The following is a 57397-nucleotide window of genomic DNA, read 5'->3' as shown; positions in this document are numbered from 1 at the left end:
ACGGCCTGCGCTCGGAGGTCCACGCGGCCCTGTCGAACCTGGCGCGCGCCCTCTTCTGACCAGACCGTCCCGCCGAGCACGGGGTTGCTGTCGTCCTGGGCGTCAGAGCGACAGCAACCTCGTGCTCGGCACCGTGACCGACGCCAAGCGCCGGCGCCGGCGCCGGGGGCAGCGCCGGGGTCAGTCCTGGGCGTCGCGCCAGGTGATCCACTCGCGTACGAGGGACAGGTCGTAGTCGGGCCCGCTCGTGCCGACGGTGAACAGGGTCGCGCCCGCGGCGACGAGCGCGTCCGCGGACTCCGCCGGCGGCCGGGACACGGCGACCGAGCGCTCGACGAGCGCAGCGGTGTCGCGGCCCACGGCCGCGCCGTGCTCGTCGAGGATCGCGCTCTTGCGCGCGAGCGTCTCCGCGTCGCCGAACGAGTGCCAGACGTCCGCGTGCTCCGCGACGACGCGCAGCGTCTTGCGCTCGCCGCCCCCGCCGACGAGCACCGGAATGTCCCGGGTCGGCGCCGGGTTCGACGCCGCCCAGCGAGCCTTGATGCGCGGGAGCGCTGCGGCGAGGTCGGCGATGCGGCCGCCTGCGGTGCCGAACTCGTACCCGAACCGGTCGTAGTCCTTCTCGAACCAGCCCGCCCCGATCCCGAGGATCAGACGACCGCCGCTGATGTGGTCGACCGTCCGCGCCATGTCGGCGAGGAGGTCCGGGTTGCGGTAGCTGTTGCACGTGACGAGGGCGCCGATCTCGACGCGCTCGGTCTGCTCGGCCCACGCCCCGAGCATGGTCCAGCACTCGAAGTGCTTGCCGTCGGGGTCGCCCGTGAGCGGGAAGAAGTGGTCCCAGTTAAAAACGACGTCGACGCCCAGGTCCTCCGCGCGCAGCACGGCGTCGCGGACCTGGGCGTAGTCGGCGTGCTGCGGCTGGAGCTGGACGCCGATGCGGAAGGGGTGCCGAGGAGAGGTCATGCTCGGAATCTACGTCCGGGCCGAGAACGACGACACCCCGCGTCGAGCACGACCTCGTCGGCGCCACGAGCGTCAGAACGACGGCAAGGTCGTGGTCGGCGGACCTAGGGTGGGGCGCATGAAGCGACTGGTGGGCCTGCTCGTGACGCTCGTGGTGCTCGTGGCGGTCGCCGTCGTGGCCGACCGGGTGGCGGTGCGCGCCACCGAGCGCGGCGCGGTCACGGCGTTCGAGCAGCAGGCGGACGACGTGTCCGGCGCCCAGATCGACATCACCGGCTTCCCGTTCCTCACGCAGCTCGTGCGCGGATCCCTGACGCACGTCACGGGCTCCGCGGACTCCGCGTCGTTCGGCGGCTACGCGATCTCCGACCTCCAGGTCGAGGCCGACGGCGTGAGCACGTCGGAGCCGTACCGGATCGCGTCGGGCACGGCGTCGGGCGTCATCGCGGCGGAGTCGCTGCAGCAGGTGGTCGCCGAGCAGAGCGGTCTCGACGTCGACCTCACCGCGACCGGCGGCGTGCTCTCCCTGGGCTTCGAGCTGCTGGGCACCACGATCACGGTCGACGTGACGCCGCGCGTGTCCGGGCCGGCCGAGCTCGCCGTCGACGTCGTCGCGGTCCGCACCGGCCTCGGCACGGTCTCGGTCGACGACCTGCCGTCCGGGCTCTCGGGCGCGCTGTCCGACCTGCGCGTCCCGCTCGACCTGCCCGACGGCGTCGCGCTCGACTCCGTGTCCGCCGTCGAGGGCGGCGTGCGCGTCGCGGTGACGGGGACCGACGTCGTCGCCGCGGACCTGGTGGCCTCGTGACCCGGGCGGTGCGAACGTCGTGACCGGGGCGGGGTCGTGAGCACCGAGGCGGTCGACGGGCGCCGCGTCCTCGCGGCGCGCCTCGCCGCGCACCGGCTCCGCTCGCCCGACCTGCCCGACGTGCCGACCGCCGTCGGGCACCTCGTGGCGGTCCAGGGGCAGGAGTTCCACCCCGCCCTGTGGGGCCTCACGCGGCGGCTGCGGCCCGGCGCGCGGCCGGGTGCGGCGGGCGCGGTCGCCGCGTGCGACCGCGGGGAGGTGCTGCGCACGCACGTGCTGCGGCCCACGTGGCACCTCGTCCGGCCCGACGACGCGCGCTGGCTCCTCGAGCTCAGCGCGCCTCGCGTGCACCAGGCCAACGGGACGCTGTACCGGCAGGTGGGGACCGCCGGGCACGGGCCGGAGACCGACCTCGTCGTCGCGGCCGTGCAGGAGCGGCCCCGCACGCGCCGCGAGCTCGCGGGGCTGCTCGCCGCGCACGGCCGCCGGCTCGAGGGCATCGCGCTCGGCTACGTGCTCATGCGCGCCGAGCTCGACCGGCTGCTGGTCAGCGGGCCGCTCGACGGCCGGCAGCAGACGTACGCCGCGTTCGACGACCGCGTCCCGCCCGGCTACGGGCCGCTCGGCGAGCGGTTCGACCGGGACGCCGCGCTCGTCGAGCTGCTGCGCCGCTACCTCGCGAGCCGCGCGTACGCGACGGTCAAGGACGTCGCGCAGTGGTCGGGCTTCACGCTCACCGACGTGCGGCGCGCGCTCGACCTGCTCGACGACGAGGTCGTGGCGGTGCCCGGGGCGGGTGCGCTCGACGGGCTGACGCTCTGGCGGCTCGCGGACCCCGGCGACCGGGTGCTCGACCCCGCGCCGTTCGTCGGTGCGCTCGCGCCCGACGGCGACCCCGCCCGGCCGGTCGTCGACCTGCTGCAGAGCTACGACGAGCTCTTCCAGTCCTTCGGCGAGTCGCGCAGGATCGTCGTGGCCGACGGCGTCGACCTCGGCGACCGGCTCGGGTCCTTCATCCATGCCGTCGCGGTCGACGGCGTCGTCGTCGGCCGGTGGCGCTGGGTCGTGGGGACGCGCGACGTCGTCGTCGAGCCGCAGTGGCGCCGCGCGCCGTCGCCCACGGAGGAGGCGGCGTTCGCCGCCCAGGTGGACGCGGTCCGCGCCCACTGGGGCACGCTGCTCGCGTGACGAGCCGCCGAGCACGGGATCCGCGACCGGATCGGCCCCGGGACGGTCGCCGACCCCGTGCTCGACGGGGGCGGGCGGGCTAGAGGGTGGCAGGGTGGAGGGCGTGACGAACGTCGACGCTCCGCGTCTCGCGAACTGGGCCGGGAACCTCACCTACGGGTCCTCCGGGGTCGCGCACCCCGCGAACCCGGAGGAGCTGGCCGACGTCGTGCGGCGGTCGGCGCGCGTCAAGGCCCTGGGGTCGCGGCACTCGTTCGGGGACGTCGCGGACACGACGGGCACGCACGTCGTCCTCGACCGGTACGACGACGGCCGCGCCCCCGTCGAGGTCGACCCGGCCTCGGGCGTGGTGTCGGTCGCGGCGGGCCTGCGGTACGGCGACGTGACGCGGCCCGTCCAGGCGGCGGGCCGGGCGCTCGCGAACCTCGCGTCGCTCCCGCACATCTCGGTCGCGGGGTCGGTCGCGACGGCGACCCACGGCTCGGGCGACGCGGTCGGCTCGCTGGCGAGCGCCGTCGTCGGGCTGGAGCTGGTCACGGGCGACGGCGAGCGCCGGACGCTGCGGCGCGGCGACGCGGACCTCCCCGGAGCGGTCGTGGCGCTCGGGGCGCTGGGCGTCGTGACGCGCGTCGAGCTGGAGACGGTCCCGACGTTCGACGTGCGCCAGGACGTGCACGTCGGGCTGCCGTGGGACGCGGTGACGGCGCACTACGACGAGATCACCGCGTCGGCGTACTCGGTGAGCCTCTTCACGGACTGGGGGCCCGACGGCGTCCAGCAGGTCTGGCGCAAGTCCCGCCTCGCGCCGAGGGAGCCCGGCGCGGCGCGGGCGGACCTCTTCGGTGCGACGCCCGCCACGACGATGCTGCACCCCCTGCCCGGCATCGACCCCGTGCACTGCACGCCCCAGCTCGGGGAGCCCGGCCCGTGGAACGAGCGGCTGCCGCACTTCCGGCTCGACTTCACGCCGAGCAACGGCGCCGAGCTGCAGTCGGAGTACCTCGTGCCGCGCGCCCGGGCCCAGGAGGCGTTCGCCGCGATGCGCGACCTCGGCCCGCGCGTCACCCCGCTGCTCCAGGTGGGGGAGATCCGCACGGTCGCGCCCGACCCCGAGCCGCTGTGGCTCAGCCCGTTCGACGGCCCGGCCGTCGGCGTGCACCTCACGTGGAAGCCACTGCCCGACGACGTCGCGCGCGTCCTGCCCGACGTCGAGGCCGCGCTCCTCCCGCTCGGTGCGCGCCCGCACTGGGGCAAGCTCTCGCACGCGCTCGTCCACGACCCGGGCTCCGTCGCCGCGCTCTACCCGCGCGTCGACGACTTCGGCGCGCTCGCGCAGCGGTACGACCCGCAGGGCCGCTTCCTCGGCGGGTACGTCGAGCGCCTGCTCGCGGGCTGAGCACCGCCGTCGGCTCGCACGGCGCCCGACCGGTCGTTACGGTCGTCCGAGCACCGAGAGGCTCGCCGCCGCGCCGACCCGCGCGGCGCCCGCGCGGGCATGGCACGACAGAGGTACCGAGGAGAACTGTGGCAGCGACCGACACGGCCGGCGGCGACCCCGCGACCCAGCAGCCGCGCGAGGAGTGGACCGGGCAGGTCGGCTTCATCATCGCGGCCATCGGCTCGGCGGTCGGGCTGGGGAACATCTGGCGGTTCCCCGGCGTGGCGTACGAGAACGGGGGCGGGGCGTTCCTCGTGCCGTACCTCGTCGCCCTGCTCACCGCGGGCATCCCCATCCTCTTCCTCGACTACGCGATCGGGCACCGCTTCCGCGGCTCGGCCCCGACGGCGTTCCGGCGGATCGCGCGGTGGCTCGAGGGTCTGGGCTGGTTCCAGGTGATGATCTGCTTCGTCATCGCGCTCTACTACACCGCCGTCATCGCGTGGGCCGTGAGCTTCTTCGTCTTCTCGTTCGACCTGCGCTGGGGCGACGACCCGGCCGCGTTCTTCACGGGCGACTACCTCCGGCTCGCCGATCCGGGCGTCAGCCTGGAGTTCGTGCCGGCGGTGCTCGTGCCGCTGGTCGCGGTCTGGGTCGTGACGATCGTCGTCCTCGCGCTCGGCGTGGCGAAGGGCGTGCAGCGCGCGAACACGGTGTTCCTGCCGCTGCTCGTCGTGGCGTTCGCGGTGCTCGTGGTGCGCTCGCTGTTCCTCGAGGGCGCGGCGGACGGGCTGAACGCGCTGTTCACCCCGGACTGGTCGGCGCTCGGCGACGCCAACGTGTGGATCGCCGCCTACAGCCAGATCTTCTTCTCCCTGTCGATCGCGTTCGGGATCATGGTCACGTACGCGTCCTACCGTCGGCGCCGGTCCAACCTCACGACGCCGGGGCTCGTCGTCGCGTTCTCCAACTCCTCGTTCGAGATCCTCGCCGGCATCGGCGTCTTCGCGACGCTCGGCTTCCTCGCGCACGAGCAGGGGGTCGGCGTGGGGGAACTCGAGGGCATCAGCGGGCCGATCCTCTCGTTCGTCACGTTCCCCGCGATCGTGTCGCAGATGCCGGGCGGCCCGATCTTCGGTGCGCTGTTCTTCGGGTCCCTCGCCATGGCGGGGTTCACGTCGCTCCTGTCGATCCTTCAGGTCGTGTCCGCGGGGTTCCAGGAGAAGTTCGGCTGGACCCCGCGGCAGGCGTCCGTGCGCCTCGGCGTCGTGAGCGCGGTCATCTCCGTCCTGCTCTTCTCCACCACCACCGGCCTCGTCGCCCTCGACACCGCCGACCAGTGGGCCAACAACGTCGGCATCGTGGGCTCTGCCGTGCTCATGTCCGTCCTCGTGCTGTGGGTGCTGCGGCGCGGACCGGAGCTGCGCTACCACCTCAACGCCGTCTCGACGTTCCGCCTCGGCCCCTGGTGGCAGGTGCTCGTCGCCGTGCTGGCCCCGCTCGTGCTCGGCTACATGCTCGTGTCGCGGATCGTCACGCTCGTCGTCGACGGCTACGAGGGGTACCCCGCCTGGTACCTCGCGCTCGTCGGCTGGGGCGCGATCGCTTTCATGGTGCTCGCCGCCCTGGTGCTCACCGCGATGCGCTGGCGCCGCAGCCCCGACGACTTCGTCCCCTGGCCGCCGTACCCGCCGGGTGACGCCTCTGCGGGTACGGGCCGGGCGCCGTCGGGCCGTGGGACGACGGGCCGTGCGACAGCAGGCCGCGCGACGGCAGCCGCGACCGGTGCCGACCGGGAGGAGACCCGATGACCACCTCGGCCGTGATCCTGCTCGTGCTCGCGATCGTCGTCGTGTGGGGCGGGCTGCTCGTCGCCATCCTGCGGCTGCGTGCCCAGCCCGAGCGGGCGGACTACCCGCCCGGGGACGAGGACGACCACCGCGAGGACGAGGCGCCCGCCGCACGCGACACGTAGCCCGCGCCGGTCCGCGCCGAGGGCGGGTGCGGTTCGTCACGGTTAGGCCTCGATGTCCCCGCCGGTTTGGTGAGCGGGGCCGAACGGCCCCACACTCGTGCGCAGGTGCCGCGCACCGCCGGGTCCTCTGTTCCCCGTACGTTCCTCTGCCCTCGCGGGCCGGGTGCTGACGTAACACGACGGAGACGATCGGTGTCTACGCTGCCCCTGCCCGGCCCCCACCGATCGGAGACACCATGCGTACGACCCCGCGCAAGCTCCCCCTCACCGGCCTCGTCGCGCTCGCCGCGACGAGCACCCTCCTGCTCGCCGCGTGCACCGACGCGTCCCAGACCGGGACGGACGGCAGCACGTCGGGCTCCGGTGACGAGACGTCGGCGGCGCCGTCGTTCGACCCGTCGACCATCGAGGTCGACGACGCGGCCGCCGCGCTCCTGCCCGAGGACGTCGCGTCCGCGGGCACGCTCGTCGTCGGCTCGAACACCGAGTACGCGCCCGCCGAGTTCATCGACGCCGACGGCAAGACGCCGATCGGGTTCGACATCGACGTCATCAAGGCCGTCGGCGCGACGCTCGGGCTCGACGTCGAGGTCCAGTCGGCCGACTTCCCCGCGATCATCCCCGCGCTCGGCACCAAGTACGACGCCGGGATCTCCTCGTTCACCATCACGGAGGAGCGCATGCAGGAGGCGAACATGATCGCCTTCCTCAACGCGGGCTCCGCCTACGCGGTCGCGTCGGGCAACCCGGACGACATCGACCCCGAGAGCCTGTGCGGCGTGACCGTCGCCGTGCAGACGGGCACGGTCCAGGACGAGGACATCGCCGTGCAGAGCCAGGCGTGCACCGACGCCGGCGAGGAGAAGATCGACATCCTCCAGTACGACTCGCAGTCCGACGCCACGACGAACGTCGCGGGCGGCAAGGCGCAGGTCCTCTACGCCGACTCGCCGGTGATCGGCTACGCCGTCGAGCAGACGGGCGGCCAGCTCGAGCAGCTCGGCGACGTGTTCGACAGCGCGCCGCAGGGCGTCGTCGTCGCGAAGGACGACACGGAGCTCGCCGCCGCGATCCAGGCCGCGCTGCAGTCGCTCATGGACAGCGGCCAGCTCGAGGAGATCCTCGGGGCCTGGGGCAGCGGCGACGCGGCCCTGGAGACCGCCGAGCTCAACCCGTCCGTCGGCTGACGACCCCCTCGCCAGCCCCCGTCCGTCCCGCCGTCCCGCGGGCGCCCACCCGGCGCCCGCGGCCGGCGGCCGGGACGACCGCGCGGACGACGACGACCGCGCGGCCCGGCTCGTCCCCCGAGCCCCGACCCCCCGAGGTGCACCATGACGACCGGTAGCTCCCCCCGCGGCGCCGCCGCCGGCCCGGCCGACGACCCGGTCCCCGACCGCATCCACGCCGTCCCCGTCCCGCGGCCCGGGCGGTGGATCTCCGCCGCCCTGCTGCTCGTGCTCGCCGCGATGGCGGCCAACGCCCTGCTGACGAACGAGAAGTTCCGGTGGGACGTCGTCTGGCTGTACTTCCGCGACGTGACGGTCGTGCGCGGCGTGGGCTGGACGCTCGTGCTGACGTTCGGCTCGATGCTCATCGCGATCGTCCTCGCCGTGCTCCTCGCGATCATGCGGCGCTCGGACAACCCCGTCATGCGGTCGGTGAGCTGGGGCTACATCTGGTTCTTCCGCGGCACCCCGATCTACACGCAGCTCGTGTTCTGGGGCCTCATCTCGGTGCTCTACCCGCGCCTGAGCCTCGGCATCCCGTTCGGGCCGGAGTTCTTCGAGTTCCGCACGGCGGACCTGTTCACCGCGTTCGTGTGCGCGCTCATCGGGCTCTCGCTCAACGAGGCGGCGTACCTCGCGGAGATCGTGCGCGCGGGCCTCGGGTCGGTCGACCCGGGCCAGACCGAGGCCGCGAAGGCGCTCGGCATGAAGGACGGCAAGATCCTCACGCGCATCGTGCTGCCCCAGGCCATGCGCGTGATCGTGCCGCCCACGGGCAACGAGACGATCTCCATGCTCAAGACGACGTCGCTCGTCCTCGCGGTGCCGTTCACGCTCGACCTGCAGTACTCGACGAACGCGATCGGCAACCGCCTCTTCCTGCCGATCCCGCTGCTCATGGTCGCCGCCATCTGGTACCTGCTCATCACGAGCGTCCTCATGGTCGGCCAGCACTACGTGGAGCGGTACTACGGCCGAGGGTTCGGCACGCAGACGCCGACGCGGCGCCGCGGGCGCGGCCCGGGCGGGCGCGGCCGCAAGCCGAACCGGCAGGACCTCATCGCCGCGTCCGGCACGACGAAGGACGACCCCTTCCTGGAGGTGACCCCGTGAGCGGGACGCACGACACGGCATCCGCGACGCCCCGGACCTCCCCGGAGGCGGGCCGCTCCACCGACGCCACCCCGATGGTGCAGGTCGAGGGCCTGCACAAGATGTTCGGCGACCTGCACGTCCTCAAGGGCGTGGACCTCGAGGTCGCGCGCGGCTCGGTGTGCGTCGTGCTCGGCCCGTCGGGCTCGGGCAAGTCGACGCTGCTGCGCTGCGTCAACGAGCTCGAGGAGATCACGGGCGGCCGCGTCCGGGTCGACGGCGAGCTCATGGGCTACCGCGAGGTCACCAAGGACGGCCGCACGCGCCTGCACCGCCTGCACCCCAAGGTCGTGGCGCGGCAGCGCTCGCGCATCGGCATGGTGTTCCAGCGCTTCAACCTGTTCCCGCACATGACGGCGCTCGAGAACGTCGCGGAGGCGCCCGTCCAGGTGCGCGGGCTGAGCAAGGCGCAGGCGCGGGCGCGCGCGTCCGAGCTCCTGGACCGCGTGGGCCTCGCGGACCGCGCCGACCACTACCCGGCGCAGCTCTCCGGCGGCCAGCAGCAGCGCGTGGCCATCGCGCGGGCGCTCGCCATGGACCCCGAGCTCATGCTGTTCGACGAGCCGACGTCGGCCCTCGACCCCGAGCTCGTCGGCGAGGTGCTGGCCGTCATGCGCGACCTCGCGCGGTCCGGCATGACGATGATGGTCGTGACGCACGAGATCGGGTTCGCGCGCGAGGTCGCCGACACCGTGGTCTTCATGGACGAGGGCGTCATCGTCGAGCAGGGCAGCCCGGAGCAGGTGCTCGGGGACCCGCAGCACGAGCGCACGCGGTCGTTCCTCGCCCACGTGCTGTAGGCGTCGCCCCGCACGGCGGGGCAGCCGCTCAGCCGGCGCGGCGGCGACGCGGGAGCGCGGGCGCCCCGTGCTCGGGCGCGAGGCGGGGCGAGAGCCCCGTGGGGCGGGCGACCGTGACCATCTCCCCGCTGAGCGCCCGGCCGAGGTGCACGAGCGGCAGCATGTTCTCGTGCTCGACCACGAGGGCGTCGTAGATCGGGGTCTCGCTGTCGGGGGTGGGAGAGGAAGATCGCGTCAGCACGCCTCCCACTGTCGGTGAGGGACGTGTGTTCCGCGACCGGAAGCGGTGACGTGTCCGTGAGGCGTTCGTGGAGACCGCCGGGTCACCAGCCCCAGTCGCCCCAGTCCCAGCCGCCCCCGCCGCCGTCCCCGTCGCCGCCGTCGTTCCCGTTGCCGCCGCCGTTCCCGGGTCCGTTCCCCGGACGCTCCTCCTGCTCGCGGTCGTCCTGCTCCTTCTGGCGGTCGTCGAGCTCCTGCGAGCGCTTCGCCGCGTCCTCCTCGGCCTGCGCGACGGCCTCCTCGCGCTCCGTGAGCTGGGCCGTCGCGGCGTCGAGCTCGGCACGCTGGGCGTCGAGGTCGGCTCGCTCGGACTCGAGCTGCTCGCGCTCCGCCGCGACCTCGCTCTGCACGCGCTGCGCCTCGGCCCGCTCGCGCTGCGCCTCGCCCTGCGCCGAGAGCGTGAGGCCGATGCCGACGAGCAGGCCGACCGCGACGCCCGCGAGGCCGACCGCCGTCGGGACGAGCCAGCGCCGCCCCCGCTCCGGCGCGTGGTCGCCGTCGTCGTCGGCCGCGGGCAGGGCGAGCGGCCCTACCGGGACGACGCCGGAGCGCCCGGCCCGGGCCGGGACCGCCGGGGCTGCACCCGGGGTGGCGGACGGCGTCGGGCGGGCGGCGGGGACGGGCGTCGCCGGGCGGGCGGCGGGGACGGGGACGGGCGACGGGCGCGCGGCCGGGTCGTCGAGCATGCCGCCGAGCGGGGGGAGGATCATCGTCGAGCTCGCCACGGGGTGGTCCTCCACGGCGCCCCGGGCCGGCGGGACGGCCGGGACGGCGGCCGCGACGCGCGTCGCGTCGGCCTCGGGGCCGACCGCCGGGGTCGCGCCCGACGAGCGGGCGCGCAGCGACCGGCGGGTCGGCGCGCCGGACCCGACGGGCAGCGGCTCGGTGCCGTGCAGGACGGGCGCGTCCGGGGGCGGCACGGGCCCGGGCGCGGGGGCGGCGTCGTCCGCCCAGAACACCCACCCGGGCGGGGGCGGCGGCCAGGACGGGTCCGGGTGCCACTCGGTCGTCGGGGTGAAGCCCGCGGGCACGGGCCACCCCGGCGGCGGTACGAAGCGCACGGCCATGGGTCCTCCTTCGGTGGCGCCCGCCGGGCGGGGGCGCCGGGAGCCGCGGGGCTCCCGGTCCGGCGTGGACGTGCCGCGGCGACGTCCGACGACGACGTCCGGGCGGGACGTCCGACGGGAACAGTAGGGGAGCCCCGCCCGTCGGCACGAATCGCCTCATCCCGGGCACGGGTCGGCCGGGGAGCGGCGGGCGGGGCCGCCCGGGGGCGGCGGGCGGCGCGGTGTGGTCGGCGGGGGCCGGTGGGCCGTCGGTGGGTGCGGCGATGCGGGCGAGTGGTGCGGGCGGGGTGGGGCGGACGCGTGGGTGGCCGCTGGTAGAACGGACGCAGACCGACGGACGGTCGGCGGCGACGGCCGTCGGCGGCCGTCCCGAACCGGAGGTGTGCGTGTTCCTCGTCGACGAGCCGGTGCTGCGGGCCGCGACCGTGGCCGACCGGGCCGGTGCCGGCGCGGCGCCACCCCGCGAGCAGGCGCTCGTGCTGTCCGCGAGCGACCTCGTCGTCGCCGCGGACTGCGAGTACCGGCTCCTGTGCCGGCTCGACGAGCAGCTCGGGCGGGCGCCCCGCCGCGACGAGGGCGACGACGCGATGCTCGCCCGCACGGCCGAGCTCGGCGCCCGGCACGAGCGCGCGGTGCTCGCGGGCTACGAGGCCGAGCACGGCCCGTTCGACCCGGTGACCGGCCGCGGCGTCGTGCACGTCGAGCCGCCGCGCGGTACCTCGTGGGACGAGCTCGTCGCCGCGCAGGCGCGCACGCTCGCCGCGGTCGAGGCGGGGGCGGACGTCGTGCACCAGGCCGCCTTCTTCGACGGCGCGTTCCACGGCCGGGCCGACTTCCTCGTGCGCACCGGCACGGACGACGCGGGCGCGGCGCGCTACGCCGTCGTGGACGCCAAGCTCGCGCGCCGCGCCAAGGTCCCCGCCCTGCTCCAGCTCGCGGCCTACGGCGACCAGCTCCTCGCCGCGGGCGTCCCCGTGGACCCGGACGTCTCGCTCGTCCTCGGCACGCGCGAGCGCACGTCGCATCGCCTGGCCGACCTGCTGCCCGTCTACCGGGACCGGCGCGAGCGGCTCGTGCGCCTGACGGCCGAGCACGTCGCGCGCGAGGGCCGCGCCCCGTGGGACGACCCGGCGGTCCGCGCGTGCGGGCGCTGCGCCGACTGCCGCGCGCAGGTGGAGGCGCGCCGGGACGTGCTCCTCGTCGGGGGCGTGTACGAGTCGCAGCGCGCGGCCCTGCACGCGGCGGGGATCCGGACGATCGACGAGCTCGCCGCCGCGACCGACGAGACGCCGGTCCCGGCCGGGATGAGCAGGTCGACCTTCGCGCGCGTGCGGCGCCAGGCCGGGCTCCAGCTCGGCACCGGCCCGTCCGACGGCACGGTCGTGTGGGCCGACGCGTCCGGGCCGCACGAGCTGTCGTGGCGCATCGACGACCCGGCGCCCGTGCTCGCCCTGCCGGAGCCGAGCCCCGGCGACCTCTTCTTCGACTTCGAGGGCGACCCGCTGTGGACGGACGCGGGCGGCACGAGCTGGGGGATCGACTACCTGTTCGGGTGGGTCGAGCGTCCGGCGACGCCCGCGGACCGGCCGCCGTTCCACGCCCTGTGGGCGCACGACCTCGCGGCGGAGCGGGACGCGCTCGTCGCGTTCGTCGACCACGTGAACGCGCGTCGCCGCGTCCACCCCGACCTGCACGTTTACCACTACGCCGACTACGAGCGCGCGCACCTGCTCGCGATCGCCGCGCGGCACGGCGTCTACGAGGAGGAGGTCGACGACCTCCTGCGCGACGGCGTGCTCGTCGACCTGTACGCCGTCGTGCGGCAGGCGCTGCACGTGTCCGACCGCTCGCGGTCCATCAAGAAGCTCGAACCGCTCTACATGGGCGACGAGCTGCGCACCGGCGACGTGACCACGGGCGCCGCGTCCGTCGTCGCGTACGCCGAGTACACCGCCCTGCGCGACGCGGGCCGCGGGGAGGAGGCGGCCGAGCTCCTGCAGGGGATCGCGGACTACAACCGGTACGACTGCGTGTCGACGCTGCGCCTCGCCGCGTGGCTGCGCGAGGCGGCCGCGGCCGTCGCCGGGACCGCGGGTCGCGACGCCGATGCCGCGGCCACGACGGCTGGCACGGCCACGACGACCGGCGTGGCGGCAGGCCCGGGCGCCGCGAGCGCCGCGGCTGCCACGACCGGTGGGGTCGTCGAGACCGAGACCGAGACCGGGGCCGAGGCCGGGGAGCGCGAGCGGTCGTCCGCGGTGCTGCTGGAGGAGGAGATCCGGCAGGCCGTCGGCGAGGACCGCGCGCGGCGCACCGCGGGCGAGCAGGCGCTCGCGATGTACGGGGCGGCGGCCGGGTACCACCGGCGCGAGGCCAAGCCGTTCTGGCACGAGCACTACTCCCGCCTCGCGCTCCCGCCGGACGAGTGGCTGGGACGGCGGAACGCGTTCCTCGTCGAGCAGGCCGAGGTCGTCTCGGGGTGGGAGGTCGAGCCGGGACGGCGCACGTGGTCCCGGCGCCTCGAGCTCGTCGGACGGCTGCCCGAGGGCAGCGACCTGCGCGTGGGAGTCGCCCCGTTCGTGCTCTACGACCCGCCCCTGCCGCCGTGCGCCCGCACGGCCGTCGACGGCGTGCGGGGCTGGCTCACCGGCGGGGCGATCCTCGACGCCGGGCGCCGCGCGACGCCGGCGGGCGAGCGCGACGTGCTCGTCGTGCGCGAGCAGCTTCCGACGAGCGCGGAACCGTTCGACGCGACCCCGGTCGCGCTCACCCCGTCGCCCGGGCCGGGCACGAAGCCGCTCGAGGTCGCGACCGAGGAAGCGGCGCGCTACGCCCTGGCCACGTGGCGAGCCACGGGCTCGCTCCCGCAGGACGCCGCGACCGACCTGCTGCTGCGCCGGCCGCCGCGCCTCGTGCCCGCCGGTCCGGCCGCACCCGACGTCGCTCCGGACGGAGCCGACGGCGCCGGCAGCGTGACGGGCGGCGCGCTGCCGCCCGTCGCGGACGACGTCGTCGACGCGGTCACGGCGGCCGTCGAGCGGCTCGACGACTCGTATCTCGCCGTGCAGGGCCCTCCCGGGACGGGCAAGACGTACGTCGGCGCGCGGGTCGTGGCGCGGCTCGTCGCACAGGGGTGGCGCGTCGGCGTCGTCGCGCAGTCCCACGCCGTGGTCGAGAACCTGCTGCGCGCGGTCGTGCTCGGCGCGGGCGTGCCGCGCGAGCTCGTCGCGAAGAAGCTCGCGGCGGACGGGCCGTCGCCGCGCGCCGTGTACGCCGAGCTCGACGGCGCCCACCTCGCCGCGTTCGCGACCGAGCCGGGGCCGCGCGTCGTCGGCGGCACCGCCTGGGACTTCGCCGCCGAACGGCTGCCCGCCGGCACGCTCGACCTGCTCGTCGTCGACGAGGCGGGCCAGTTCTCGCTCGCGAGCACGGTCGCGGTCGCGCGGGCGGCCCGCCGCCTGCTCCTGCTCGGCGACCCGCAGCAGCTCCCGCAGGTCAGCCAGGGCCGTCACCCCGAGCCCGTCGACCGCTCGGCGCTCGCCTGGCTCGCCGACGGCCACGGGGTGCTGCCCCCCGAGCGCGGCTACTTCCTCGCGACCACGTGGCGCTTGCACCCGGACCTCGCCGCGGCGGTCTCGACGCTCTCCTACGAGGACCGGCTGCGGGCGCACCCGCTCGCCGCGGCCCGCCGCCTCGACGGCGTCGCGCCCGGCGTGCGGCAGGTGCTCGTGGAGCACGCGGGCAGCACCGTGCGCTCGACGGAGGAGGCGGCCGAGGTCGTGCGCCAGGTCGCGGACGTCCTCGGCCGGTCCTGGACGACGACGGTCGACGGCGTCACGCACGAGCGTCCGCTCGGGCAGGGCGACGTGCTCGTCGTCGCCCCGTACAACGCGCAGGTGTGGGCGGTGCGTGGTGCCCTGCGCGACGCGGGCTACCCGGACGTCGAGGTCGGGACGGTCGACCGGTTCCAGGGCAAGGAGGCACCGGTCGTCATCCTCACGCTCGCGGCGTCGTCCGGGCACGAGGCGTCGCGCGGGCTCGGGTTCCTGCTGTCCCGGAACCGCCTCAACGTCGCGGTGTCGCGCGCCCAGTGGAGCGCGGTCGTCGTGCGCTCGCCGGGGCTCACCGACACGCTGCCCCGGTCGGCCCGCGGTCTGGAGGAGCTCGGCGCGTTCCTGGCCCTCACGTCCTGACGGGCGACGCCCCGGCGTCGGAGCCGCCGGAACGGCACTCCGGAACGACCGCCGGAACCGCGGGCCGGTGCGCGTCGTTGGTCGGGGAGTGAGCCGTACCCGGCCACGACCCCGGCGCGAGCGCACCGCTCGGCGCCCCCACCCCCGGAGGACGACCCATGGGATTCCTGGACCGGCTCCTCGGCCGCGAGCCGCGAGACCACGGCGGCGCGCCGCAGCACACGGGCCCCTACGGCGCCCAGCCCTCGACGCAGCCCGCGAACCCCTACCCGACGCAGTACCCGGCCCAGCAGCCCGCGTACGGCAGCGCCCCGCAGGACGCCCGGCCCGCGGCCGGGCAGCGCACGCCCGACCAGGTGGCGATCGACCGCTACCGCTACCTGCTGCGCACCGCCCCGCCGGACGCCGTCGAGCAGGCGCACGCCGAGGCCTTCGCGCGGCTCACGCCGGAGCAGCGCCGGCAGGTGCTCGCCGAGCTCGGCGAGCGGGTCCCGGCGGGCGAGCGGGCGACGTCGGACGCCCCGCAGGACCTCGCCCGCATGGCGACGCGGGCCGAGATGCGGCAGCCCGGGACGCTGGAGCGCACCTTCGCGGGCCGGGGCCAGGCGGGCCCCGGGTTCGGCGCGATGGTCGGGTCCAGCCTGCTGGGCACGATCGCGGGCGTCGTCATCGGGTCCGCCGTCGCGAACGCGCTGTTCGGGCCCGCGTTCGCCGACCCGAGCCAGCCCGTGGCCGAGGACGCGGCCGCCGAGGACCCGGGCGCAGGCGAGGACCCGGGAGCCGCCGAGGGTGGCGCTGACGGCGGCGCCGTCGAGGCGTCGGGCGGGGACCCCGCGGGCGGTGCCGACGGCGGATTCGACGGCGGCGGTTTCGACGGCGGTGGGTTCGACGGCGGCGGCTTCGACGACTTCGGCGGCTTCGGCGAGTTCTGAGGCCGCCCCGCCTCGCTGCCCGGAACGCACGAGTGCCCCCGACCGGAGGGTCGGGGGCACTCGAGGAACGATCGATCGGTGCGGCGAGCCGCTACCGAGGAGATCGGGTCAGACGGGGCGGATGTTCTCGGCCTGCGGGCCCTTCGGGCCCTGCGTCACGTCGAACTCGACGCGCTGGTTCTCCTCCAGCGTGCGGAAGCCCTGCGACTGGATCGCGGAGTAGTGCGCGAACACGTCGGCCGAGCCGTCCTCGGGGGCGATGAAGCCGTAGCCCTTCTCGCTGTTGAACCACTTCACGGTTCCGGTAGCCATTGTTACTCCTTCAAGAGTGTGGAAACACCCCCCGCGGGCGCAGGGGAGTACATCACGGTGTTCGTCGTCAACTCTTGGGTAACAAGGTCCGCCGGGCACCCGCCGGGTGGCGGTCACGTCGACGCGAGGACAAGCGAGGCACTGCAATCTCGGAGACAACCGTACATGGTAGGCCCCCTCTTGGCCATGGGTTGCCGCGAGCTGTTGTGCCGACCCCCGTGGCATCCGCGGTGGCGGGTGCAGGGAGCGCGCGGGGAGGCGCCCGGAAGGTCCCCGAGCGCTCCCCGTGAGGTGCGCGGAGCGTGCCGCACCAGGGCGCGTCGAGGGCTCAGAACGGGACGTTCGTACCGTTCACGGAACGAAACGAGACCCTTGCGTTACGAGTCGGTAACAACTCCCTGCGTCCCACGAAACCCGATCCGCCTACGTTCGCGTCACCCAGGAACGCGGAGGCGCCCCCTCCCGCGGATTCGTGGGTCCGGAGCCCTCCGAGATGCCGCGGAGGGCTCCGGACGGCGCGACCGCGGGGAGGTTTCGTCCCCGGGTGACCTGTGTCACTATTCAGCACGCAATTCAGTGTTGAATTCAGCGATCGACCGCGGAGAGAGGCGGCTTGGGCTGCCTCCGCGGGGATCAGGACCACGGAGGTTGGCATGCATCGCACAGCACGACGGGCGAGCGGGGGTGCCGCCCTGCTCCTCGCGGCCACCCTCGTCCTCACCGCCTGCGGTCCCCAGTCCCAGGGCGGCGGCGACGAGACGAGCGGGACGTCGACCGAGACCGACGACGGCGGCGGCTCGGCCGACCTGAGCATCGTCCCGTCGGTCCAGATCGACATCGACGGCGCCGAGGTCGAGGCGACCGCGGCCGGCAACCCGACGGACCCCGCCGGTGACGGCAGCGCCGAGTGTGCCGAGGGCACCTCGATCGCGGTCGCCGGAGCTCTGACGGGCCCGAACGCCGCGCTCGGCCTCAACATCCAGTACGGCGCCCAGGTCGCGGTGGACGCGTTCAACGAGGCGAACCCGGGCTGCCAGGTCACGCTCAAGCCGTTCGACACCGAGGGTGACCCGCAGAAGGCGACCCAGGTCGCGCCGCAGATCGTCGGCGACGCGAGCGTGCTCGGTCTGCTCGGCCCCGCGTTCTCGGGCGAGACGGCCGCCACGGGCGACGTGTTCAACCAGGCGGGCCTGCTGTCGCTCACGGCGTCGGCGACCAACCCCGACCTCACGAAGAACGGCTGGACGAACTTCTTCCGCGGTCTCGCGAACGACGCCGTCCAGGGCCCGTCGGTCGCGAAGTACCTCGTCAACACGAAGGACTTCGGCAGCGTCTGCGTCGTCTCCGACAACTCGGACTACGGCATCGGCCTCGCCCAGCAGATCACCGAGGGCCTGGGCGACGCCGCGAACGAGGACTGCGCCGCCGAGGTGAAGACCGGCGACAAGGACTTCTCGGCCGCCGTCCAGATCATCTCCGGCGCCGACGCGGACGCCGTCTTCTACGCCGGCTACTACGCGGAGGCTGCGCCGTTCGTGCAGGGCCTGCGCGACGGCGGCGTCGACATCCCGTTCGTCTCGGCGGACGGCACGAACGACCCGCAGTTCGTCTCGCAGGCGGGTGCCGCGTCGAAGGGCGCGATCCTCTCCTGCCCGTGCGGCCCGGCCCCGGAGGACTTCGCGGCCACCTACGAGGAGACGAACGGCCAGGCGCCGGGCGTGTACTCGGTCGAGGGCTACGACCTCGCGACGATCATGCTCACGGGCATCGCCTCGGGCGTGACCGACCGTGCGGGCCTGATCGACTACGTGGCGAACTACTCCGGCGAGGGCCTGGCCCGCGCCTACGAGTGGGACGACACGGGCGAGCTCGCCTCCGCGCTCATCTGGATCTACGAGGTCCAGTAGTCCGACGACGACGGGCGCCCCGCCCCGACGTCCCCGCCCCGCGCGGGGACCGGTCGGCGGGGCGCCCGTCGTGGACCACGACCTCGTACCCCAGAGAACGAACCAGGGAGCGTCATGCCCGCTCTTGCTGACGCGCTGATGCACAGCGCGACCGCCGGCCCCCTCGTCCACCAGTCCCTCATCGACTTCAACATCGCGGGCCTCGCCCGGAACTTCTGGGGCCTCACCATCGAAGGCCTCACCTACGGCGCGATCTACGCGCTCGTCGCCGTCGGCTACACGCTCGTCTACGGCGTGCTGCGGCTCATCAACTTCGCCCACTCCGAGGTCTTCATGCTCGGCATGTTCGGGCAGTACGCGACGCTCATGCTGCTCGGCTTCTACCCGAGCGGGAACGCGTACGACAAGGGCATCGCCCTGACGGTGCTCTACCTCGGCATCGCGATGCTCGGCGGGATGCTCGTCGCGGGCGGTGCCGCCGTCGGGCTGGAACGCGTGGCGTACCGGCCGCTGCGACGGCGCGGCGCACCGGCGCTCGTCTTCCTCATCACCGCGATCGGGATGTCGTTCATCATCCAGGAGTTCGTGCACTTCGTGCTGCCGAAGCTCACGGGCGGCACGCTCGGCGGCGTCAACGCGCAGCAGCCGATCCGGCTCGTCCAGCCCGAGGTGCAGTTCACGATCGGCGGCGCGCCGGTCACGAACATCACGCTCGTCATCATCCTGTCGGCGCTGGTCCTCGCGCTCGCGACGGACATGTTCATCAACCGGACGAAGTTCGGCCGCGGCATCCGCGCCGTCGCGCAGGACCCGGTGACCGCGACCCTCATGGGCGTCTCGCGCGAGCGCGTCATCATGCTGACGTTCCTCATCGGCGGCATCCTCGCCGGTGCGGCCGCGCTGCTCTACACGCTGCGCGTGCCGAACGGGATCATCTACTCCGGCGGCTTCATCCTCGGCATCAAGGCGTTCTGCGCCGCGGTGCTCGGCGGCATCGGCAACCTGCGCGGCGCGCTGCTCGGTGGCCTGCTGCTCGGCGTCATGGAGAACTACGGCCAGGTCGTGTTCGGCACGGAGTGGCGCGACGTGGTCGCGTTCGCGCTCCTCATCATCGTCCTGATGTTCCGCCCGACGGGCATCCTCGGGGAGTCGCTGGGGAGGGCCCGCGCATGAGCACCTCGACACCTGCACCCGCCCCCGCGCCCGACGGCGGTCGCCCCACCGCGATGCCGCCCGCCGGCCGCGTCGCGACGAAGGACCGGCCGCACAGCGGCGTCGGCGACCGGCTGCGCCTGTGGTGGGACGCTCAGGCCCGGCCCACGCAGTGGGCGATCGGCGTGCCGTTCCTGATCTTCCTGGCGCTCGTGCCGATCCTCAACATCCCGGTGCTCACCACGGTGGGCACCAACTTCGGCGGGGTGATGGCGCAGTTCGGCATGATCGCGCTCATCGCCATCGGCCTCAACGTCGTGGTGGGCCAGGCCGGCCTCCTCGACCTGGGCTACGTCGGCTTCTACGCCATCGGCGCGTACACGGTCGCGATCCTCACGAGCCCCGACAGCCCGTGGAACCAGACCGACGAGTGGCTGTCGAAGGACTGGGCGTGGCTCGCGGCGCTGCCGATCGCGGTCGCGATCACGTCGTTGTCGGGGCTGATCCTCGGCTCGCCGACGCTGCGCCTGCGCGGCGACTACCTCGCCATCGTCACGCTGGGCTTCGGCGAGATCGTCCGCCTCCTCGCGGACAACCTCGACGAGCTGACGGGCGGCGGCCAGGGCCTGCGCGGCGTCGCCTACCCCCGGGTGGGCGTCACAGAGGAGCTGCCCAACGGCGTCTTCTCCGCGGGGAACGCCGCGGGCACGCTCAACTCGGGCGTGTGGTGGTACTGGCTGAGCCTCGTGTTCATCGTCATCTCGCTGCTGCTCGTGGGGAACCTGGAGCGCTCGCGCGTCGGGCGCGCCTGGGTCGCGATCCGCGAGGACGAGGACGCGGCCGAGATCATGGGCGTCCCGACGTTCCGCTTCAAGCTGTGGGCGTTCGTCATCGGGGCGTCGATCGGCGGTGTCGCGGGCGCGCTCTACGCCGGGCAGGTCCAGTTCGTCATCCCGACGAACTTCAACGTCATCAACTCCGTGCTCTTCCTGTGCGCCGTCGTGCTCGGCGGCCAGGGGAACAAGCTCGGGGTGATCCTCGGCGCGTTCATCATCGTGTACCTGCCGAACTTCTTCCTCGGCCGCACGGAGCTGTTCGGCATCCCGATCAACGGCAACGAGATCGCGAGCTACCGGTACCTGTTCTTCGGGATCGCGCTGGTCGTGCTCATGATCTTCCGTCCGCAAGGGCTCCTCCCCGTCCGGCAGAAGCTCCTCGCCTACGGGCGCGAGCTCTACGTCGCCGCGCGACGCGCGGCGCAGGCCGCCACGCGGAGCGGGTCCGACGACGGCGCCCGCCCGGGCTCCCCGGCGGTCGCCACGGCGTCGGGCGGCTCCCGCGCGACGCGCGCGACGGGCACGACGACCGGGACCGGCGCAGACGGCACCACGACCGGGGAGGAGACCCGATGAGCACCCACGACCCCGGCGGCATCGGCGCGGGCGGCGAGCACGGCGACGAGCACCTCGCGTCGTCGGGCCGCGCCGACTCCTCGCGTGCCGACCTGTACATGCCCGGAGCCGTCCTCGAGGAGCCGGCGGTCGTCGACGTCGCGGACGTGCGCCCCGAGCTCGCCAACCCCGAGCTCGTCGACGCGATGGTCGCGCCCGACCGCACGGTCCACGCGCGCGTCGGCGAGCCGCTGCTCCAGATGCAGAACGTCACGGTCCAGTTCGGCGGCCTCGTCGCGCTCGACGACGTGACGTTCGACATCCGGCGCGGCGAGATCCTCGGGCTCATCGGCCCGAACGGCGCGGGCAAGACGACCGCGTTCAACGCGATGACGGGCGTCTACCGGCCCACCCAGGGGCAGGTCGTCTTCGACGGCTCCCCGGTGGGCAAGCTCAAGCGCTACCGGATCACGCAGCGCGGCATCGCCCGCACGTTCCAGAACATCCGTCTGTTCAACGAGATGACGGCGCTGGAGAACGTCGTCGTCGGGTCGGACGCGCGGCACCGCACGTCGGTCCCCGGCGCGCTGCTGCGCACGCCGCGGCACCGGCGCGAGGAGCGGGACGCGATCGACCGGGCGCTCGCGCTGCTCGAGTTCGTGGGCGTCGGCGGGCGGGCGACGGAGAAGGCGCGCAACCTCTCGTACGGCGACCAGCGCCGGCTCGAGATCGCGCGGGCCCTGGCGACCGAGCCGAAGCTGCTGTGCCTCGACGAGCCGGCGGCCGGCTTCAACCCGGCGGAGAAGGAGTCCCTCATGGACCTCATCCGCCACATCCGCGACGACGGCTACACCGTGCTGCTCATCGAGCACGACATGCGCCTCGTGCGCGGGGTGACCGACCGGATCGTCGTGCTCGAGTTCGGGCGCGTCATCGCGGACGGCACGCCGGACGAGGTCACGAACGACCCCAAGGTCGTCGCGGCGTACCTCGGCGTGCCCGACGAGGAGCTGGACGGCCCGGACGGCGTCGGGCCCGCGGCCCCCACCACCGAAGGAGGCAGCGGCCATGCCCCTGCTTGAGCTGCAGGACATGACGGTCGCCTACGGGCGCATCGAGGCCGTGCGCGGCATCTCGATCACCGTCGAGGAGGGCGAGCTCGTCACCCTCATCGGGGCCAACGGCGCCGGGAAGACCACGACGATGCGCGCCATCTCGGGCATCCGCCCGGTGGCGCGCGGCAAGGTGCTCTTCGACGGCAAGGACATCACGAAGATGAAGGCGCACCTGCGCGTGCTCGAGGGCATCGTGCAGGCGCCCGAGGGCCGCGGCATCTTCCCCGGCATGACGGTCGTCGAGAACCTGGAGATGGGCGCGTACGCGCGCACGTTCGCGTCGAAGGCCGAGCACGACGAGACGGTCGAGCGCGTCTTCGACCTCTTCCCCCGGCTCGCGGAGCGCAAGGAGCAGGTGGGCGGCACCATGTCGGGCGGCGAGCAGCAGATGCTCGCGATCGGGCGCGCGCTCATGGCCCGGCCGCGGCTGCTGCTCCTCGACGAGCCGTCGATGGGGCTCGCGCCCATGGTCATCCAGCAGATCTTCCGCATCGTGTCGGAGATCAACGCGCAGGGGACGACGGTGCTGCTCGTCGAGCAGAACGCGCAGCAGGCGCTGTCGCGCTCGCACCGCGCGTACGTGCTCGAGACGGGTGAGGTGGTGCGCAGCGGGGGCGGCAGGGAGCTGCTCGCGGACTCGAGCATCAAGGAGGCGTACCTCGGCGTCGCCTGACGGGCATCCCGTCCCGGCCGGACGCGCCGCCGGGCGGGTCCGCCCGGGTCGGGCGCGGCCGGGGGCGGGTCCGGCCTGGTTAGGCGCGCCCAGGGGCGGGCCCGGCCGGGGGCGAGTCGGCCGCCGGGCGCTGCCCTAGGCTGGCCGCGTGCCGCTCCGACGACGTGACGCCCGGGACCGACTGACCTTCGAGCTGGTCGAGTCCGACGACGTCGACGCGGACGACGACGCCCTCGGCGGCCCGGGCCCGGTCTCGCCGGGCGGGCCGCGCGGCGTGCCGTCCGGCGCGACGGGGGGCACGACCTGGACGCCGGGCGCGACGGCGGGCGTCCGGGCCGCCCTCGGGGCGACGGACGGTCCCGCGGGACCCGACGGCCCGCCCGGGCGTGCGTCGGTCGACGACGACCCGGCCGAGAACGGCCCGGCGGAGAGCGACCCGGCGGAGAGCGACCCTGCTGAGCGCGACCCGGCCGAGGGTGGACCGCCCCGGCGGGGACGGCCCGCGGCGGTCGTCGCGGGGGTCGCGGCGGGGGTCGCGCTCGTGCTGGGCGGCATGCTCGCGGTCGACGCGTGGCAGGGCCGGGCCGATCTGGAGCGCCTGCGGGCCGCGCCCGGCGGCCTGGAGCCGCTGCCCGACGCGCCCGTCGAGCGCTGGACGGCCGACGTCGAGGTCTCGGGCGGGCTCGCGCTCCTGCCCGGAGCGGTCGTGACGGTCGAGGACGGGACCGCCGTCGCCCGCTCGCTCGACGACGGGGCGGAGCGCTGGCGCGTCGACGTCGGCGCCCACGCGTCGTGCGGCGGCCAGCTGCTGTGGTCGCTGCCCTTCGGTGAGCCCGCCTCGACGCTCGTGTGCGTGGCGCCGTCGTCGGACGCCGTCGGACTCGGGGGCGTGACCGACCTGCAGCTCGACCCCGAGACCGGCCGCGTCCTCGCGTCGGACTGGGCGGTCACGGTGCTCGCCGCGGACGGCGAGGTGCTCGGGCGCCGCGACACGACGTCCGACGGCGGCACGCCCGCCCCCGGGCCCGGCGGCACGCTCCTCCGGGCCCAGCGCGTCGGCGAGGTGCCGGCGGGCGACGGCGCGGTCGTCGAGCAGGACGTGGCCACCGGGGAGGTCGCCGACCTCCCCCTGGGGCGCCCCGCCGTCGTCCGCGTCGAGGACGCGCTCACGGGCGAGGCGCGGTGGGAGGCCGACGTGCCGTTCCTCGCGGGGGCCGGGCAGTGCGTCGGCTGGACCGAGGTGGACGGGACGGAGACGATCCGGGCGGAGCTCGAGAACCTGTGGACCGCGACCGAGTCGCGCCTCGTGCGCGTGGAGGGCTGCGGCGTCACGGGATGGTTCACGCCGGACGGCGAGCGTCTCGACGACCCTGACAACCCGCTGGACTCGGTGGTGGCGCTCCCGGACGGGACGTACTACCGCGACCCGACGGGGTACGGCTCCACCTGGGGCTCGTCGTCGGTCGCTCCGAGCGACGCGGCGCCCGCCGTCCTCGGGGCGGACGGCAGCGTGCGCTGGGAGCCGCCCGGCCCGGTCCTCGTGCCGCGCTCGACCGACGGCTCGGACGCGCCGCTCCTCGCCCGGTACGAGGGCGAGCTCGTCGCGCTCGACGGTGACGGCAGCGAGCTCTGGCGCTCGTCGGAGGTGGTGGCGCCCGAGACGGTGCTCGTCGCCACGCACGGCACGGTGGTCGTGTCCGGGGGTTCCAGCACGGGCTGGATGACCGGGCTCGACGCGACCACGGGGCGGGAGCGCTGGTCGCTCGACCGCGAGACGGTCGAGGCCGCGGCCGGCGGGAGCGTCAGCTGGATGGACACCGCCTACACGGACGGGCGGCGCGCGATCCTGCTCGCCTACCAGGACGACGGGCGGACGGACCTCCTCGCGGTCGACCTCGCCGACGGTCACGTCGCGTGGTCCGCCGAGGGCGGTCCGGACGACGGCTCCTGGCCCGTTCCCCTCCAGGGTCGGCTCCTGCGGATCGGGCAGTCGGAGATCGCCCGGCTCGGTTGACGACCGGCCTACGCTGAGGGGGTGCCGCTCCGACGGGGAGACGGCGGCGACGGCCGCCGGACGTTCGAGCTCGTCGACACGGCCGGGGTCGACGACGACCTCGACCTCCTCGACGCGCCGCACCCGGTGCTGCTCGGTGGCCCGCACGCCGTGCCGCGCGGCACGACCTCTCCACGGCCTCCGGGAGCGTCGGCGACCGAGGCGTCGGGTCCGGGGGCGCTTCCACCCGGGGCTTCGCCCGGACCGCCAGGGGCGCCGCACGTGCCCGGCCGTCGCCGGGTCGTGGCCGCGGCGGTCGCGACGGGGGTGGTCGTGCTCGTCGTCGGCGGGATGCTCGTCGTCGACGCCGCGACGAGCCGGGACGCGCAGGAGCGGCTGGAGACGGCGCGCGGCGCGGTCCGCCCGCTCGACGCCGCCCCGACGGAGCGGTGGCGCGCCCCCGCCGCGGCGGACCGGGGCACGGCCTTCCTCCCGGGCCTGCTCGTCACCGTGGACGGCGACGAGGCGGTCGCGCTCGACCTCGACACCGGCGACGAGGCGTGGCGCGTTCCGGTCGGCGGCGACGAGGCCGTGTGCGGGTCCTGGAGCCCGTGGGAGCGGTCGGCCGTGCCGTCGCGCACGGTGGTGTGCGTCGCCGGGTCGGGGGTCGCGCCGTCCTGGTACGACGTCAGCCCGCCGCCCCGGCCGGGGGAGGGCGCGGCGACCGTGACGGTGCTCGACGCCCGGGGCCGGGTCGTGGGGCAGCGGCAGGCGCAGACGGCGGGGGCGCTGCTGGTCCCCGGCCCGGACGGCGGCCTGGTGCGGGCCGAGCGCGTGGGCGAGCCGGGCGAGCCGAGCGGTGCGCCCGTCGCCGTCGACCCCGGTGCGGGCGAGTCCGTCGACGGCGTCGCGGGGCGGGACGTCGTCGTGACGCTCGAGGACGCCGCCACGGGCGCGGTCCGCTGGCGGCGCGAGCTGCCGTTCCAGGACGTCCCGTGGTCGTGCACGTCGTGGGACGCCGAGACCGGCGGGGAGGAGGTCGACCCGGAGCGGCTGCTGCTCGTCGCGACGGAGACCCTGGTCGACGTGGGTGGGTGCGGCGTCGCGGCGTCGTTCCTGCCGGACGGCGAGCAGCTCGACGACCCGGACGCCCCGACCGACGGCGCGGTCCCGCTCGCGGGCGGGCGGTTCCTCGTCGACGCGGACCGGCAGGGGTCGGACGGCGCGCTGCGCGCCGACCGCGTGCTCGACCCGGACGGGACGCCGCTCCTCGACGTGCCGGGCGAGGTGCTGGACCCGCAGGCGACCGACGACCCCGCTCCGGGCGTGCTCCTCGTGCGCGACGGCATCGCCCTGCGCGCCTACGACGAGCGGGGCGCGCGCCTGTGGACGTTCGACGGCGCCCGCGTGCCCGAGGCCGTGTACGTCGTCGCCGAGGGCACGGCCGTCGTCGGGACGGCGAGCACGGTCCTGGGGCTGGACGCGCTGTCGGGCGAGCAGACGTGGTCGCGGTTCGTCGACGACCTCGCGGGCGAGCGCGGTCACGGCGCCGTGGTGACGCAGGCGTTCACCGACGGGCGGTGCGCCTTCCTCGTGCTCGTCGACCCCGCGACAGGGGCGAGCTCGCGCGTCGTGGCGCTCGAGCTGTCGTCGGGGTCGGTCGTCTGGTCGGAGGACCTCGACGGCGGCTGGGGCGGGCTCCTCCCGGTGCAGGGCCGGCTCCTGCGCTGGGACGGGCAGACGGTCGCCCTCCTCGGCTGACGCCCCCGCACCCCCCCCGCACGCCCGCGCCCGCACGCCCGGACCCGCACGCCGCGCTCGCGGTCGCGCGACCGCCCGGTGCGTCCTACGGTCGGCTCAGCCGCTCGACGTCGAGCGCGCGCGTCCCGCCTCCGCACCCGCGACGAAGGGCCTGAGCGATGACCGAGCCGAGCACCGACCCGCTGGCCGCCGCCGTCGCGGCCGTGAGCACCCCCTCCCCGCTGGACACCCCGTTCGGTCCGGTCGAGCTCGTCGACGGCGTCCCCGCGCAGGGCTCCCTCGACCGGCTCTACGGGTCGCTGGACTTCGTCCGCGGGGTCACGGCGTTCCTCGACGCCATGCCGGGCGCCTCGCTCGTCGCCATGCGGCGCGGGTTCCGCAGCCTCGGCCTGCTCCGCTCGAACCAGGTGGGGTACACGGACCCGCGGGCGGACTCGAACGGCACCTTCCTCACCGCGAACACCGAGACGACGTACGGGTCGCTCTTCGTCGACCTGCGCGAGACGGGTCCGCTCGTGATCGAGCCGCCCCGGCAGTCGCTGTGCGTCGTGGACGACTTCTGGTTCCGCTACGTCGCGGACATGGGCATCGCCGGGCCGGACCGGGGCGAGGGCGGCCGGTACCTGTTCCTCCCGCCGGGCTACGCCGGCGAGGTGCCGGACGGCTACTTCGTGCACCGGACGCCCACGTTCACCAACTGGGTCGTGCTGCGCGCGCTCGGCGGCGTGCCCGCGATGAAGGAGACGCGGATCTACCCGCTCGCCGAGGCGGCGGACCCGCCGCCGACGGAGTTCGTCAACATCGCGGGCGCCCGGATCAACACCGTGCACGCGAGCGACGTCTCGTTCTTCGACGAGGTCGCCGAGCTCGTGGCGGAGGAGCCGCCGGGCGCGCTGGACCCCGAGCGGGCGGGCGCGCTCCGGGCGCTCGGCATCGTCCACGGCCGGCCGTTCGACCCCGACCCGGAGCGCCGGGCGACGCTCGACGCGGCCGCGCGGACGGCCGCGGCGATCAGCCGGGCGCTCGTCTACTCGCCGCGCGACCCGGCGGCGCGGATCGCCCCGGGCTCGCGCTGGCTCGACGCGTTCATCGGCGGGTCGTACGAGTTCCTGGCGGACGGCGCGCGCCTGCTCGACGCGCGCACGCAGTTCCACTTCTTCGCGACGGTCATCACGCCCGCGATGGCGCACGCCCAGGTCGGCGCGGGCTCGGCCTACGCGTACACGGCGCACGACGTGCGGGGCGACGTCCTCGACGGCGGCCGCACGTACCGGCTCGTGCTGCCGCCGAACCCGCCCGCGAAGAACTTCTGGTCCGTCGACCTCTACGACACCCAGACCCGCTCCCTCCTGCGCACCGCGGACCCGCAGCCCAGCCTCATGAGCCTCGGCGGCACGGTCGCGACGGAGGACGACGGGCGCACCGTCCTCTGGTTCGGGCCGGAGCCGCCCGCAGGGCGCGAGCACAACTGGGTCGGGACGGTCCCGGGGAAGTCCTGGTTCCCCATGCTGCGCCTGTACGGGCCGCTCGAGCCGTGGTTCGACCGCTCGTGGCTGCCCGGCGACCTGGAGCCGGTCGACGCCCCGGACGCCTGACGGCCGCGTCCCGGCACTACCCTGGCGAGATGCCCGACGACCTCACGCAGCCCGCCACGCCGTCTTCTCCCGAGCCCGAGGTGGCCGAGGCGCCCGAGACGCCGCAGGCGCCCGTCGCCCTCCGTCGTCCCGCGCCGCGCACGCACCACGGCGAGACGGTCGACGACGACTACGAGTGGCTGCGGGACAAGGAGTCGCCCGAGGTCGTCGCGCACCTCGAGGCCGAGAACGCGTACACCGAGGCGCGCCTCGCGCACCTCGAGCCGCTGCGCGAGCGGATCTTCGAGGAGATCAAGGCCCGCACGCTCGAGACGGACCTCTCCGTCCCGGTGCGCCAGGGCGCGCACTGGTACTACGCGCGCACGGTCGAGGGGTCGCAGTACCCGATCCGGGCCCGCGCCCCGATCGACGCGAGCCTCGGCAGCGACGCGCCGTCGGCCTGGGTGCCGCCCGTGCTGGAGCCGGGCGTGCCCGTGCCGGGCGAGCAGGTGCTCCTCGACGACAACGTCGAGGCCGAGGGTCACGAGTTCTTCTCGCTCGGGTCGTTCGACGTCTCGGCCGACGGGACGCGGCTCGCGTACGCGGTCGACGTCGTGGGCGACGAGCGCTACACGCTGCGGATCCGCGACCTGGAGTCCGGCACGGACCTCGTGGACGAGGTCCCGGGCACGTTCCCGGGCGCCGTCTTCTCCCCGGACGGGCGGTACGTGTTCTACCCGACGGTCGACGACGCGTGGCGGCCCTGGCGCGTGTGGCGCCACGAGGTGGGCACGCCCGCGACGCAGGACGTCGTCGTCTTCGAGGAGCCCGACGAGCGGTTCTGGGTCGGGGTGGGCGTCTCGCGCTCGCAGCGGTTCGTGCAGATCGACGTGGGCTCGAAGATCACGTCCGAGACGTGGCTGATCGACGCCGACGACCCGACGGGCGAGGCGCGCGTGGTCTGGCCGCGCCGCGAGGGCGTCGAGTACACGGTCGAGCACGCCGTCCTGCCGAGCACGTGGTTCCCCTCCGCCGAGCACGCGGTCGGCGACCGTCCCGACGAGAATCCGGTCGCCGACCCCGTGCTCGGCGGGGCGGGGGAGCGGAGCGCGGGGGAGCAGCGGGACGTCCTGCTCGTCCTGCACAACGACGGCGCGGAGAACTTCGAGCTCGTCGTCACCGGTGCCGCCGACGTCTCGGCCGGGCCGGGCGACGCGACCGTCGTCGTGCCGCACGACCCCGCGACCCGGCTCGAGGCCGTGGACGCGTTCGCCGGGCACCTCGTCGTCTCCTACCGGCGCGACGCGCTGTCACGGGTCGGCGTGATCGACCTCGCGAGCCCCGAGCCGCCGCGGCCCGCGGGCCTGCCCACCCCGATCCGCACAGGAGACACACCGGCGCCCGCGACCGACCTCTGGCACGTGCACGAGGTCGCGTTCGACGAGCCGCTGTACACCGCCGCGCTCGGGGCCAACCCCGAGTGGGACCAGCCGAACGTCCGGCTGAGCTACACGAGCTTCGTCACGCCGTCGACCGTGTACGACCTGCGGGTCGAGACCGACGAGCTCACGCTCCTCAAGCAGCAGCCCGTGCTCGGCGGCTACGACGCCGCGGACTACGTGCAGCGCCGCGAGTGGGCCACGGCCGAGGACGGGACGCAGGTGCCGGTGTCGCTCGTGTGGCGGCGCGACGCCGTCGGGCTGGACGCGACGGGCACGGGCGCCGAGCCGGCGCCGCTCCTGCTGTACGGCTACGGGTCGTACGAGATCAGCATCGACCCGGGGTTCTCCATCTCGCGCCTGTCGCTGCTCGACCGCGGGGTCGTGTTCGCCGTCGCGCACGTGCGCGGCGGGGGCGAGATGGGGCGCCGCTGGTACGACGAGGGCAAGACGCTCGCCAAGCGCACCACCTTCACGGACTTCGTCGCGGTCGCGCGGCACCTCGTCGACGCGGGCTGGACGAGCCCCGAGCGGCTCGTCGCGCAGGGCGGCTCGGCGGGCGGGCTGCTCATGGGCGCGGTGACGAACCTCGCTCCCGAGCTCTTCGCGGGCGTGCTCGCGCAGGTGCCGTTCGTCGACGCGCTCACCTCGATCCTCGACCCCTCGCTCCCGCTCACGGTCGTCGAGTGGGACGAGTGGGGCGACCCGCTGCACGACCCCGACGTCTACCGGTACATGCGCACGTACACGCCGTACGAGAACGTGCCCGACGACGCGTCGCACTACCCGCGGATCCTCGCCGTGACGTCGTTCCACGACACGCGCGTGCTGTACGTCGAGCCCGCGAAGTGGGTCGCGCGCCTGCGCGCCGCGGGGGCGCCCGCGCTCCTGAAGATCGAGATGCACGCCGGGCACGGCGGGGTCTCGGGTCGCTACGAGGGCTGGCGCGAGGTCGCGTACGAGGACGCGTGGGTGCTCGACGTGCTCGGGCTGGCCGACCGGTGACGTGCCCGCGGGCGTGAGGCCGCAGGCGGAGGGGGAGCGATGACCGACGAGACCGTGACGCCCGACCCGCGGACGGCGCGCGACGCGACGCCGCCCGGGAGGGCCGTGCTGCTGCTGCGCCCGGTCGGGTACCTCGCCGTCGCGCTCGTGGGGACGGCCGTCGGGCTCGCCCTCCTGGGCCTGTACCTCGCGCCCGCGGCGTACGGGCTGCTCGCTCCGCCGGCGGACCAGGAGCCCTGGGCCGAGCTCGTCGCGTCGCCCGGTGCCGTGCTCGGGCGGCTCGCGGTCGTCGCGCCGGTCGCCGTGGTGCTCGCCGGCCCGGTCGCGTGGTACCTGGCGTGCGCCGTCTGGCCGCTCGCCGCGCTGGCGTTCGTGCACGCCGGGCGGGCGCTGCGGCCGTCGTCCCGGGACGACCGGCTGTCGTTCACGAGCCGGGTCGCGCCCGGCACGACGCTGGGGCCGCCCGTGCCCGGGCCGCTCCCCGTGCCCCTCCAGCCGCAGCGGCGCTCGCGGCTCACGGACACCCTCGTGCGCTTCGCCGTCTGCGGCTGGCACCCCGACCGCCGCGAGGCCGGGGCCGCGGTCCCGGCCGGCGTAGCGTGGGCGCTCGCGAGCGCGGGGGCGTCGACGGCGCTGCCGCCCGCCTGGCGGGTCGTGCTCGTCGTGGCCGCGGTCCCGTTCGCGCTGTGGTCCGTGGTCGCCCTGCGGCGCCGGTGGGTCTGGCGGTTCCACCGCGAGCGCGTGCGCGCGGCGCGGCGCGAGCGGTGGCTCGAGCGCCACGCCGACGGGTACGTGATGCGCGACGGCCCGCGCGTCGTCCGGTCGCGCCCGCAGTCGGCCGAGCACCGCGCACGCGTGGAGACGGAGCGCGCCGCGGCCCGCGCCGAGCAGGACCGCCTCACGAGCCTGACGAGCGACGCGATCGGCGAGCGCCGCGAGGCGGTGCTCCGCGCCCGCCGCGAACGCGAGCAGCACCAGAACGATCCCCCGCAGGGAGACTGACCCCGCGAGGCCGCTGAGCATGGGGTCGTTGCCCGTCCGGGCTCGGGGACGGGCTGTGACCGCATGCTCGACGGTCGGGGGTCAGACGGACTGCGGGCTGCCGCACTCCGCGCAGTAGCGCGCGGCCGCGGTGTTCTGGGTGCCGCACTCGCGGCACGCGGCCACCTGCGCCAGGCGCTCGCCGCACTCGGGGCAGAACTTGCCACCGTCGACCTTCGCGCCGCACGACGGGCACCGCGTGACGGCGGCCGTCCGCAGGTCCGCGCCCCCGACGAGGTCGGTCGTGCGGAGCTGCTCCTGGACCTGGTACCGGCGGGCCTCGGCCTGGAGCTGGGCGAGCTCCTCCACCTGCTTGGGCGAGCAGCGCACGCACTGCCCCACGGCGTCGTTCCAGCAGACCTCGTGGCACATCCAGTCGCCGCACCCGTGGCACTGACGGAACGCGTCGCGGACCTCGCCGACGGCGGCGTCGAGCGCCTTGTCCTTCGCCGACGAGTTGGTCTGGCGGTCTGCGGCCCACGACCCCGCCGCGTAGGAGAGGTCAGCGACCTTGCCCCCGAAGAACCGGCCCGCCGCCTGGACGAGGCTGCTGCCCTTCGCGACGACGTCCGTCCGGTAGGCGGAGCGGTAGCCGTTGCCGCAGCGCTCGCACCGGAACTCGAACTGGTAGCCGCCGGCGTTCGACAGGTCGCGGACGTTGTCGGTGAAGGCGATGGGCGTGCTCATGGCGGGGACCTCGGTGGGCTCGTGGGGGTCGGCGTCCCCGCAGGCCAGGCCCGCGGGAGGGGGGAGTCATGGGGATCCCGTGACCGCTGCGATGCTACCCACCGACCCTCGCCGTCCTGACGGATCACCCGGGTGAAATCGGTCCGACCGCTGGCCGCCGAACGCCGAGCGGGCGGCGGGCGGGGGATCAGGGCCGCACGAGGCGGAGCGGGGCGTCGGCGGTGCGGACCGTCACCGTCTGGCCCCACGAGGCGACGAGGCGGTCGTCCTCCACGCCGTCGCCGAACACGACGAGCCGGTCCGAGGCGACGGTGAGCGCGACGTCGGCCCCCTCCTCGACGACGCCCTCGGTGAGCGAGACGCCCGTCGCGGGCGAGGGCCACGCCTCGCGGACGAACCAGCCGAGCCGGTGCTCGGTGCGCCCCGGGGCCCGCCGTCCGCCGCGGTCGTGCGCGAGCGACGCCCACCACCCGGTCGCGCCCGTGCCCGTCGCGACGAGCACGCCCGACGACGACTGGCGCTCCTCGCCCGCACCGCAGCGCAGCGTGTAGCGCGCGCTCTGGTGGCTGGGGTGCCCGACGAACACCTCGTTGAGCGCGGTGAGGTGCTGGCCGTCGTCGAGGTCGGCGCGGACCATGGTCAGCGCGTCGACGGGCAGGAGCGCCACCCGGTCGGGCGCGCCGCCCGGCGCCTCGGCGTCGGCCCCGAGCCCGCGCAGGAGGGCCGTCGCCGCCGCGACCGGGTGCCGCACGAGGACGCCCGCGTTCACCCCGGGCTCGGGGTCGACGCCGAGGACCGGCTGGCCGTGCAGGTACTTCGCGACGTTCGCGACGAGGCCGTCCTGCCCCACGACCACCACCACGTCCTCGGGCGCGACGAGGAACCGCGACAGGTCCGCGCGTTCGACGTCGGCGCGCGCCCAGCCCGAGGGCAGGGCGGCCACGACGGCGTCGCGCGCGGCCGCGAGGGCGTCGTGCCGCGCCTGCACCTCGGCCAGCGACCGGCCGCGCGACCGGAGGAAGAACTCCGCCTGGCCGCGCGTCCCGTGCCGGTCCAGCAGGTCGTCGAGCTCGGTCCGCCGGTGCACGACGACGGCGCGTCGCCGGAGCATCGTCAGGCCGCCTTCCCGGTCGCCGTGGCGGGCGACCCGCCGTCGGGGCCGAGCCCGCGCGCCAGGGTCGACAGCACCCCGGTGAGCAGGTCGGGCGTGATGGTGAGGTTCTGCACGTCCGGCAGCGACCCGGCGGCCTCGCGCAGCGCGAGCGCGAGGAGCGTGCCCTGCCCGGCGCTCGCGTACACGTCCATGCGGGCCTGCTCGGCGGCGGCCTCGGCCGCGCCGACGACCCGCACCTGCTCCGCCTTCGCGTCGGTCGCGAGCTGGGCGCGCTCGGCGGTCGCGCGCGCGTCGACGAGGGCGGCGGCCGCCTTCTCCTCGGCCTCGCGCCGCGCGTTCGCGCCCTCCTGGGCCACGAGGCGCTCGCGCCGGGTCGCGAGCTCGATCCTGCTCGCGAGCTCGTTCTCCGCGATCGCCCGCTCGCGCTCGACGGCGAGGGCCCGGCGCTCGTAGGTCGCGCGGTCGGCCTCGGCCTGCACGTGCTCGCGCGCGGGCGTCTGGAGCGCGCGCTCGACGTCCTTCTCCGGCCGGACGGCGAGCACCTGGACGCCGATGACGACGATGCCCGTCGTGGTGAGGCGCGGGTCGGTGGTCAGCGCCTCGGTGAGGACGTCGCGCACGCGCGGGACGCCGGTCGTCAGGGCGTCGGCGAGGGGCATCGCGGCGAGCGCGTCGGTGGCCCGGCTCTGCGCGAGGCGCCCGACGATGCTCGTCACCTGGTCGCGCCCCGCGGTGCTCGTCTCGCCGCTGCCCGGGTCGACCGCGAAGTCGAGGCGCTGCGAGACGGTCACCGGGTCGGCGAACCGGTACGTCACGCCGGCCTGCACGGTGACGTCCTGGTGGTCGGCGGTCACGGCGTGGAAGAAGACGGGGAGCTCCTGGTCGTCGACGGGGACCTCGGAGAGGACCGACGTCGTGGGCCGGAACCAGAACGCCTGACCGACGCCCTCGTGGGCGACCCGCCCGCGGCGCAGGTGCACGACGTGCCCGGTGGGGCTCCCGAGGAAGTGCCGCGTCCACGGGTAGGTGCGGATGGTGGCCATGGTCGTCTCCGATCTGTTTTCGTCAACCTGACGAAAACGAGCGTAGGCCGGTGCGCGGGTTCTCGTCAACCTGACGCGAATGTGCGACGATGGGCCCATGACCGCACCCGCCGCACCGGCCCCCGACGTCCCGCCCGGCGCGGCCCTGCTGCCCGTCACGGTCGACGTCGTCGCGCTCACCGTGCGCGACGACGCGCTGCACGTGCTCCTCGTCGAGCGCGGCGTCGAGCCGTACCGCGGCGCGCTCGCGCTCCCCGGCGGGTTCGTGCTGCCGGGCGAGCGGCTCGCCCGGGCGGCGCGCCGCGAGCTCGCCGAGGAGACGGGCGTCCGACCGCCCGGGCACCTGGAGCAGCTCCGCACCTACGGCCCGCTCGACCGCGACCCGCGCGGCCCGGTCCTCTCGGTCGCGTACCTCCTGCTCGCGCCCGAGTTCGGCGTCGTGCACGCCGGGTCCGACGCCGGGGGAGCGGCCTGGCACCCCGTCGAGCCACTGCTCGGGGACGGGCCGGGGGCCGCCCTCGCGTTCGACCACGCGCGGATCCTCGCCGACGGCGTCGAGCGGGCCCGCGCCAAGCTCGAGTACTCCGCGCTCGCGACGGCGTTCTGCCCGCCCGAGTTCACCGTCGCCGACCTGCGGCGCGTCTACGAGGCCGTCTGGGGCGTGCGGCTGGACCCGCGGAACTTCTCCCGCAAGGCCACGACGACCGCGGGCTTCCTCGAGGACACGGGCCGCACGACGTCGGGCGGGACCGGCCGGCCCGCGGCGCTCTACCGGGCGGCGCGCCCGGCGCCGGGCGCGCAGCCGGGCGCCGGACCCGACGCCGCCGCGCCCGACACTGCCGCGACCGACGCCGCGGGACCCGACGCCGCCGCGCCCGACGCCGCCGCGGTCGACCCGGACGACGCCCCGGCGAGCGTGCCCGCGGTGCTCGACCCGCCCCTCATGCGCCCGCGTCGCTGACGCCTCGGCCGGGCCCGGCATCGGTGCCCCGCACCGACGGGCCACGCCCGGGGGAGTTCTCCCCCTTCGACAGCGCCGCCCGGCTGAGTACGCTCGCGCGCATGTCGACGTACAGCTCCTGGCGCAGCGACCAGGGCAACATGCGGGCCCTGTCCGACGAGCTCGCCGCCCAGGCCGCGATGGCGCGGTCCCGCGAGGCGTCGCTCCACCGCCGCCTGCGGTCGCTCGAGGGTGACCTGTCGAGCCGCGTCGAGGTGCTGACGCGCCTCGTCAACGCGCTCATCGAGCTCGGCGAGGTCCGCGAGGAGCTCGCGCTCTTCACGCCCGCGCGCCGCGCCCGCGACGCGGCGCGCGCGCTCACGCAGGCCGTCGTCACGGGGGAGGGCGACGTGTCGCACCTGCGGCGCTCCCCGGACCTCGTCGACGTGCCCGGCTACTGGCTCGTGCCCGCCGCGCTCGCGGTCGCCGAGCTCCCCGCCGGGCGGCTCGACCGGGAGGCCGCCGAGGAGGCCCTGCTGCGCGACCGCCGTCGTGCCGCGACGTACCTCGTCGCGGTGTGCGCGCTCGTCGGGCAGCCCGGTCTCGCGCGCGAGTGGGTGCCGGGGGTGCTCGACGCGCCCGTCCTGCCCGCCGCGGGCTGGGGGAGCGCCGACGGCGCCCCCGAGCCGTCGCCGGGCGCGGGCGCGGGGCCGGACGAGGTGGGCGTCACCGGGGCCGAGCGCGCGCTGTGGGTCGCGGCCGCGGCCGGTCACCTCGGCGGCGACGGGGTGGAGGTCGTGCGCCGCGCGCTCGCGGAGCGGGTCGCGCTGCTCGACGACGACGCGCGCGCCCGCTGGCGGGCCCGGCTCCTGGACGCGGCGCCGTCGCTGCCCGAGCCGCCCGCCGACGGCGCGGCCTGGGGCAGCCCCGAGGCCGCGGGGGACGCGGCCGGGGCGCGCCGTCGGGCCGCCGCCCCCGACGCGCTCCCGCTCCTGCGGTCGTGGACGGCGTGGTCGCGCGCGCTCGTGGCGGGGGAGGTCGCGGTGCCCGCGCCGGCCCCCGGGCCCCTCCCGACCGGCGCGCCGACGCCCGCCGTCGCACCCGTCGCCGTCGGCTCCGGTGCGTCCGCCGCCGGTGCGGCGGACTCGCCGGCCGCCGGGGGCGCGGACGACCCGGCCGGGACCTCCGAGGCGCCCGGCGCGGCGCTGCTCCGCGTCGCCGCGTCGCTCGTGGACGAGGGGGCGCCCGTGGAGCGCGGGCTCCTGGACCGGGCGGCGCTGCTCGACGAGCGCGTCGGGCGAGCGCCCCGCGAGGACGGACCCGGGTGGGACGCCCCGGCGGGGACGCTCGTCGACCTGCTCGTCGAGGACGCCCGCGGGACCGACCCCGGGCGTGCGGCGCTCGCGGGCCCCCTCGTCGCCGAGGAGCTGCGGGCCGCGACCCACGCGCGGGCGGCGGAGCTCGCGGCGGCGCCCGCGCCGTCGCGCGAGCTGCGCCTCGGGGGCCGCACCGTGACGGTCACGCCGACCGAGGACGGCGCCGCACCGGCCGCGACGGCCCGCGCGGAGCTCCTCGCGCAGCCGGTGGACGGCGTGTCGTGGGGCGCCGTCGGCGGGACCGCCGCGGTCGCGGTGCTCGGCGTCGTGCTCGGCCTCGCCGCCTCGCCGGCGTGGTTCGCGGTGGCCGTCGTCGCGGCCGGCCTCGCCGCGTGGCAGTGGTTCGCGGGGGAGCGGCGGGCACGCGACCAGCGCGCCGAGGCGCAGGCCCGCGCGGACCGGTTCGACGCCGACCTCGCCGAGGCGCGCACCGCCGTGGCCGCGTCGGCGGAGCGCGCGCGGACCCAGCGCGAGGCCGTCGCGACCGTCGTCGCGGACCTCGACGACACCCTCGCCGAGCTCGCCGCCCGAACCCCGGCCTGACGCGGGCGGACGGCCGCGCCGAGCCCGTCCGCCGCGGCCGCACCAGGGGCCGTCCGCCCCCGCTCCCGCGCCGTCCGGCCCGGGTGCGGACGGGCCCCTCCGGCGTTCGAACGAGGGCTTCGAACGCCGGATGAACTGTCGGTGAACAGTGGCGGAAGAATCCACAGGATGGTCGAGCGCGCGGCGGTCGTGACCGCACCATGGACGACGTGACCGAGACGCTCCTGCTGGTGCTCGTCGTCGTGACCGCACTGGCCTTCGACTTCACCAACGGCTTCCACGACACGGGCAACGCGATGGCCACGTCCATCGCCACCAAGGCCCTCAAGCCCAAGACCGCCGTCGCCCTCTCCGCCGTCCTCAACATGGTCGGGGCGTTCCTCTCCCTGGCCGTCGCGGCGACCATCGCGAAGGGCCTGGTCGACGCCGACGTCATCACCCTCGAGGTCGTCCTCGCGGGACTCGTGGGCGGCATCACCTGGAACCTCCTGACCTGGTTGCTCGGCATCCCGTCGAGCTCGTCGCACGCCCTCATCGGCGGCGTCGTGGGCTCCGTGCTCGCGGCCGTCGGCACGCAGGGCGTCATCTGGAGCGGCGTCGCCGCGAAGGTGCTCATCCCCGCGCTGCTCGCCCCGCTCATCGCGGTCGGCGTCGCGAGCGTCGGCACGTGGGCCGTGGCCCGCCTCACGCGCGACGTCCCCGAGGACGTCTCCACGCGGGCGTTCCGCTGGGGCCAGGTCGGCTCCGCGTCGCTCGTCTCGCTCGCGCACGGCACCAACGACGCGCAGAAGTCGATGGGCATCATCCTGCTCGCGCTCATCGCGGCGGGCGCCGTCCCGGCCGACTCGAGCGTGCCGTTCTGGGTGATCCTGTCGTGCGCGTTCTTCATGGCCCTCGGCACCTACCTGGGCGGCTGGCGGATCATCCGCACGCTCGGCAAGGGCCTGGTCGAGATCGACACCCGCCAGGGCATGGCGGCCGAGACGTCGTCCGCCGCGGTCATCCTCATGTCGGGCCTCTTCGGCTACTCGCTCTCGACGACGCACGTCGCCACCGGCTCGATCCTGGGCTCCGGCGTCGGGATGCCCGGCGCGAAGGTCCGCTGGGGCGTCGCGGGCCGCATGCTCGCCGCGTGGGGCCTCACGCTCCCGGCCGCCGGCCTCGTCGGCGCGGCCTGCTACGGCATCCAGCACGGCATCGGGGGCGCCGCCGGGACGGTCGTCGTGTTCGCGATCCTCGTCGGGTCCTCGCTGGCCATCTGGATCGCCTCGCGCCGCAAGCCCGTCGACCACACGAACGTCAACGACGCCTGGGAGGAGGGCGCGGTGGACGCCGGGCTCGAGTCCGAGGTCGTCGAGGCGCGCGAGGCCGCGCTCGAGCGTCGCCTCGACGTCGCCGACCCGTTCACCGACGCCGCGCCCGCCCCGGCGCCGACCACCCCGACCACGCCCGCCTCGCGCCAGCGCGCGGGCGTCTGACCGGCAGCTCGGAGGAGAGAACCGTGTTCGTCGAGATCGACTCGCTGCTCAAGGTCGTCGTCGCCGGCCTCGTGGTCGGCGCGGGCCTGCCCGCCCTGTTCGCCCTGGGGGTCCGGCTCGCCGCCGGGCGCGCCGTGCCCGTCGAGGTCGGCACCCCGGACGGCCGCTTCACGTCCGACGGCCGCACCGTGCGCGTCGAGGGCGCGACCCGCCCCCGTCAGGTCGGCGCCGTCGTGTGCTTCGCCGTCGTGGTCGTCGCGATCGCCGTCGGCATCGCGTTCGTCGCGGGCGGGGGCCACTGACCCGGGACGACGCGCTCCGCTGAGTGCAGGAGAGAGTCGCGGTCGGACGTCCCGACCGCGACTTTTTCACGCACTCAGCGGGTGGGGGTCAGGCGGAGTCGCGGACCACGAGGTGCGGCTCGAACAGGACCGAGCGCGCGTCGGTGTCCGGGTCGTCGATCGCGGCGAGCAGGAGGCGCGCCATCTCGGCCGCCATCTCCTCGACCGGCTGCCGGACCGTCGTGAGCGGCGGGTGGGCCTGGCGCGCGACCGTCGAGTCGTCGAACCCGACGACGGCCACGTCCTGCGGGACGCGGCGGCCCGCCTCCTGCAGGACGAGCGACGCGCCGTCGGCCATGAGGTCGCTCGCGCCGAACACGCCGTCGACGTCCGGTCGCGCGGCGAGCAGCTCGCGCGCCGCGGCCTCCCCGCCCGCGCGCGTGAAGTCGCCCTCCACGACGAACGGCTCCGCGAGCCCGGCGGCCCGTACCGCCTCGAGGAAGCCGTCGCGGCGTCCCCGCGCGAACGGCACGTCCGACGGGCCGGCGACGGTCGCGAGGCGCGTGCGGCCGTCCGCGATCAGACGCTCGGCGGCGATCCTGCCGCCGGCGGCCTGGTCGAGGTCCACCCAGCTCACGCCGGCCGCCTCGTCGACCCCGTCGAGGTGCGTCGACAGCACGACCGGCACGGTGAGCGCGGCGAACCGTGCCGGCAGCGGGTCGCTCGCGCTCGACGTGATGAGCAGGACGCCGTCGACGTGCCCCTGCCGCACGTAGCGCACGACCTGGTCGTGCGCGGGCGGGTCGGCGGGCAGGATGGCGAGGTGGATGTCGCGCGGGCGCAGCACCTGCTGGGCGCCCGCCGTCACGCGCCCGATGTACGGGTCGGTGAACAGCCGCTCGAGGAACGGGCTCGGGGAGCGCTGCTCCGACGGCTCGGACACGACGAGCGCGACCGACCCCGTGCGCCGGGTGACGAGCGTCCGGGCGGCGAGGTTGGGGACGTAGCCCGTCTCGTCGATCGCCTTCTCGACGACCGCCACGATCGCCGGGTCCACCGTCGGCACGCCGTTGATCACGCGGGACACCGTGGCGCGGGAGACGCCCGCGACGGCCGCGACGGCCTCGAGCGTCGGGCGGGGAGCGGGGCGACGGGCAGCCATGCGGTCAGTTATACCGCCGGGCCGTGCGCTCAGCGCAGCCGCTCCTTCGCCGCGAGCACGCGCAGCACGGCGGCGTCGACCTGCGCGGCGAACGCGTCGTCGCTCGACGCCCGCTCGACGACGGCCGCCACCATGGGCTCGACGACGCTCGGGTCCGCGGACGCCAGCACCATGTCGCCGCCCGCGGCGATCGTCAGGACGGCGCGGTCCGCGGGCGACCAGGCCTGCACCTGCTGCGCGGCCGACACGTCGTCGGTGAGGACGACGCCGTCGAACCCCAGGTCGCCCCGCAGCATCCCGTCCACGACGACGGGCGAGAAGGCCGCGGGGAGCGTCCCGTCGATCTGCTGGTACACCGCCGTGGAGGTCATGACGAACGCCGCGCCGGCCTCGATGCCCGACGCGAAGACGGCGACCGACGGGTCGTCGCGCGTCGTCACGTCGTCGGTGACCCCGGCGTCGGTGTCGGTGTTCTCGGTGACGCGTCCGAGCCCGGGGAAGTGCTTGATCGTCACGTCCACGCCCGACGCCTCCATGCCGGCGCTGAACGCGTTCGCGTGCGACGTGACGGAGTCCGGGGTGAACCCGTAGCTGCGCTGGAAGGCCCCGATCGGCGGGTTCTGCGCGGCCGTCCCCTCGGGCACGAGGTCCATCACGGGCGCGAGGTTGAGGTTCACGCCCGCCGCGGCGAGCTCGGCGCCCCACGTGGTCGCGTCGGCCTGGAGCGTCGCCGGGTCGAGCCGGGCCTGGTCGGTCGCCGCCGGGATCTGCGAGAACCCGGGCCCGCGCAGCACCTGGACCTTCCCGCCCTCCTGGTCGGTCGCGACGAACAGCGGGGTGTCGTTCGTCGTCTCCGGGGAGACGAGCGCCGTGAAGCCCGCGACGAGGTCCGCCGTCGGGCCGGTCCCGGCCTGCGAGCGGCCCGCGAGGAACACGTTGCCCACGTGCAGGCGCGAGACGGCGTCGTAGCTCACCTGCTGCGGGTCCCGCACGTCGACCCCGACCATGAAGAGCTGCCCCACCTTCTGCTCGAGCGTCCACCCGGCCAGGGGGTCCTCGGGCGGGGTGGACGGCATCGGCGACGTGCCCGACGGCGTCGGGTCGGCCGGGGCGGACGGCGTGCCCGACGGCGCGGTCTGCGGCGCGGGGGCGGGCCGCGTGAGGTACCAGGCGACGGCCGCCACGGCGGCGAGCGCGGTCACGACGGCGACGACGATCCAGGTGGTCCGGGCACGAGCGGTCACAGGCGACACCTCCGACGCCACGGTAGCCCGACGGCCGCGGAGGGGGCCGTCCCGGCCGATCCCGCGGACCCCCGGGGGGTATGACCGACGTCACCGCCGGGTTCGCGTCATGATCGGCGTCCCGGCGCGTCTCCTGGGTGACAAGGCGTCCTGGCCTCGCGGCCGCGGGGCGCACTCCCCCCGAACCTGGAGCCCGGCATGACCCCTCGCCCACCCTCCCTCCGCGTCGCACCCGGACGCCTGCGCAGAGCGGTCGCGGCGCTCGTCGTCGCCGTGCTCGCCCTGGCCGGCGCCGTCGTCCTCGTCTCGGGGCCGCAGGCGCGCCCGGCGTCCGCCGCGGTCGGGTCCTGCCCCGCGCCGGGGGACATGCCGAACGTCGGGCAGACGCCGCCGCTGTTCACGGACACGAACGTCACGGTGTGGACCGGGGGCGACTACCACGCCACGGCGAGCGCCGCGGAGTCGGAGGGGCTGCTCGTCGTCGCGGGGGAGGCGACGATCGACGGGCCCGGGAACTTCAGCATCGGCGCGGTCGGCGCGGGCTCGCAGATCACGCCGCCCGACGGCGCGGTGATGCTCGCCGTCGGGGGCGGCCTGGAGATCGGGACGGAGACGAGCGTCACCGTCGGCTCGACGCTGCCGACCGGCGGCGCGGTGAACGTCGGTGCCGCGGTCACGGGCGGCGGGTCGCTCTCGACCGCCGGGACGACGCCGGGCGCGGACGCCCCGGTCACGCAGGGCATGGGGGCGGCGGCCCTCGGCGAGTGGGCCGGGTACGGCGCCGTCGTCGCCGACGCGTCGGCGACGATCGCCGGGTGGCCCGCGACCGCGGCGGGCGTCGTGTCGGGGACCCGGGTGACCTTCACCGGCTCCGGCACCGCCGACCCGCAGGTGTTCACCGTCGACGCCGCGCAGCTCGCGGGCGTCCGCGAGGTCGTCTTCGCGAACGTGCCGGACGACGTCGCGATCGCGATCAACGTGACCGGGGACGCGCCGGTGAGCATGAGCCCCAACTACTGGGAGGGCAACGGCTCGCCGTTCATCAACGACTTCAACTCCAACCCGGGCTTCGGCAACTGGGCCGCGCGCATCCTGTGGAACTTCGCGTCCACGCCGGACCTCGCGCTGGGCCGGGCCGACCAGTTCCTCGGCACGATCGTCGCGCCGGCCGCGGACGCGACGATCACGACGAGCACGAACGGCCGCGTCCTCGTGGGCGGGAACCTCACGTTCGGCGACCCGAGCGTGACGGGCGGGCTCGAGATGCACAGCTACCCCTGGATCGGGCCCGGCCCGTTCGACTGCACCGGGGGCGCGAGCTTCGCCGTGCAGAAGACCGTGACGGGCGAGGCGGCCGCGGACGTGCCCGCGGGCACGACGTTCCAGGTGGAGTACACCTACGAGCAGCCCGACGGCGTCACCGGTGGCGACATGCTCACGGTCCCGATCAGCGGGGCCCTGCTGAACGGGCCGACCCTGCCGGAGGGCACGGTCGTCACGGTCCGCGAGACGAACCTGCCGTCGGTGGCGGGCGTCGAGTGGGGCACGCCGGTGATCCGCGTGGACGGCGAGCCGCTCGGCGACCCGGCGCAGTTCACCGTCGCCGAGGGCCGGACGGTCACGGTCACCGTGGTCAACACGGCGAACGCCGGCGGCGGGACCACCGCCGTGGGCGGCTTCACGGTGGCGAAGGTCCTCGCCGGGGACGCCCTCGGCCTCGTCCCGGCGGACACCGCGTTCCTCGTCGACTGGGAGGCCACGCTGCCGCAGGGCGCGACGTACGACGGCGACCTCACCGGCACCCTGACCGTGCTCGCGGACGGCGCCGTGGTGGCCGGGCCCGCCGACCTGCCGGTCGGCACGACGGTGACGTTCACCGAGCGGCTGCCGCTCCCGGTGGTCGACGGCGTCGCGTGGGGCGACCCGGTCGTGAGCCCGGCCGGGCCGGTGACGGTCGTCGAGGGTGCTACGGGCGTCGCGGTGACAGTCACCAACGTCGCGAACCCCGTCGTCGGCGGGTTCGCGGTCCGCAAGGCCGTCGAGGGCTCCGCCGCGGGCGACGTGCCGGCGAGCACCGCGTTCCTCGTCGACTGGCGCGCGACCGTCCCTGCGGGCGTCGCCTACGACGGCCCGACCACGGGCACGCTCACGGTGCGCGCCGACGGGACGCTCGCGAGCGGCCCGGCGGACCTGCCGGTCGGCACGGTCGTGACGCTCGCGGAGCAGCAGCCGCTGCCCGCGATCGACGGCGTCGTGTGGGGCGTCCCGTCGTTCGACCCGGGGCCGTCGGTGACGGTGACCGAGGGCGCGGCCGTCGAGGTCACGCTGACGAACGCCGCGGAGGCGGTGCAGGAGGTCGGTGGGTTCGCCGTCCAGAAGACCGTCGCGGGCGGCGCGGCCGGCGCCGTCCCGGGCGGCACGGAGTTCGTCGTCGACTGGACGGCGGAGCTCCCCGAGGGCGCCGAGTACGCGGGGGACACGCAGGGCACGCTCACGGTCCGCGCCGACGGCACGGTCGACGCGGGGCCGCAGGACCTCCCGGCGGGCACCGTCGTGCGCTTCGTCGAGCGGCAGCCGCTGCCGACGGTCCCCGGGGTCGCGTGGGGCGAGCCGGTGTTCTCGCCCGCGACGGTGACCATCGGCGACGGCGACGCCGTCGCGGGCGTCGCGCTGACCAACCAGGCCGACGCGCTCGTCGGGGGCTTCTCCGTCGCGAAGACCGTCACGGGCGACCTCGCCGGGAGCGTGCCCCCGGCCACGGAGTTCTCGGTCGCGTGGTCCGCGGCGCTGCCCGCCGGGTTCACCCACGACGGCCCGCTCGCCGGGACGCTCACGGTGCGCGCCGACGGCACGGCCGTCGACGGCCCGCAGGACCTCCCGGTCGGGACGGTCGTGACGTTCACGGAGACCGACCTGCCCGAGGTGGGCGACGTCGTCTGGGGCGCGCCGGTGTTCTCGCCCGCGTCCGTCACGGTCGGTGACGGCGAGGACACGCTCGTCACGCTGACCAACACGACCCAGGACGTGGCCGCGGTCGGCGGGTTCTCCGTCGCGAAGGAGGTCGTGGGCGACCGCGCGGACCTCGTCCCCGCGGGGACGACGTTCACGGTCACGTACGCGTACGAGCTCGAGGGCACGCCCGTGGGCGGTTCCGTCGAGGTCCCGGCCGACGGCACGGTCGTCGCCGGGCCGCAGAACCTCCCGGCCGGGACGGTCGTGACGTTCGGCGAGACGGACCTGCCCGCGGTCGACGGCGTCGAGTGGGGCACGCCCGTGTTCAGCCCGCCGACGCTCGTCGTCGGCGACGGGACGGACGCGCTGGTCACGGTGACGAACACGGCCGACCAGGCCGTGGGCGGCTTCTCCGTCGTGAAGGAGGTCGTGGGGGCCGCGGCGGGCTCGGTGCCGGCGAGCACCGAGTTCACCGTCCGCTACGCGTTCGACCGCGACGGCGAGCCCGTCACCGGCACGCTCACGGTGCGGGCCGACGGCAAGGTCGTCGACGGGCCGCAGGACCTTCCCGTGGGGACCGTCGTGCGGCTCACCGAGACCGACCTGCCGACGGTCCGCGGCGTCGACTGGGGCACGCCGGTGCTCACCGTCGGTGACGAGCGGGTCACCGAGGTGACGGTCGGTGCGGGCGCGCCGGTCGTCGTGACGGTGACGAACACCGCGTCGTCGGCCGGCGGCCTCGCCATCACGGGTGCGGACGCCGTCGTCGTGACGACGCTCGCGCTGCTGCTCGTCGGCACCGGCGCCGCGCTCCTCGTGGTCCGCGCGCGCCGCCGCCGCACCGCCTGACGCGCGGGGCGTCGTCGGGCCGGTGCCGGACGGCCGACGGGCCGGTCACCTCCTCGCGGGGGTGACCGGCCCGTCGTCGTGCGGGGCGGGACGCGTCAGTCGTGGCCCGCGAGCGTCGCGAGCGCCTTCGTCCACAGGGCGTGCGCGCGCTCGGCGCGCTCGGCCGTCTCGATGTTGCGCTCGACGACGCGCACGAGCGTGCCCGAGTCGTCGGGCTCGAGCGTGATCGCGATGTCGTGGTAGCTCTCCGGCACGTCGGGCAGGCCCATGGTGGGCGAGAAGTGCGTGAAGTGCAGCAGGCGCGGGCGCTCGACGGCCACGACGGTGCCCCAGTCCGCGAACTCGCGGCCCATGTAGTGGCCCTCGAACGTCACAGGGCTCCCGGGGCGGAAGTCGGTCTCGATGTTCATGCCCAGCATCCAGCGGGCGCTCGGGTGCATGAGCTCGGCCCAGACGACCTGCGGGGGTCGGGCGACGTGGGTCTCGACGGTCGTGCTGTGCTCGGTCAGGGTGCGGTCGTTCACGGGGGACTCCGGGGGGTGGGGGCTGGCTCCTGGGCCCGACGGTAGACCCTCCGGGCGGCACCGGCAGCCGGTAGGTTCGGCGCGTGACCCGACTCGTGCTCGTCCACGGCCGCGACAACCAGGGGCTCGACGCCGAGCAGCTCGACCGCACGTGGACCGAGGTCCTGGACGCGGGTCTCGCGGCGGCGGGCTCGGGCGTCGTCGTGCGCGACGCGGACACGGCGTTCGTCTACTACGGCGACACGCTCGCCGCGCTCGTCGGGGGCGCCACGACGCCGCCGCCGGTCACCGTGCACGCGGTCGGCGCGGCGCGCGACGGGGTCACAGCGGCGTCCGCGGCCGAGGCCACGGAAGAGGCCGCGGAGGAGGCCGCGTTCGTGGCGGCCGTCGCCGAGGAGGTGCTGCGCGCCGCGGGCGTGACGGTGCCGGCGCGCCCGGAGGGCGCCGGGCCGGGCGCCGTCGGGGGCGACGTCGGCGCGTGGCTCAACCTGCTGCTGTCCGCGCTCGACCGGTCCGTGCCGGGCCTGAGCGGCGCCGTCGTCGCGCTGCTCGCGCGCGACGTCTGGGCGTACCTGCACGACGACGCCGTCCGCACGACGATCGACGATGCGCTCGCCGCCGCGATCCCCACGGACGGGCCCGCCGTCGTCGTCGCGCACTCGCTCGGGTCGGTCCTCGCCTACGCCGTGCTGCGCGAGCACCCCGACGCCGCGCGCTGGGACGTGCCGCTCCTGCTCACGCTCGGGTCCCCGCTCGCCGTCCGCGCGATCCGGGACGTCCTCGCCGCGCGCGCCCCGCTGCGCGTGCCGGCCCCCGTGCGGCGGTGGGTCGCGGCGCGCGACCCCCGGGACGCGCTCGCGCTGCACGGCCTCGGGCCCGCGGCGTTCCCGCTCGACCCGGCGTCGCCGGAGATCGAGGAGCTCGTCGTCGCGAACGCCGCGCCGGGCCACCACGCGGCGGCCGTCCTGCTCGACGGCGCCCGGCCCGCCGGCTACCTCGCCGTCCCCGAGGTCGCGCGCACCGTCGCGGACGCGCTCGACGCCTGAGGGCGTCGTCTCCGCGGGCGCGCGGTCCGGGCGCACGGCACCGGGAGCACGGCACCGGGCGGGCAGGCTCCGGTCAGGAGACGCCGTGCAGACGCGCGTGCAGCGCGCGGACCTCCACCTCGAGCTCGTACGCGGGACCGCGCACGGCGACCCCGGGCGCGACGTCGCCGATCGCGAGCGGGCGCACCGGGCCCGGTGCGACGCCCCACTCCTCCAGCCACCCGACGAGCTGCGTCGTGCTCGCGGCGTAGACGACCGGGCCGAGGCCGACCCACGCGTGCGCCGCGCTGCACATCGCGCAGTGCTCGCCGGACGTGTAGACGGTCGCGTCGCGCCGCTCCTCGGGCGTGAGGTGCGCGGCGGCCCAGCGGGCGATCTCGAGCTCCGGGTGCCGGGTCGCGTCGCCGTCCTTGACGCGGTTGCGGTCCTCGAACCGCACGACCCCGTCGCGGTCGACGAGAACCGAGCCGAACGGCTCGTCGCCGTCGTCGAGCGCCTCGCGGGCCAGCTCGACGCAGCGGCGCAGGTGCACGAGGTCGTCGGCGGTCGGCAGGGGCAGGCTCTGGTCGCTCATGGCGTCATCCTCGCCCGCTCACGACGCGACCGCGAGGGCGGCCCGCACGTCCGCGACGAACCCGTCCACGTCGCCCGGGGTCGTGTCCCACGCGCACATCCACCGGACCTCGACGCGGTCGGGCGTCTCGCCCGGCCCCCAGCCGTAGAACCGGTGCCGCTCGCGCAGGCGCGCGACCGCCGTGCGCGGGAGCGTCGCGAAGACCGCGTTGACGAGCGTGGGCTGGGTGAAGGCGAGGCCCGCTGCCGGGCCCGGGGCGGCGTCGTCGGGCCTGACGGCGGCCGGCACGACGGCGTCCGCGAGCCCCGCGCGCAGCCGCGCGGCCATCGCGTTCGCGTGGCGGGCGTTGCGGAGCCAGAGCTCGTCGGCGTCGGCGACCTCGTCCACCTCGGCGACGACGTCGCCGACCGGCTCGAAGAGCGCGAGGAGCTGCGCGGAGACGTAGCGCATCTTCGACGCGAGCTGCATCGTCGACTTGCGCACGAACTCGACGCCGTCGACCGCGGACGGGTCGAGCACGACGACCGCCTCGCCGAGCGCGAGCCCGTTCTTGGTGCCGCCGAACGACAGCACGTCCACGCCCGCGTCGGTCGTCAGGGCGCGCAGCGGGACGCCGAGCGCCGCGGCGGCGTTCGCGAGGCGCGACCCGTCGAGGTGCACCCGCATGCCGCGGGCGTGCGCGGCGTCGGCCACCGCCCGGATCTCGTCGGCCGTGTAGAGCGTGCCGAGCTCGGTGGACTGCGTGAGCGACACGACGAGCGGCTGCGCGCGGTGCGGGTCGCCGAGGTCGCCCGCGAACCTTTCGACGGCGGCGGGCGTGAGCTTCCCGTCGGGCGCCGGCACCGTGAGCACCTTGACGCCGCCCACCCGCTCGGGGGCGCCGTTCTCGTCCGTGTTGAGGTGCGCGTGCTCGGACGCCACGACGGCGCCCCAGCGGGGGAGCGTCGCCATGAGCGCGACGACGTTCGCGCCCGTCCCCGTGAGCACGGGGTACGCGGTGGCGTCGGGCCCGAACCGCGCGCGCACGGCGTCCTGCAGGCGCGCGGTCCACGGGTCCTCGCCGTACGAGATCTCGTGCCCGGCGCTCGCGGCGGCGAGCGCGGCGAGGACGTCGGGGTGGGCGGGGGAGTAGTTGTCCGAGGCGAACGAGGTCACGTGCCCAGCGTAGGTCGGCGGGGCGGCCCGGCCGCGCGCGAGCGGGCCGGGGCGCGCCTAGCGTCGAGGAGGGACGCGGTGCGCGTCCCGTGGACCGCGCGCAGCGCGTGAAGCACGGAGGTGCAGCCATGACCACGAACCCCGACCAGCCCGGCACGGGCCCGGGCTCCCCGGCGGAGCCGACGGTGGAGCCGCCGAAGTCGCCGGGACCGCCCCCGGACCCGTCGACGCCGCCGCACGACCCGAGCCACGCCGACCCGGTCCCGGGCGGGCCGGCCGACCCGTCGCCCGACGTCCCCGACCGGCCGTCGTCGCCGGGCCGGCCCGTCGGCCCCGACGAGCCGACCCACGGCTGACGCCCCCGGCTCACTCCCCGGGCTCACGCCCCTGGTTGACGCCCGGTCGGCACCCGGCCGACCGACCCGCGCACGCCCCGGCCGCGCCGGCTCAGAGGAGCCGTCGCGACCCGGGCGGCGTGACGCGCAGCCAGCGGAACCCGTAGCCGTCGAGCCGCACCTCGGCGGTCCCGTCGGGCGCGGGCTCGACGTCGTCCGCGTCGAGGACGTCGACGAGGCGCGCGTCCTCCGGGAGGTCACCCAGGGGCACCCGCACGACGACCGGGTCCGGCGACAGGTTGTGCAGCGTCACCATCGAGGCGTCCTGCCAGGTGGTGTGCAGCGCCAGCACGGACGGCTCGGGCGAGTCGAGCACCTGCGCGTCGCCCCAGCCCAGCTCGGGGCACTCGCGGTAGCGGTGCGCGAGCATCCGCACGAACGTGAGCAGCGAGTCCGGGTCGCGGCGCTGGTCGGCGACGTTGACGTGCTCGGGCGCGTACCCGTCGCCCGGCAGCGGCGCCGCGAGCCGGCGCGCGGGAGCGCGGGAGAACCCGCCGTTCGGCCCCGACGTCCACTGCATGGGCGTCCGCACGGCGAAGCGCCCCGGGACGTCCAGGTTCTCGCCCATGCCGATCTCCTCGCCGTAGAACAGCACGGGCGTGCCCGGCAGCGAGAAGAGCAGCGAGTACACCATCCGCAGCCGGCGCGGGTCGCCGCCCAGCATCGGGGGCAGCCGCCGTCGCAGCCCTCGCCCGTAGAGCTGCATGTCCTCCGCGGGCCCGAACGCGGCGAAGACCTCGGCGCGCTCGTCGTCCGTGAGCTTGTCGAGCGTGAGCTCGTCGTGGTTGCGCACGAACGTCGCCCACTGGGTGTCGCGGGGGATGGGCGGACGGGCGGCGAGCGACCCGGCGAGCGGGGTCGCGTCGTGCCGGGCGAGCGCCAGGTACAGCGCCTGCATCGCGTTGAAGTCGAACTGGAGCGTCAGCTCGTTGCTCGTCACCCCGCCGGGGTCGCCGTCGGTCGGGTCGCCGTCCCCGAAGTAGCGCGCCTGCTCCTCGTACGGCAGGTTGACCTCGCCCATGAGGATCGCGTCGCCCGACCGCCGCCCGACGAACGCGCGCAGCACGCGCAGCAGGTCGTGGGGGTCGTCGATCTCGTCGCCCGGGTTCGCGGCCGCGTCGGTCAGCGCGTAGGGGACGGCGTCGACGCGGAAGCCGGAGATGCCGAGCTCCAGCCAGAACCCGATCGTCTTGGCGATCGCGTCCCGCACCTGCGGGTTCGCGGTGTTGAGGTCGGGCTGGTGCCGGTAGAAGCGGTGCCGGTACCACTCGCCCGACGCCTCGTCGAGGGTCCAGATGCCCTCCTCCTGGTCGGGGAACACGACCTGGTCCTTGGTCGACGGCGGCTCGTCGGACCGCCAGACGTAGTAGTCCCGGAACGGGGAGGTGGTGGACCGTCGCGCGGAGCGGAACCACGGGTGGCGGTCGGACGTGTGGTTGACGACGAGGTCCACGATCACGCGGATGCCCCGGTCGCGCGCGGTCCGCACGAGCTCGACCACGTCGCCCAGGTCGCCCAGGCGCGGGTCGACGCCGAGGAAGTCGGTGATGTCGTACCCGTCGTCGCGGTCGGCCGTCGGGTAGAACGGCATGAGCCACAGGCACGTCACCCCGAGGTCGGCCAGGTGGTCGATCCGCTGGACCAGGCCGGGGAAGTCGCCGATCCCGTCGTCGTCCCAGTCCATGAAGGTCTCGACGTCGAGGCAGTAGACGACCGCGTTCTTCCACCACAGGTCGCCGGTGTCGCGGATCCTCACGCCGCACCCCCGTCGGTCGTGGCGGCGCACGCCTCGCGCAGCCGGGGCAGGAGCGTCTCGCCCGCCGCGTCGAGGAACGCGTCCTGCTGCTGCCCCACGTGGTGCAGGTACACCTCGTCGAACCCGCACGCGACCAGCTCGGCGACGCGGTCCGCGAGCCGCTGGGGGTCGTGCTCGACGAGCACCGTGCCGCGCACCTCCTCCGGGCGCACCAGCTCCGCCACCGCGTCGTACTGCTCCGGGGTCTCGAGGTGCCAGTTGACGCTGGGCGGCAGGAGGTTGGAGCGCCACTGGTCGTGCGCGACGGCGAACGCCGCCTCGTCGTCCGTGCCCCACGCGACGTGCACCTGCAGCGCGAGCGGCCCGCGGCCCCCCGCGTCGCGGTACTCGCCGACGACCTGACGCAGCGACTCGACGGGCTGGTTCACGGTGACGAGGCCGTCGGCCCAGTCGGCGTGGCGGCGCGCCGTGGCGGGGGTGACGGCCGGACCGACGAGCCGCGGCGCGACGTCGGGCAGCGACCACACGCGTGCCCTGTCCACCGTGACGTGCCCGTGGTGCGTGACCTCCTCGCCCGCGAGGAGGGCCCGGATGACGTCGACGCACTCGCGCAGGCGGGCGTCGCGCTCGGCCTTCGTGGGCCAGCGGTCGCCCGTGACGTGCTCGTTCATCGCCTCGCCCGAGCCGAGCGCGGCCCAGAACCGGCCCGGGAACATCGCGCCGAGCGTCGCGATCGCCTGCGCGACGATCGCCGGGTGGTAGCGCTGGCCGGGGGCGGTGACGACGCCGAACGGCAGCGCGGTCGTCGCGAGCGCGGCGCCGAGCCACGACCACGCGAACCCGGACTCGCCCTGGCGCTCGCTCCAGGGGGCCAGGTGGTCGGAGCACATGGCGGCGTCGAAGCCGACCTGCTCGGCGCGGCGGGCCGCGGCGAGGAGGGGGCCGGGCGGGAGCTGCTCGTGGGAGGCGTGGAAGCCGACGGTGACCATGGCGCCCAGTGAACCGACCCTCGCCGTCCCACGCGCGGCGAGGAGGGGGAACGGTGGAGGCTCCGTGGCCGCTCCGCGGGGCCCGGCGCGCCCGGGACGCGCGCCCGTACGCTGACGGGATGCGCCTGCTGACCTGGACGTTCGCCGTCTATCTCGCCGCCGTCCTGGTCGTGACGCTCTGGCCGTCGCCGCAGTCCACCGACGCGCCCGGCTGGGCGACGTCCACGCTCGGCTTCCTCCAGGGCCTCGGGATCCCGATCACGCTGCCGGTGCTCGAGGCGCTCGCCAACGTCGTGATGTTCGGGCCGTTCGGCGTGCTCGGCGTGCCCCTCCTGCGGGGCGCGGCCGCCCGCCGGGGCGGCGCCGTCCCGAGCACGTGGCGCGCCGTCGGGCTCGTGACGCTCGCGGGCTGCGCCCTCTCGGTCGCGATCGAGCTCACCCAGAACCTCCTGCCCGGCCGCGTCCCGACCGTCCAGGACGTCGTCCTCAACACGGCCGGCGCGCTCCTGGGCGCCGTGCTCGTCGCCCTCGTCGTGGGCGGGCTCGCGCGCCGGCGGCCCGCCCGTGCCCCGAGGCCGGCCCGCTGACGGCGCGGGGCCGGGCACGAGACCAGGCAAGAGACCGGGCAAGAGACCGGACGGGCCGCCCCGCCGCGGCCGGGGGACGAGCGCGGCGGAGCGACCCGCCCGGGGTCGCGGGAGCGGGGGTCAGCGCGTGAGCGCCGTGTCCCCGCACAGGTGGACGGGCATGCCGAGCGCGGCGAAGAACGCGGCCTTCGCCTCGAGCGCGCGGTCGGCCGTCGCGGCGTCGGGCGCGTACGCGACGTTGAGGTGGTTCGCCTTGTGGCGGGCCATGAACTGGTCACGGCTCACGCCGTGCAGCACGGCGTGCATGATCGGCCACTCGGGGTTCGTCGCCTCCTTGCGGCGGCGGGTCTCCTCCGCGGGCAGGGAGACGGCCGAGGCCCGGCCGAGGTCGACCTGCAGCACGCCGTCGGCGATGTAGACGCGCGACCAGACGATCTCGCCCGCCTTGGACACGCCGTTGATCGTCGACCCGCCGGCCGGGAAGAACACCGGGTCCTGGCGCCAGCCCTCGGCACCCGCGTACCCGCCCTCCAGGTGCGAGGCGGGCACGGAGCCCGAGATCTCGAAGACCCACACGAAGCGGCCGTCGTGCTCCTCGCCCCAGCGCACGTCGTGCAGGGTCGTCGCCGGGTCGAGGCCCATCGCGGTCCACACGCGGTTCGTCACGAGCGCGTCGACGGCGACGCCCTCGTCCGCCTCGTTGAAGTGCGGGAACGCCTCGCCGTCCCACAGCACCCGACGGCCGTCGCGCGAGCGGACCGGCGGCCGCTGGACGTTGTTGAGCAGGCCCTCCGCGAGGTCCGACGCCGGGCAGATGTCCTTGAGCCCCTGCTGGTACTGGATGCCGACGGCGTCGAGCCCGAAGTCGTCGGCGATCCGCAGCGCGGCGATGTACATCTTGTGCTGCCAGCGCAGCTGGGCGGGGGTGAGCTCCGTCGCCTCGTCGGTGCCGAGCCGGAACGTCATGCCCGCGTCCTCGAGCCAGCGCTGGACCGCGTCCGCCTCGTCGTCGCCGACCCGCTGCATCTCGGCCCAGAGCGCCGACTGCGACAGCCGCTCCTTGTAGATGCCCAGGCCGTTGAGCAGCTCGTCGTCGAAGATCGCGTTGTACATCCCCATGCAGCCCTCGTCGAAGACGCCGATGATCGCCTTCTCGCGCAGGAGCTGGGCGGCGAGCGCCTCGCCGAGCTGCTTCTCGGCGCTGTCCGGGAGCTCCGGGAGCGCGTGGACGTGCGACTCGTCGTGCTCGATCGTGCCCGTCGTGACCCACGACCGGATCGCGTCCTGGAACCAGGCGTCGCTCCCGTCGACCGTCCACACGGTCGAGTAGGGGCGGCCCATCTTCGTCAGGCCCGCGTTGAGGCCGAGCAGCCCGACGAGCCCCGGCCAGTCGCCCGCGAAGTTGGCGGCGGTGAGCACCGGGCCGCGGTGCGTGCGCAGCCCGGCCAGCACGTGGTGGCTGTACTGCCACACGGCCTCCGCGACGACGAGCGGCGCGTCGGGCGGGATCGTCGCGAACACCTCGAGCCCCATGCGCTGGGAGCTGATGAACCCGTGCCCGGTCTCGGGATCCACGTCGTTGGCCCGCACGACCTTCCAGCCGTTCGCGGCGAACGCGTCGGTGAGGACGCGCTCGAGCTCCACCTGCGTGGGCCAGCCCGCGACGTTCGCGGACTCGCGCAGGTCGCCCGACGCGACGAGGTAGACCGTGCGCTCGGGGGCCTGGGGCTCCGGCGCGAGCGTGGGGACGGCGTAGGTGCTGCTGGTCATGCGGGTGCTCCTTCGAGGGCGGTGCGGTCGGGGGCGGGGGGCGCGGCCCGGCGGGCGAGCGCGTGCACGACATCGCGCGTCGCCGGGTAGAGGTCGCGGTACAGGCCGTAGAGCTCGTCGTAGACGCCGCGCACCGCGGGGTCCGGTCGCACGACCCGCGCGGGCGGGTTCCACGCCGCGACGTCCAGGAGGTGCCCCTGCTCGTGCACGAGCCCGGCGGCGAGCATCGCGGCGCCGTAGCTCGCGCCGATGGTGCTCGTGGGGACGACCTGGGGCAGCCCCGTCACGTCGGAGACGACCTGCGTCCAGAGGTCGCCCTGGGTGCCGCCGCCCACGGCGACCACGCGGGAGACGTCGGCGCCCGCCGCGCGCAGGGTCTCGACGTTGTGCCGCACGCCGAACGCGGTCGCCTCGAGCGCCGCGCGGTAGAGGTCGCCGCGCGTGTGCGAGAGCGTGAGGCCGGCGACGACGCCGCGTGCGTCGGGGTCCTGGACGGGGGTGCGCTCGCCCGCGAGGTAGGGGAGCAGGAGGAGCCCGCGGGCACCGGGCCCGCTGGCCGCGGCCTCGGCGAGCAGCTCGGGGTAGTCCGCGCCGGTCAGGTCCTTCAGCCACGACGTGACGGCGCCCGACGTCGCCATGCCCCCGGCGAGGCTGTGGGTCCCGGGGTAGGCGCCGACGGTGCCCCACATCGTCTCGCTGCGCAGCGGCTCGGCGACCGTGGCGACGAGGAACATCGTCGTGCCGTACATGAGCATGAGGTCGCCGACGTGCGTCGCGTCGACGCTCACGGCCTCCGACCAGGCGTCGATGGTGCCGGCGACGACGGGCGTGCCGGCGGCCACCCCGGCGAGGCGCTCGCGGGTGACCCCTGCCGCCTCGCCGGGCCACCGCAGCGCGGGCAGCTCGAAGCCGGGCGCGACGAGCGCGGCCCACTCGCCGATCCAGTCGTGGTCGCGCGGGTCGTACAGGGGCGTCGACTGCGACGCCGAGTGGTGGTCGAGCACGTACGCGCCGGTGAGGCGGAAGGCGAGGTACGACGCCGGCATGAACAGGCGGCGGGCGCGCGCCCAGGCCTCGGGCTCGTGCCTCCGCACCCAGGCGATCTTGGGCCCGGCGGCCTGCGACGACAGCGCCGAGCCGCACCGGTCGAGGACCGTCGCGCGCCCGAGTGCCTCGTCGAGCTCGGCGATCTGCTCCGTCGCCCGGGTGTCGACGCCGTAGAGGATCGCCGGGCGGACCGGGGTCCCCTGCTCGTCGGTCAGCAGCACGCACGGGCCCATGCCGGAGAGCCCGACGGCGGCGACCTCGAGGTCGGCCGGGACGTCGGGGCCGCGGACGGCACCGGGGGCGAGGTCGGCCGTGAGCTCGGTGACGACGTCGACGAGCTCGTCCCACCAGACCTGGGCGTCCATCTCGACATGGCCGGGCTGCGGCCGGTCGACGACGTGCGCGCGCGTGGTCGAGCGCAGGATCGCGCCGTCCGGACCGACGAGCACGCCCTTGGTGCTCGACGTCCCGACGTCGACGCCGACGAGGCCGGGGGTCGTGGGGGAGGGCATGCCGACCAGCATGGCAGAAATCGATTACAGACACAACCGGTCCCGCGACCTGCGACGTTGCCCTTGGCTGTCTCAAAAAGTGAGACGAATCCGGGCGTCACGGAACTGTGACCTCGGGCCTGGCCGAGCGGCGCGGAGCGGCTCGGCGGCGCGCCCGCGTCCCGGACAACCGACCCGGGGCCCGTTGTCAGCGCGGGGCCACCGGTCCGCGGCGCGGCCCCCAGCCGCGGGACCGCGGGGCCGGGCCCGGGACCCGTGTCGGACAACGGACATCCCGCTGTCGGCTCGACGCCGTGACGCGCTGTCGGCGTCCGCCGGACCGGGTCGCGGCGGCCGGACAGGACACGGACGACACGGCGCGCCGCGGGCCGCCGCACCCCGGCTCGACCCGTTGACGGTCCCGGCGGGGAGACGTTCGATGAGGCCCTCGCATCCAACGACGGAGAGAGGACGGACGCGATGAAGCTTCCCCGAACTGCGCGGCGCGGCATCCAGGCCGGCGTCGCGCTCACGATCGTCACGTCGCTCGCGGCGTGCGCCGGCAGCGCCGACCCCGAGCAGTCGGGCCAGGGGGGCGAGGGCGGGACGACGGTGACGTTCCGCTCCTGGAGCCCGATCGAGCAGACCACGCGCCAGATGATCGACGCGTTCACCACCGCGAACCCCGACGTCACGATCGACTCGACGATCTTCAACTACCCCGAGTACGTCGTGGACCTGCAGACCCGCGCGAGCTCGGGCACCATGCCCGACATCGTCGGCCTGCAGCCCGGCGCGCTGACCCAGCAGTACCGGGAGAACCTCATGCCGCTCGAGGAGTGCGCGGCCGACACGTGGGGTGACGACTGGGAGTCGAAGTTCTTCCCGATCGGCCTCGAGCAGGCGCGGATGGGCAACCCCGAGGGGGACGACAGCTACTACGCGCTGCCGCTCCTCGTGCAGACCGTGAACCTCTGGGCCAACTCCGACCTCCTCGACGAGGCGGGCGTCGAGCCCCCGGCCACGTGGGCCGAGCTCGAGAGCGCCGTCGACGCGCTCGGCGGCGGCTCGGCCGCGCCGTTCCTGCTGCCCGCCAAGGACTCGTGGCTGCGCAACGTCGTCTTCCTCCAGATCGCCAACAACGTCGAGCCGGGCCTCGTCCAGCAGGCGGAGTCGGGCGAGGCGTCGTGGACCGACCCCGGGATCGTCGAGGCGTTCACGTACTGGCAGAAGCTCTTCACCGACGGGATCGCCCAGCAGGGCGCCCTCGCGCTGGACGCCTACCCGAACGGCGTCAACCAGTTCGAGGCGGGCAACGCCGCGATGATCCCCCTCGGGGCCTGGTGGATCCAGCAGTCCGACCCCTCGCGCGCCGACATCCCGCCGCTCTCGCAGGGCATGGAGGGCTACGAGCCCTTCCTGTTCCCGACGATCCCGGGCGGCGCGCCCGAGCCGCAGCTCGTCGGCGGCATCGACGTCGCGCTCGGCATCTCGAAGGACGCGAAGAACCCCGAGCTGGCGTGCCAGGTCCTCACCGACTGGATCGCCGGGGACGGCGCCCAGGTGCTCATCAACACGTTCAACGACCTGCCCGCCGTGCAGGGCCTCGACCCCGAGGAGTTCACGAGCGACAAGCAGCGCGAGATGTGGACGACGTTCACCGAGGACTGGATGCCCGAGGTGCAGTACTCGCGCTACTTCGAGTCGCCGGACATCGACACGGCCGTCGCGGACGCGCTGTCCGCGGTCGCCGCCGGGCAGTCGACCCCCGAGGAGGCCGCGGCGAAGGTCCAGGCGGTCCAGGACGGGCTGGGCTGACGATGGCAGCCCTCGTCTCCGGGCGACCCGCGGCGGCGACGCCGCGGGTCGCCGGGCCGCGCGCGACGACGTCGACGGGACGCGGCACGCGTCGCCGCCAGCAGCTCGTCGCGCTCGGCTTCATCGCGCCCGCCCTCCTGCTCTTCGCGGTGTTCGTCGTGTACCCGATCGTGTTCAACGTCCAGGCGAGCACGCTCGACTGGGACGGCGTCAACGCCGGGACGCCGGTCGGCGTCCAGAACTACGCGG

47 protein-coding genes (2 of these 47 only partly in view) are annotated in these 57397 nt (G+C 75.5%); 31 read left to right on the top strand and 16 right to left on the bottom strand.

Annotated features, from left to right (window positions below; translation table 11 throughout):
* Window positions 1-59, top strand: the end of a protein-coding gene (locus B9L22_RS19970) for a hypothetical protein (RefSeq protein WP_157446567.1). Its footprint begins 82 nt before the window's first position; only the last 59 of its 141 coding nucleotides appear in the window; the start codon falls outside the window, past its left edge; the stop codon is at window positions 57-59.
* Between the two features lie 121 nt (window positions 60-180).
* Here the strand turns inward: B9L22_RS19970 and B9L22_RS08205 are convergent, their stop codons facing one another.
* Window positions 181-966, bottom strand: coding sequence for an LLM class F420-dependent oxidoreductase (locus B9L22_RS08205; RefSeq protein ID WP_086150229.1), 786 nt, complete (start codon window positions 964-966; stop codon window positions 181-183).
* Between the two features lie 118 nt (window positions 967-1084).
* Here B9L22_RS08205 and B9L22_RS08200 point away from each other — a divergent pair, with 118 nt between their 5' ends.
* The 8 genes from B9L22_RS08200 to B9L22_RS08165 all read left to right on the top strand — a co-directional run bounded on the left by B9L22_RS08200 (window position 1085) and on the right by B9L22_RS08165 (window position 9493).
* Window positions 1085-1774, top strand: a complete 690-nt coding sequence (locus tag B9L22_RS08200; protein ID WP_158097172.1) for a DUF2993 domain-containing protein — start codon at window positions 1085-1087, stop codon at window positions 1772-1774.
* A 36-nt stretch (window positions 1775-1810) separates the two neighbouring features.
* On the top strand, window positions 1811-2962 hold the full coding sequence (locus tag B9L22_RS08195; protein WP_086149956.1) for a DNA glycosylase AlkZ-like family protein: 1152 nt from the start codon (window positions 1811-1813) through the stop codon (window positions 2960-2962).
* 103 nt (window positions 2963-3065) lie between these two features.
* Window positions 3066-4358, top strand: coding sequence for an FAD-binding protein (locus B9L22_RS08190; protein WP_086150228.1), 1293 nt, complete (start codon window positions 3066-3068; stop codon window positions 4356-4358).
* Window positions 4359-4486: 128 nt separating this feature from the next.
* Window positions 4487-6151 (top strand): sodium-dependent transporter, encoded by a 1665-nt coding sequence (locus B9L22_RS08185; protein WP_086149955.1) that lies wholly within the window; start codon window positions 4487-4489, stop codon window positions 6149-6151.
* Window positions 6148-6315: a methionine/alanine import family NSS transporter small subunit gene (locus B9L22_RS08180; protein ID WP_076404313.1), complete on the top strand. Its 168-nt coding sequence runs from the start codon at window positions 6148-6150 to the stop codon at window positions 6313-6315. Before B9L22_RS08185 ends, B9L22_RS08180 begins: the two co-directional genes overlap by 4 nt.
* Before the next feature lie 236 nt (window positions 6316-6551).
* Window positions 6552-7502 (top strand): ABC transporter substrate-binding protein, encoded by a 951-nt coding sequence (locus B9L22_RS08175; RefSeq protein ID WP_061267903.1) that lies wholly within the window; start codon window positions 6552-6554, stop codon window positions 7500-7502.
* 144 nt (window positions 7503-7646) lie between these two features.
* Complete coding sequence (locus B9L22_RS08170; RefSeq protein WP_034655424.1) at window positions 7647-8654, top strand: amino acid ABC transporter permease; 1008 nt, start codon at window positions 7647-7649, stop codon at window positions 8652-8654.
* Window positions 8655-8728: 74 nt separating this feature from the next.
* Complete coding sequence (locus B9L22_RS08165) at window positions 8729-9493, top strand: amino acid ABC transporter ATP-binding protein (RefSeq protein ID WP_043656078.1); 765 nt, start codon at window positions 8729-8731, stop codon at window positions 9491-9493.
* A 28-nt stretch (window positions 9494-9521) separates the two neighbouring features.
* Here B9L22_RS08165 and B9L22_RS19660 read toward each other — a convergent pair whose 3' ends face one another.
* Both B9L22_RS19660 and B9L22_RS08160 read right to left on the bottom strand, forming a co-directional pair.
* Window positions 9522-9734, bottom strand: coding sequence for a hypothetical protein (locus B9L22_RS19660; RefSeq protein ID WP_143317180.1), 213 nt, complete (start codon window positions 9732-9734; stop codon window positions 9522-9524).
* Between the two features lie 82 nt (window positions 9735-9816).
* Entirely contained in the window at window positions 9817-10839 is a 1023-nt protein-coding gene (locus tag B9L22_RS08160; RefSeq protein ID WP_086149954.1) for a hypothetical protein, read from the bottom strand.
* Window positions 10840-11225: 386 nt separating this feature from the next.
* Here B9L22_RS08160 and B9L22_RS08155 point away from each other — a divergent pair, with 386 nt between their 5' ends.
* Window positions 11226-15032: a bifunctional RecB family nuclease/DEAD/DEAH box helicase gene (locus B9L22_RS08155; RefSeq protein ID WP_233139884.1), complete on the top strand. Its 3807-nt coding sequence runs from the start codon at window positions 11226-11228 to the stop codon at window positions 15030-15032.
* Between the two features lie 158 nt (window positions 15033-15190).
* A complete protein-coding gene (locus B9L22_RS08150; protein WP_086149953.1) occupies window positions 15191-15964 on the top strand; it encodes a hypothetical protein in 774 nt (257 codons plus the stop codon).
* 108 nt (window positions 15965-16072) lie between these two features.
* On the opposite strand, the gene B9L22_RS08145 is transcribed toward B9L22_RS08150, so the two are convergent.
* Window positions 16073-16276, bottom strand: coding sequence for a cold-shock protein (locus tag B9L22_RS08145; protein ID WP_009861351.1), 204 nt, complete (start codon window positions 16274-16276; stop codon window positions 16073-16075).
* Between the two features lie 653 nt (window positions 16277-16929).
* Here B9L22_RS08145 and B9L22_RS08140 point away from each other — a divergent pair.
* The 10 genes from B9L22_RS08140 to B9L22_RS08095 all read left to right on the top strand — a co-directional run bounded on the left by B9L22_RS08140 (window position 16930) and on the right by B9L22_RS08095 (window position 31288).
* The gene (locus B9L22_RS08140; protein ID WP_086149952.1) at window positions 16930-18183 is read left to right on the top strand and encodes a branched-chain amino acid ABC transporter substrate-binding protein; all 1254 of its coding nucleotides are present in this window, start codon (window positions 16930-16932) and stop codon (window positions 18181-18183) included.
* 114 nt (window positions 18184-18297) lie between these two features.
* Window positions 18298-19356 (top strand): branched-chain amino acid ABC transporter permease, encoded by a 1059-nt coding sequence (locus tag B9L22_RS08135; protein ID WP_043657230.1) that lies wholly within the window; start codon window positions 18298-18300, stop codon window positions 19354-19356.
* Entirely contained in the window at window positions 19353-20747 is a 1395-nt protein-coding gene (locus B9L22_RS08130) for a branched-chain amino acid ABC transporter permease (protein ID WP_233139883.1), read from the top strand. The genes B9L22_RS08135 and B9L22_RS08130 overlap by 4 nt, the downstream gene beginning before the upstream one ends.
* Complete coding sequence (locus B9L22_RS08125) at window positions 20744-21808, top strand: ABC transporter ATP-binding protein (protein WP_083711550.1); 1065 nt, start codon at window positions 20744-20746, stop codon at window positions 21806-21808. The genes B9L22_RS08130 and B9L22_RS08125 overlap by 4 nt, the downstream gene beginning before the upstream one ends.
* On the top strand, window positions 21795-22514 hold the full coding sequence (locus tag B9L22_RS08120) for an ABC transporter ATP-binding protein (RefSeq protein WP_021483127.1): 720 nt from the start codon (window positions 21795-21797) through the stop codon (window positions 22512-22514). The genes B9L22_RS08125 and B9L22_RS08120 overlap by 14 nt, the downstream gene beginning before the upstream one ends.
* 148 nt (window positions 22515-22662) lie before the next feature.
* Window positions 22663-24528, top strand: coding sequence for a PQQ-binding-like beta-propeller repeat protein (locus B9L22_RS08115; RefSeq protein ID WP_086149950.1), 1866 nt, complete (start codon window positions 22663-22665; stop codon window positions 24526-24528).
* Window positions 24529-24549: 21 nt separating this feature from the next.
* On the top strand, window positions 24550-26268 hold the full coding sequence (locus B9L22_RS08110; protein ID WP_086149949.1) for a PQQ-binding-like beta-propeller repeat protein: 1719 nt from the start codon (window positions 24550-24552) through the stop codon (window positions 26266-26268).
* Between the two features lie 158 nt (window positions 26269-26426).
* Window positions 26427-27863: a DUF1254 domain-containing protein gene (locus B9L22_RS08105; RefSeq protein ID WP_086149948.1), complete on the top strand. Its 1437-nt coding sequence runs from the start codon at window positions 26427-26429 to the stop codon at window positions 27861-27863.
* 29 nt (window positions 27864-27892) lie between these two features.
* The gene (locus tag B9L22_RS08100) at window positions 27893-30286 is read left to right on the top strand and encodes a S9 family peptidase (RefSeq protein ID WP_086149947.1); all 2394 of its coding nucleotides are present in this window, start codon (window positions 27893-27895) and stop codon (window positions 30284-30286) included.
* Window positions 30287-30325: 39 nt separating this feature from the next.
* Window positions 30326-31288, top strand: a complete 963-nt coding sequence (locus B9L22_RS08095; protein WP_086149946.1) for a hypothetical protein — start codon at window positions 30326-30328, stop codon at window positions 31286-31288.
* Window positions 31289-31369: 81 nt separating this feature from the next.
* Here B9L22_RS08095 and B9L22_RS08090 read toward each other — a convergent pair whose 3' ends face one another.
* The 3 genes from B9L22_RS08090 to B9L22_RS08080 form a co-directional block, all read right to left on the bottom strand.
* On the bottom strand, window positions 31370-32014 hold the full coding sequence (locus B9L22_RS08090) for a zinc ribbon domain-containing protein (RefSeq protein WP_198947253.1): 645 nt from the start codon (window positions 32012-32014) through the stop codon (window positions 31370-31372).
* A gap of 187 nt (window positions 32015-32201) precedes the next feature.
* Complete coding sequence (locus tag B9L22_RS08085; RefSeq protein ID WP_086149945.1) at window positions 32202-33125, bottom strand: hypothetical protein; 924 nt, start codon at window positions 33123-33125, stop codon at window positions 32202-32204.
* 2 nt (window positions 33126-33127) lie between these two features.
* Complete coding sequence (locus B9L22_RS08080; protein ID WP_043658139.1) at window positions 33128-34171, bottom strand: SPFH domain-containing protein; 1044 nt, start codon at window positions 34169-34171, stop codon at window positions 33128-33130.
* A gap of 97 nt (window positions 34172-34268) precedes the next feature.
* Here B9L22_RS08080 and B9L22_RS08075 point away from each other — a divergent pair, with 97 nt between their 5' ends.
* The 4 genes from B9L22_RS08075 (at window position 34269) to B9L22_RS08060 (ending at window position 38810) form a co-directional block, all read left to right on the top strand.
* Window positions 34269-35132, top strand: coding sequence for an NUDIX domain-containing protein (locus B9L22_RS08075; protein ID WP_086149944.1), 864 nt, complete (start codon window positions 34269-34271; stop codon window positions 35130-35132).
* Between the two features lie 101 nt (window positions 35133-35233).
* The gene (locus tag B9L22_RS08070) at window positions 35234-37030 is read left to right on the top strand and encodes a hypothetical protein (RefSeq protein ID WP_086149943.1); all 1797 of its coding nucleotides are present in this window, start codon (window positions 35234-35236) and stop codon (window positions 37028-37030) included.
* Between the two features lie 200 nt (window positions 37031-37230).
* The gene (locus tag B9L22_RS08065) at window positions 37231-38508 is read left to right on the top strand and encodes an inorganic phosphate transporter (RefSeq protein ID WP_086149942.1); all 1278 of its coding nucleotides are present in this window, start codon (window positions 37231-37233) and stop codon (window positions 38506-38508) included.
* 23 nt (window positions 38509-38531) lie between these two features.
* Entirely contained in the window at window positions 38532-38810 is a 279-nt protein-coding gene (locus B9L22_RS08060; protein ID WP_233139881.1) for a hypothetical protein, read from the top strand.
* 88 nt (window positions 38811-38898) lie between these two features.
* On the opposite strand, the gene B9L22_RS08055 is transcribed toward B9L22_RS08060, so the two are convergent.
* Together B9L22_RS08055 and B9L22_RS08050 are read right to left on the bottom strand one after the other, a co-directional pair.
* Window positions 38899-39951 (bottom strand): LacI family DNA-binding transcriptional regulator, encoded by a 1053-nt coding sequence (locus B9L22_RS08055; protein WP_086149941.1) that lies wholly within the window; start codon window positions 39949-39951, stop codon window positions 38899-38901.
* Window positions 39952-39980: 29 nt separating this feature from the next.
* Window positions 39981-41195: a glycoside hydrolase family 3 N-terminal domain-containing protein gene (locus B9L22_RS08050; RefSeq protein ID WP_369824816.1), complete on the bottom strand. Its 1215-nt coding sequence runs from the start codon at window positions 41193-41195 to the stop codon at window positions 39981-39983.
* Between the two features lie 198 nt (window positions 41196-41393).
* On the opposite strand from B9L22_RS08050, the gene B9L22_RS08045 reads away from it, so the two are divergent.
* Window positions 41394-44996 (top strand): DUF5979 domain-containing protein, encoded by a 3603-nt coding sequence (locus tag B9L22_RS08045; protein WP_086149940.1) that lies wholly within the window; start codon window positions 41394-41396, stop codon window positions 44994-44996.
* A gap of 95 nt (window positions 44997-45091) precedes the next feature.
* On the opposite strand, the gene B9L22_RS08040 is transcribed toward B9L22_RS08045, so the two are convergent.
* Window positions 45092-45520: an SRPBCC domain-containing protein gene (locus tag B9L22_RS08040; protein ID WP_228485119.1), complete on the bottom strand. Its 429-nt coding sequence runs from the start codon at window positions 45518-45520 to the stop codon at window positions 45092-45094.
* A gap of 83 nt (window positions 45521-45603) precedes the next feature.
* On the opposite strand from B9L22_RS08040, the gene B9L22_RS08035 reads away from it, so the two are divergent.
* Window positions 45604-46566, top strand: coding sequence for a hypothetical protein (locus tag B9L22_RS08035; RefSeq protein ID WP_143317178.1), 963 nt, complete (start codon window positions 45604-45606; stop codon window positions 46564-46566).
* A 73-nt stretch (window positions 46567-46639) separates the two neighbouring features.
* Here the strand turns inward: B9L22_RS08035 and B9L22_RS08030 are convergent, their stop codons facing one another.
* Both B9L22_RS08030 and B9L22_RS08025 read right to left on the bottom strand, forming a co-directional pair.
* Complete coding sequence (locus B9L22_RS08030) at window positions 46640-47140, bottom strand: nucleoside deaminase (protein WP_086149938.1); 501 nt, start codon at window positions 47138-47140, stop codon at window positions 46640-46642.
* Window positions 47141-47158: 18 nt separating this feature from the next.
* Complete coding sequence (locus B9L22_RS08025) at window positions 47159-48295, bottom strand: low specificity L-threonine aldolase (protein ID WP_086149937.1); 1137 nt, start codon at window positions 48293-48295, stop codon at window positions 47159-47161.
* Window positions 48296-48423: 128 nt separating this feature from the next.
* On the opposite strand from B9L22_RS08025, the gene B9L22_RS08020 reads away from it, so the two are divergent.
* On the top strand, window positions 48424-48651 hold the full coding sequence (locus tag B9L22_RS08020) for a hypothetical protein (RefSeq protein WP_051028580.1): 228 nt from the start codon (window positions 48424-48426) through the stop codon (window positions 48649-48651).
* A gap of 91 nt (window positions 48652-48742) precedes the next feature.
* Here the strand turns inward: B9L22_RS08020 and B9L22_RS08015 are convergent, their stop codons facing one another.
* Together B9L22_RS08015 and B9L22_RS08010 are read right to left on the bottom strand one after the other, a co-directional pair.
* The gene (locus tag B9L22_RS08015) at window positions 48743-50446 is read right to left on the bottom strand and encodes an alpha-amylase family protein (RefSeq protein ID WP_086150223.1); all 1704 of its coding nucleotides are present in this window, start codon (window positions 50444-50446) and stop codon (window positions 48743-48745) included.
* Window positions 50443-51435, bottom strand: coding sequence for a TIGR03885 family FMN-dependent LLM class oxidoreductase (locus tag B9L22_RS08010; protein WP_086149936.1), 993 nt, complete (start codon window positions 51433-51435; stop codon window positions 50443-50445). Before B9L22_RS08010 ends, B9L22_RS08015 begins: the two co-directional genes overlap by 4 nt.
* 119 nt (window positions 51436-51554) lie before the next feature.
* On the opposite strand from B9L22_RS08010, the gene B9L22_RS08005 reads away from it, so the two are divergent.
* Window positions 51555-52022, top strand: a complete 468-nt coding sequence (locus tag B9L22_RS08005; RefSeq protein WP_143317176.1) for a VanZ family protein — start codon at window positions 51555-51557, stop codon at window positions 52020-52022.
* Between the two features lie 120 nt (window positions 52023-52142).
* On the opposite strand, the gene B9L22_RS08000 is transcribed toward B9L22_RS08005, so the two are convergent.
* Window positions 52143-53792 (bottom strand): fucose isomerase, encoded by a 1650-nt coding sequence (locus B9L22_RS08000; protein ID WP_086149934.1) that lies wholly within the window; start codon window positions 53790-53792, stop codon window positions 52143-52145.
* Window positions 53789-55351: an FGGY-family carbohydrate kinase gene (locus B9L22_RS07995; protein ID WP_086150222.1), complete on the bottom strand. Its 1563-nt coding sequence runs from the start codon at window positions 55349-55351 to the stop codon at window positions 53789-53791. Before B9L22_RS07995 ends, B9L22_RS08000 begins: the two co-directional genes overlap by 4 nt.
* A 459-nt stretch (window positions 55352-55810) precedes the next feature.
* On the opposite strand from B9L22_RS07995, the gene B9L22_RS07990 reads away from it, so the two are divergent.
* Window positions 55811-57148 carry an ABC transporter substrate-binding protein gene (locus B9L22_RS07990; RefSeq protein WP_031316944.1) on the top strand — a complete coding sequence of 446 codons (1338 nt, stop codon included), beginning with the start codon at window positions 55811-55813 and terminating at the stop codon, window positions 57146-57148.
* Between the two features lie 2 nt (window positions 57149-57150).
* Window positions 57151-57397, top strand: the beginning of a protein-coding gene (locus B9L22_RS07985; RefSeq protein ID WP_083711552.1) for a carbohydrate ABC transporter permease. Its footprint extends 722 nt past the window's final position; the window shows 247 of its 969 coding nt (coding positions 1-247); the start codon lies at window positions 57151-57153; the stop codon falls past the right edge of the window.

The organism is Cellulosimicrobium sp. KWT-B (assembly GCF_002127155.1).
Lineage (GTDB): Bacteria > Actinomycetota > Actinomycetes > Actinomycetales > Cellulomonadaceae > Cellulosimicrobium > Cellulosimicrobium funkei.
The sequence above is the reverse complement of the archived record's forward strand: the minus strand, read 5'-3'. Positions and strand labels throughout refer to the sequence as shown.

Excerpts from the sequence above, each read along its gene's own strand:
- B9L22_RS08105 (WP_086149948.1), top strand. The coding sequence starts at position 26,427 with ATGACCGAGCCGAGCACCGACCCGCTGGCCGCCGCCGTCGCGGCCGTG.
- B9L22_RS08075 (WP_086149944.1), top strand. The coding sequence starts at position 34,269 with ATGACCGCACCCGCCGCACCGGCCCCCGACGTCCCGCCCGGCGCGGCC.
- B9L22_RS08135 (WP_043657230.1), top strand. The coding sequence starts at position 18,298 with ATGCCCGCTCTTGCTGACGCGCTGATGCACAGCGCGACCGCCGGCCCC.
- B9L22_RS08065 (WP_086149942.1), top strand. The coding sequence starts at position 37,231 with ATGGACGACGTGACCGAGACGCTCCTGCTGGTGCTCGTCGTCGTGACC.
- B9L22_RS08070 (WP_086149943.1), top strand. The coding sequence starts at position 35,234 with ATGTCGACGTACAGCTCCTGGCGCAGCGACCAGGGCAACATGCGGGCC.
- B9L22_RS08170 (WP_034655424.1), top strand. The coding sequence starts at position 7,647 with ATGACGACCGGTAGCTCCCCCCGCGGCGCCGCCGCCGGCCCGGCCGAC.
- B9L22_RS08095 (WP_086149946.1), top strand. The coding sequence starts at position 30,326 with ATGACCGACGAGACCGTGACGCCCGACCCGCGGACGGCGCGCGACGCG.
- B9L22_RS08085 (WP_086149945.1), bottom strand. The coding sequence starts at position 33,125 with ATGCTCCGGCGACGCGCCGTCGTCGTGCACCGGCGGACCGAGCTCGAC.
- B9L22_RS07990 (WP_031316944.1), top strand. The coding sequence starts at position 55,811 with ATGAAGCTTCCCCGAACTGCGCGGCGCGGCATCCAGGCCGGCGTCGCG.
- B9L22_RS08125 (WP_083711550.1), top strand. The coding sequence starts at position 20,744 with ATGAGCACCCACGACCCCGGCGGCATCGGCGCGGGCGGCGAGCACGGC.
- B9L22_RS08120 (WP_021483127.1), top strand. The coding sequence starts at position 21,795 with ATGCCCCTGCTTGAGCTGCAGGACATGACGGTCGCCTACGGGCGCATC.
- B9L22_RS08005 (WP_143317176.1), top strand. The coding sequence starts at position 51,555 with ATGCGCCTGCTGACCTGGACGTTCGCCGTCTATCTCGCCGCCGTCCTG.
- B9L22_RS08180 (WP_076404313.1), top strand. The coding sequence starts at position 6,148 with ATGACCACCTCGGCCGTGATCCTGCTCGTGCTCGCGATCGTCGTCGTG.
- B9L22_RS07995 (WP_086150222.1), bottom strand. The coding sequence starts at position 55,351 with ATGCCCTCCCCCACGACCCCCGGCCTCGTCGGCGTCGACGTCGGGACG.
- B9L22_RS08020 (WP_051028580.1), top strand. The coding sequence starts at position 48,424 with ATGACCACGAACCCCGACCAGCCCGGCACGGGCCCGGGCTCCCCGGCG.
- B9L22_RS08200 (WP_158097172.1), top strand. The coding sequence starts at position 1,085 with ATGAAGCGACTGGTGGGCCTGCTCGTGACGCTCGTGGTGCTCGTGGCG.
- B9L22_RS08165 (WP_043656078.1), top strand. The coding sequence starts at position 8,729 with ATGGTGCAGGTCGAGGGCCTGCACAAGATGTTCGGCGACCTGCACGTC.
- B9L22_RS08145 (WP_009861351.1), bottom strand. The coding sequence starts at position 16,276 with ATGGCTACCGGAACCGTGAAGTGGTTCAACAGCGAGAAGGGCTACGGC.
- B9L22_RS08130 (WP_233139883.1), top strand. The coding sequence starts at position 19,353 with ATGAGCACCTCGACACCTGCACCCGCCCCCGCGCCCGACGGCGGTCGC.
- B9L22_RS08055 (WP_086149941.1), bottom strand. The coding sequence starts at position 39,951 with ATGGCTGCCCGTCGCCCCGCTCCCCGCCCGACGCTCGAGGCCGTCGCG.
- B9L22_RS08175 (WP_061267903.1), top strand. The coding sequence starts at position 6,552 with ATGCGTACGACCCCGCGCAAGCTCCCCCTCACCGGCCTCGTCGCGCTC.
- B9L22_RS08030 (WP_086149938.1), bottom strand. The coding sequence starts at position 47,140 with ATGAGCGACCAGAGCCTGCCCCTGCCGACCGCCGACGACCTCGTGCAC.
- B9L22_RS08100 (WP_086149947.1), top strand. The coding sequence starts at position 27,893 with ATGCCCGACGACCTCACGCAGCCCGCCACGCCGTCTTCTCCCGAGCCC.
- B9L22_RS08080 (WP_043658139.1), bottom strand. The coding sequence starts at position 34,171 with ATGGCCACCATCCGCACCTACCCGTGGACGCGGCACTTCCTCGGGAGC.
- B9L22_RS08205 (WP_086150229.1), bottom strand. The coding sequence starts at position 966 with ATGACCTCTCCTCGGCACCCCTTCCGCATCGGCGTCCAGCTCCAGCCG.
- B9L22_RS08150 (WP_086149953.1), top strand. The coding sequence starts at position 15,191 with ATGGGATTCCTGGACCGGCTCCTCGGCCGCGAGCCGCGAGACCACGGC.
- B9L22_RS08090 (WP_198947253.1), bottom strand. The coding sequence starts at position 32,014 with ATGAGCACGCCCATCGCCTTCACCGACAACGTCCGCGACCTGTCGAAC.
- B9L22_RS08140 (WP_086149952.1), top strand. The coding sequence starts at position 16,930 with ATGCATCGCACAGCACGACGGGCGAGCGGGGGTGCCGCCCTGCTCCTC.
- B9L22_RS08045 (WP_086149940.1), top strand. The coding sequence starts at position 41,394 with ATGACCCCTCGCCCACCCTCCCTCCGCGTCGCACCCGGACGCCTGCGC.
- B9L22_RS08160 (WP_086149954.1), bottom strand. The coding sequence starts at position 10,839 with ATGGCCGTGCGCTTCGTACCGCCGCCGGGGTGGCCCGTGCCCGCGGGC.
- B9L22_RS08000 (WP_086149934.1), bottom strand. The coding sequence starts at position 53,792 with ATGACCAGCAGCACCTACGCCGTCCCCACGCTCGCGCCGGAGCCCCAG.
- B9L22_RS08010 (WP_086149936.1), bottom strand. The coding sequence starts at position 51,435 with ATGGTCACCGTCGGCTTCCACGCCTCCCACGAGCAGCTCCCGCCCGGC.